We start from the raw sequence: 56,558 nt of genomic DNA on the forward strand, positions 1-56,558 counted from the left end.
GGCCGAGTACAGGATCATGTTGTGCGAGGGCGGCACCAGCAGGGCCACCAGGGCCGCTGAGATGGTGACGTTGACGGCGTAGTCGGCGTCATAGCCGCGCTTCTGCATCTGCGGGATCATGGTGCCGCCGATGGCCGACACGTCGGCGATGGCGCTGCCCGATACCCCGCCGAACAGGGTTGAGCCGACGACCGTGACCTGTCCCAGACCTCCGCGCACATGGCCGACCATGGAGGAGGCCAGGGCGATCATCCGGTCGGACAGTCCGCCCTTCATCATCAGTTCGCCGGTGAAGATGAACAGGGGAATGGCCAGCAGGGCCACGGAGGTGATGTCGGACCCCATCTGCTGGAAGACCACGATGGGTGGCAGGGCCAGATAGAGGACCGTGGCCAGCGTCGCGGCCAGCAGGGAGAAGGCGACCGGCACGCCGATGGCCAGAAGGACGGCCAGAAGGCCGAAGAGGATGATGTATTCCATGCTCAGTCCTCCGCCTTTCCGGCGGCATCGGGCGCGCGATAGTCGCCGGTGAGCAGGCGCTCGAGCGCGAACAGAAGAATCAGCGCCCCGCCGAGGCACAGGCCGGCGAATTTCAGGCCCGCGGGCAGAGGCGCGCCGGCCATGACTACGGGCCAGTCATCGATCATCAGGGTTCCGCCGAGGATCATCAGCCCGGCACCCGAGGCAGCGGCGATCAGGCGGGAGACCGACTTCATCAGCCATTGGAGCCGGCCGGGGGCGGCGTCGCGGAAGGTCTGGAAGGCGAAATGGGTCTCGCGCCGGACGGCCACGGCGGCGCCGAACATGACGGCGAAGCTCATCAGCAGCAGGGCGAGGGGTTCGGTCCAGCCGGGGCTGTCGTTCAGCACATAGCGGGCGAAGACCTGCCAGGCCTGGATCAGGGCCATGGCGACGAGAGCGAAGCCTGCGAGCCCCATGGCGAGGCTGGCGAGGCTGTCGAGCGCGCGCGCGCTTCCGCGTCGTGGTTCAGACATTCAACGCCCTCCCTGAGCGCCGTGTTTTTGCGCGGCCGTTCAGGCGACCGCTGCGATCCGTTCGTGGAGCGCGCGCAGGCGCGGCTCGGCGAGATATTTGTCCAGCACCGGCCGGACGGTGGCGGCGAAGGCGGCCTTGTCGACTTCGGCCACCTGGATTCCGGCGGCGATGACGGTGGCGCGGGCCGTGGCCTCGCGCTCATCCCACAGGGCGCGCATCACCGGCACCGAGCGGCGGGCAACGTCGCGGACCAGATCCTGGTCGGCGGCGCTGAGCCGTTCGAGGCTGGCTTTCGACATCAACAGGGCGTCGGGCGAGAAGGAGTGTTCGGTCTGGCTCCAGAACCGGGCGACCTCGAACTGACGGCTGGACTGATAGCTGGGCCAGTTGTTCTCGGCCCCGTCGATCAGATGGGTCTGGAGCGACGAGAAGACCGCGCCGAAGGTCAGGGGCGTGGGGTTGGCCCCCATGGCCCGGATCGAATCGAGGAAGATGTCCGACTGCGGAGCCCGCATCTTCAGGCCGCGCATCTGACCCGGCTCGGTGACCGGATGGCGGACATTGTAGAAGCAGCGCGGGGCGGCGTCGTAATAGGCCAGGCCGACCAGACCCCGTCCCTCGAAGACGTTGAGCAGTTCGGTGCCGATGGCGCCGTCGACCACGGCCCGCACATGGGCGACCGAACGGTAGACATAGGGCAGGGCCAGAAGCCGGGTCTCGGGGAAGGCATTGTTCAGCGCCGCCACGGCGACGCGGCAGATATCGACGGCCTGGAAGCGGGTCAGGCCGATGGAGTCATCCTCATTGCCCAGCTGTCCGGCGGGGAACTGGCGTATGCCGAGGCGGCCGTCGGTGAGGCGACCCAGCTCCTCGCCCATCCATTTGACCGCGGTGACGGTCGGGTAGTCGGCGGGATGGACATCGACGGCGTTGAAGAGGGTCTGGCCGTTGGCGGCCGGGCGCGGGGCGCAGGCGGCCAGGCCGAGGCCGGAAAGACCGGCGAGACCGAGCGTGCGACGGGTCAGGCTCATGCGATGGCTCCTGTCGCCGGGACCGCCAGACAGTCGATCCGGCCGTCGGGTCCGAAATCGGCGGAGGCGGACTGGCCGGCGAGGATGTCGTGCACCCCGGTAGCGGCCCCCGTGGAGACCAGCTGGCCCGCTTCCAGCCGCCGGCCGCGCCGGTGCAGCAGGTTGAGCAGGAAGGCGAGGGAGTCGAGCGGCCCGCCCGGAATCGCCGTCGCACCGCCGCGTCCAACGACGATGTCATTGATCGCCATGGTGCAGGTCAGGCCCGGGAGACGCTCGCGCCAGGCGGCGATCTCGTCACCGAGGATCAGGCCGGCGTTGTTGCCGAAATCCGAGGCGGTGACGGCCGGGCCGTGCTCATTGATGCCCGCGAAGGGACTGCCGGCGATCTCGACCCCGACAAACACGCGCGTCACCAGCGGGGCCACCGTATCGACGGTCCAGTCGTCACGGCCGGGCGCGGTTTCGCCCAGCTCGAGCACATATTCTGCCTCAACTGCTGCGAAGCCGCCCTCGATCACACCGAAGCGGGTCGGGGTGTGGGCAGCCGTCCAGACATTGCGCGAAAAAATGGGTCCGGCCAGCCGACCGGCACCGAACCGCACGTCATGCGGAGTGTTTATCCGGCCCAGTTTCCAGCCCGCGACGCGATCCGGCCAAGCGGAAATCGCCTCGTCCTGGATGGCGTAGGCGGCGGCGAGCGATTCGGGCTGCGGGCCCGGATATCCCTCGAGCGCACGGCCGCCGCGGCGGGCCTCTACAAAGGCGCGCGCGATCGGTGAAGTCGCTGAATTATCGTGTGCGTGGCTCACGCAGCCTCCCTGTTGCGCCAGACATTGCGCAGGAAGGAAACCGGTGTCAATTTGAATCCGGTGACGCCATGATCGAGTGTCCCGGGAACGTCGCGGATCACGGCGACGACGGATAGGATGGAACGCATGACCCTGAACCGCCTCGTCCTCGGCCTGTTCGCCGTCGCGCTCATGGCCCTCGCGCCCCCGGCCGCCAACGCCCAGATCCTCGATTTTCTGCGCCGGGACAGCGCGCCCGGGCCGTCCGCCGCGGAAGCGTCGCTGCCGGCCTTTCCGGGGGCTCTCGGCTGGGCCGCTCAGACACCGGGCGGGCGCGGCGGACGGATCATCCGGGTCACCAATCTCGACGCGGCGGGACCGGGATCGCTGCGCGAGGCCATCGAGGCCGAAGGCCCCCGCATCGTGGTGTTTGAGGTCGGCGGGGTCATCGACCTCGGCCGCCAGACGCTGCGCCTGAGAAACCCCTTCATCACCATCGCCGGCCAGACCGCGCCCTCGCCGGGCGTCACCCTCATTCGCGGCGGCATGGACATCACCGCCCACGACGTCGTGGTCCAGCACATCCGGATCCGGCCGGGCTCGGCCGAGCAGACCTGGATGAGCGGATGGGACGAGGACGGCATCTCCACCATCGGGGCGTACAACGTCATCATCGACCACTGCAGCCTGACCTGGGCCACCGACGAGAACCTGTCGGCGTCCGGCCCGCGCTTCACCGGCGCGACGCCCGAGGAATGGCGGCGGGGCACCAGCCACAACATCACCTTCTCGAACAATCTCAACGGCGAGAGCCTGGCCTATTCGACCCATTCCAAGGGCGAGCATTCCAAGGGGTCGCTGATCCACGACAACGTCACCGGCCTGCTGATCGTCGGCAATCTGTACGCCCACAACTATGAGCGCAGCCCGCTGTTCAAGGGCGGGGTGCACGGGGTGATCGTCAACAACCTGATCTACGATCCCGGTCCGCGCGCCATCCACTACAACCTTGCGCCGGAGGAGTGGGGGACCGTCCCGTTCGAGGTCGGCAAGATGACGGTGATCGGCAATGTGCTGCGCGCCGGTCCTTCGACGCCGACAGAGCATCTGGCCTTCATGATGATCGGCGGGGCCGGCGACGTGGAATACTACGGCCGGGACAATATCGCCGTCGATCAGGTCGGCGAGCCGCTGCGGATGTTCGGGCGATACACCACGAGCAACGCCCGGATCATCCAGACCCGTCGCCCGCCAGTCTGGTGGGAAGGGCTGACTCCGATGCCCGCGGTGGAGGTTCAGCGCGCGGTGCTGTCGCAGGTTGGCGCCCGCCCTTGGGACCGTGACATGCGCGATGTGCTGCTGATCGCCGAAGTGGCCGAAGGCCGGGGCGAGATCATCGACCACGAACGCGAGGTCGGCGGCTATCCGGCCGTGGTCGAGGCGACGCGCAAACCGTTCAATCCGGACGACTGGGATCTGCGCTTCATGACGCCGCTGCGCGACGAGGTGCTGGACCGCCCGGCCACCCGGCGCGGGACGTGACCGCTGACAGGGCGCGCCGCAGGGGCTAAGGACACCGCTCGGCCAGAGAGATGCGCTCAGTGAACGAACCCCGACGGACCGGCGGCAAGCCCGCCACCATCAACGACATCGCCCGGCTGGCCGAGGTGTCGAAGAAGACCGTCTCGCGGGTCATCAACAACTCGCCCTTCGTCAAGGAAGAGACGCGCAAGCGGGTCGAGGCGGTCATCGCCGAGCACGGCTTCACGCCCGATCCGCAGGCGCGCGGCCTGGCCTTCCGGCGGTCGTTCCTGGTCGGGATGATCTATGACAATCCCAGCCCGAACTATGTCGTCAACATGCAGCAGGGCGTGCTGGACGCGGTGCGCGGCGCGGGCCTGGAGCTGGTCGTCCACCCCTGCAACCGGGCCAACGACTCCTTCCTGACGGATGTTCGCAACTTCATCGTCCGCCAGAAGCTGTTCGGCGTGGTGATGCCGCCGTCGGTGTCCGAGGATGACCGGGTCGTGGCCATCCTCAAGGAGGCGGACTGCCCCTATGTCCGGATCGCCTCGGTCTCGCTGGACGACCCGGCCTGTATGGTCGTGACCCACGACAGCCGCGGCGCGGCCCGGGCTGCCCGGCACCTGGCCGAACTGGGACATCGGCGGATCGCCTTCATTTCCGGGCCCGACACCTTCCGCTCATCCCACGAGCGGGGCCGGGGATTCGCCGAGGGTCTGGCCGAACACGGGCTGACCCTGGACCCCGCCTACATCCGCCGCGCGGCCTATACGTTCGAATCCGGCGTCGAGGCCGCGACGGAACTGCTGGCCCTGCCGCAGCGTCCTACCGCCATCTTCGCCGGCAACGACGAGATGGCCATCGGGGTGATGAAGGCCGCGCGCGACGCCGGTCTCGATGTACCCCGCGACCTGTCGATCGTAGGCTTCGACGACCTTCCGATGGCCTCGCGGGTGTGGCCGAACCTGACCACCGTCCGCCTGCCGATCCGCGACATGGGCCGGATGGCCGCCGAGAAACTGACCGCCGGTCTGCGCGGTCTCGACCCGGCCACCCTGGTCCAGCCGGAAGTCGATCCGTCCCTGGTGGTCAGGGATTCCACGGCGGCACCGGGGGGGTAGGGGCAGCACGCCCCGCCGTGCGGCCGGGCCTCAGCCGCCGACCACGTCCCGAACGTACGCCCGGATCGCTTCATCCGTGGCGTTGGCGAAGAAATAGTCCTGGAAGCGTTCGCCGGCGATGGCGGCCTTCAGCAGGTCCTGGTCCACGGTTTTCAGGACGGTCAGCATGTCATGGCAGGTGACGGCCTTGAGGTCTTTCAGGATGCCGCGGTTCTTGCGCATGATTTCGGCCCGCTCCCTCGGATAGCCGAGGCCACGCTCGCCCTCGAACAGCTTGCGATAGCAGTCCTGCAGGTTCAGCTCGGCGGCCCAGCCGAAGCCCTTGGCGTAGGGCATGGCGATGGCGTTGCCGTCGTTGATCTGGCCGAACAGGAAGGCGTCGGTCGGGTCGATGATCAGGCCGCAGGACACGCCCGGCATGGCGTTGGCGGCCAGCATGGAGCCCATGCCGGTTCCGCATCCGGTGACCACGAAATCCGCCGCGCCCGCGTTGATCAGGAGGCCGGTCAGCAGGCCGTTCATCACATAGGTCAGCGACGCCTTATCCTCGGGCGTGTACATGCCGTAGTGGAAGACCTCGTGGCCCAGCGGCCCGGCGACGGCGGTCAGGGCGGCGTGGACGATCTCGCTCTTGGCGGCCTGGCTGTTCTCGATGATGAGGGCGATTTTCATGGACGTTTCTCGAGGCTTGGGGATGAGGCGGACCGCCGTCCGTCGTTTGCATAAGCTTATGACACCGGTTACCTATCCGCACAATCCGCGCCAGACCTCCACACAAACGGGCAAGCTGAAATGAGCGTCTCTTTCGATCTGACGGGCAGGACGGCCATGGTCACCGGCGCCAACACCGGCCTGGGCCAGGCCATCGCCGTGGGCCTGGCCCGGGCCGGGGCTGACATCATCGCCGTGGGCCGGTCGGTCCCGATGGAAACCGCGGCCATGGTCGCGGAGACGGGGCGGGCCCTGCACGCCATCCCCGCCGACCTCTCGTCCGTCGCCCCCCTTGCGGACGTCGTGGCCGAGGCCGTGACGGCCGTCGGGGCGATCGATATTCTGGTGAACAATGCGGGCATCATCCGCCGCAACGACAGTCTCGACTTCACCGAGGAGGACTGGGACGCGGTCATCGACACCAATCTGAAGTCCGCCTTCTTCCTCAGCCAGGCCGTGGCCCGGACCTGGGCCGGTGCGGGGCGGGGCGGCAAGATCATCAACATCTGTTCGATGCTGAGTTTCCAGGGCGGCATCCGCGTGCCGTCCTATACGGCGTCGAAGAGCGGTCTGGCCGGGCTGACCCGTCTGCTGGCCTGCGAGTGGGCGGCCAGGGGCATCAACGTCAACGCCATTGCGCCGGGCTATTTCTCGACCAACAACACCGAGGCCCTGCGCGCCGACGAGACGCGCAATCGCGACATCCTCGCGCGCATCCCGGCGGGCCGCTGGGGCGATCCTTCGGACATCAGCGGCGCGGCGGTCTTTCTGGCTTCGGACGCCGCGGCCTATGTCCACGGCACCGTCCTGGCCGTCGACGGCGGCTGGCTGGCGCGCTGATCAGAGGCTGTTCAGCCAGTCCTCGAGATTGGTGAACCCGTCGCCGTCGCGATCGGCGGCTCCGTCCGCTGCATCGGCGGGGTCCAGACCACGGCTGGCTTCCCAGTCGTCCGGCAGGCCGTCGCCGTCGCGGTCGATCCAAGGTAACCCCGCGTCCAGGTCAGGCCAGCCGCCGGCCTGGGTCTGGCTGTCGATGATGTGGCCGGTGCGGGTGCGGACGCCCTCGATGATGCGGGCGTCGACGGAGTCGCGGATCCGGCCGGCACCGACAAGGGCCAGGACCCGGACCTCGGCCTCGGCCGCCGTTTCCGTCGCCGGGTCCGCCCAGTCCGGCCGGACTGGCAGTCGATAGTCCGGGCGATCGGAATCCTTCACCAGACTCCACGGATCGGCCGGGACTGTCCCGTCCATCGCATTGCCCTCGAACCAGGCGCGGGCCAGCGGGTTGGATTCCTCGAATGCCCACCGGCCGGCGGAGTCCGGCCCGGGGATGTAGGCATTGCCGATGAAGGCATAGGCGGACCGGCTCTCGGTGTCGGCGTTGTAGCCCGCATGGCCGCCGCTCCAGTCGTAGAAGACGTTGGACCGGAACTCGAAACGCGGGCCGTCCGGGTCGACCGCGGGCGGATTGTAGTTGCCCGGACGCGGCATCCGCGCCCGGTGCGCCGCCCACAGATTATGGTGGAAGGTCATGCGCGCGCCGTGACCGCCGCGCACCAGCGAGCCGTAGCCGTGCTCGCCCTTGGCGTGGCCGGAGGCGTTGAGTGATTCCGCGATCAGCGACCACTGCACCGTCACGTCATAGATGCCGCGCTCGGGCGGGCTGTAGCGGCTGCCGACCGAGAGGGTCTCGTCGACCGACCAGGAGGCGGAGATATGGTCGAGGATGATCCGCCGGCCGCGTTCGATAGAGACGGCGTCAGCCTCCGCTCCGCTTTCGTCACCGAGGCGCGATCGCAGGTGACGGACGACCACATCGTCGGCCGCGATGACCAGGGGATGATCGCGCAGGGTGATGCCGCCGCCGGGCGCGGTCTGGCCCGCGATCGTGATCCGCCCGCGCCGGATCGTCAGGGGAGAGGCCAGCTGGATCACGCCGCCGATGTCGAAGACGATCGTGCGCGGGCCGTCCGCCTCGACCGCCGCGCGCAGGCTGCCCGGCCCCGAGTCGCCCGGATGGGTGACGCGCAGCACCCGCCCGCCGCGCCCGCCGAGCGCGAAGCGGCCCGCGCCTTCCGCGCCGGGAAAGGCAAGGACTCCGTCGACGACCTGCGCCGCCGCCGGGTGTGTTTCCAACGACACGCCGATCGCGGTTACGGCGGCAATCGTGGCGACGAGGTGGCGAAGCGGGCTTGCGAAAACACGGATCATCGGGTTAGGCTCATGATTGCTACCGGTGTCAGGACTTATTCCACGTGAAGATGACACCGGTGTCAAACGATTGGGCCAAAGACGCCGGGTCGCAAAAACACATAGACCGGGGCTACCTCGGCGTTCTGTATGCCCATTGGGAGGGAGCATATGTTGCAAGCCATTCAGCCGGGGATGACCCGCACTCTTCGTCGTAGCCTGTTCGCCGGAGCCTCCGGTCTGGCCGTGGCCCTGTCGCTGGGTCTGGGCGTCGGAGCCGCTGCGGCCCAGACCGCGCCGCCGCAGGAAGCAACCGAAATCGATGAGGTCATTGTCACCGGCTTCCGCGCCAGTCTGACCGCCGGCCTCGACGCCAAGCGGCGCGACGCCAACGTCATCGACGTCATCGTCGCCGAGGACATCGCCGACTTCCCCGACCTGAACCTGGCCGAGTCGATCCAGCGCGTTCCGGGGGTCGCCATTGACCGTGACGCCGGCGAGGGCCGTTCGATCACCGTGCGCGGCCTCGGCTCCGACTTCACCCGCACCCGCATCAACGGCATGGAGGCCCAGGCCACTGCCGGCGGCACCGACTCGTCGGGCGGTGCCAACCGCGGTCGCGGCTTCGACTTCAACGTCTTCGCCTCCGAGCTTTTCAGCCGCATCACGGTCCGCAAGACCGCCGCCGCCGAGACCGAAGAGGGCTCGCTGGGCGCCACGGTCGACCTGCAGGCGACCCGCCCGTTTGACTACGACGGCTTCACGATGGCCGCCTCGGTGCAGGGTGGCTACAACGATCTGTCGGAGTCCTGGAGCCCGCGTGCGGCCTTCCTGATCAGCGACCGGTTCGGTGAAAACGACCAGTTCGGTGCCCTCGTTTCGGTGGCCTACAGCGAGCGTGACTCGCTTGAAGAAGGCTTCAGCTCCGTGCGTTGGGCTCCGGCCGCGGCACCCGGTGCCACCAACAGCGGCGGCTTCTGCTCTCCGGTCGGTGTCGCGCCCCAGAACCCCGCCAACAGCGGATCGACGGGAGCCTCCGCGGCCAACTGCGCCACCGGCGTCCTGCGCCCGGCCAACACCGCCGGCAACATTGCCGCCTACAACACGGCCAACCAGGCCAATGTCTTCATTCCGCGCCTGCCGCGCTATGGCCGCCTGAGCCATACCCAGGAACGTCTCGGCGTGACCGGTGCGTTCCAGTGGCGCCCCGCGGACAGCACCACGATCTCGGTCGATGTCCTGTATTCCAAGCTCGACGCGACCCGGCAGGAGGACTTCCTTGAGGCCCTGTCGTTCAGCCGTAACGCGGCGGCCGGCGGCCAGACCCAGGTCCACGTCCGCGAGGCCGTGGTCGAGAACAACATGCTGGTCTACGGCCTGTTCGACAACGTCGACGTCCGGTCGGAGAGCCGCTTCGACGTCCTGTCGACCGAGTTCCTGCAGTGGAGCCTGACGGCCGAGCATGACTTCAGCGACCGCTTGCGCGGCAGCTATTACTACGGTCGTGCGGAGTCGAATTTCGACAACCCGATCCAGACCACGGTGACGCTCGATCGCTCGAACATCGCCGGCTATTCCTGGGACTTCCGCGGCAACCCCGACACCCCGGTGATCAACTACGGCTTCGACGTCACCAGCCCGGCCGGCTGGGAATGGCGCCCGTCGACCGCCGGCGTGCCGCGGTCGGAAATCCGCCTGCGTCCGAACGGCGTGGACACGCTGTTTGAGTCCCTCCAGGCAGACATGGAGTACGACGCCCAAGACTGGCTGACGATCAAGTTCGGCATCAACTGGAAGAGCTATGAATCCAGCTCGTTCGACATGCGCCGTACGGACGAGACGGTGGTCCCGGTGCTGCCGGGCGGCACGACCGTGGCGAACATCACGAACTTGCTGACCGGGTTCGGGGTCAATCTGGTTCCGGGCGGGACATCCACCAGCTGGCTGCGCCCCGACCTCGACGCCATCGCCTCGCTGTTCAACATCTATTGCAACTGCGACACCGGCGTTCCCGGCGGCGACTTCCGTCTGACCAGCATCACCAACGGCAACGCCCGCGGCGGCAACCGCACCATCCAGGAAGAAGATTTCGCCGCCTATCTCCAGGCCGACTTCAACACCATGCTCTGGGACATGCCCTTCCGCGGCAACGTCGGCGTCCGTCAGGTCCAGACCGTGCTCAATGCCGAGGGCTACAGCTCGACCGGCGGCGGCACCCGGGTAACGGGTGAAAATGAGTATATGGACACCCTGCCGTCCATGAACCTGTCGCTGGAGCCGGTCGAGGACCTGATCGTCCGCTTCGGCGTCGCCAAGGTCATGGCGCGGCCGCAGATCGGCAATACCCTGGCCGGCACCAACTATCTGGTCCCGACGACCTCGCTGGCGGCGACCGGTCCGAACTTCACCGCCACGATCGGCAATGTGAAGCTCGAGCCCTTCCGGGCCACAACCTACGACCTCAGCGTCGAATGGTATTTCGCCCCGGAAAGCCTGCTGTCCTTCGCCTATTTCTACAAGGACATCGACAGCTACATCCAGATCCTGCGCCAGGACCTGCCCTATGCCAGCCTGACGACGCTGAACCCCTCGGCCTTCGATCCCGCGTTCTGCACCGGCGCCTGTTCGGCCAGCACCGTCTTCCAGCTGACCGCTGCGGTGAACACCGAGGGCGGGCCGCTGAAGGGCTTCGAGATCAGCTACCAGCAGCCCTTCCGCTTCCTGCCGGGTCCGCTGTCGAACCTCGGCGTCCAGCTGAACTACACACACGTCGAGTCCGAGATCGACTACTGCGCCAACGCCCTGTGCACGGTGTTCCAGACCGAGGACCTGATCAACCTGTCGCCGGCCTCCTGGAACGCCACCCTGTACTACGAAGACGACGCCTTCTCGGCCCGCGTCTCCGCCGCCTCGCGTGACGGCTACATCCAGAACGTCCCGGGCCGGAACGGCAATGCGATCGAAGGCAAGATGGAGACGCTCAACATCGACGCCTCTGCTTCCTGGCAGGTCAGCGAGCAGGTCGAGCTGACCCTCGAAGCCCTGAACCTGACCGACGAGGAGAACCACCAGTTCGTCGGCGACGGCCTCGATCGCGAAAGCACCTCCGTCTTCCACCACACCGGCCGGCAGTATTTCGTCGGTGCCCGCTACCGCTTCTGATCTCTCCTGATCAAGGCGACTTCAACGCCGCCGGTTCTCGGGAACCGGCGGCGTTTTCTTTTGTCAGGCGTGGTGCCCGGCGAGGTCCGTCAGGTCGGCCCAGACGCTCTCGGCTGTCGGGGTCCGACCGGCGCCCCGACCCCGCGCGGTGAAGACCCGGCCGTCTTCGGTGGTGACACGCAGGGCGTTCCATTCGTCCTCGAGGTCGGCGAACAGCGGATCGCCGTCGACGCCGCGAAGGGTGACAGCGATCTCGCCCGTGCGGACATCCAGTCGCGACAGTTGCCGCACCCTGCCCGGCGGAAGCGTCACATCGGGGCCGAGCGTGTCCCGGGCGATGCCCCCGACCGCCAGTCCTTCCTGCAGCGCCTCGTGACCGAGGATGGCCAGCTTGGCGGCGGCGTCGAGGCCCGTCAGGTCGGCCGACGGGTCCGCCTCGGCGAAGCCGGCCGCGCCAGCCGCCGCCAGCGCCTGCCCGAACGGCCGGCCCTCGGCGAGGCGGTTGAGAATGAAGTTGCACGTGCCGTTGAGCACCGCCTCGATCCGCACCACCGCGCCATGATCACGGGCCCGACGGACCGTCTCGATCAGCGGCGCGCCGCCGCCGACGCTGGCGGAATAGAGCAGACGCGCCTCACCTGCCGCGGCCAGCGCGAGGAGGGCTGGCAGGTCTGCGCCGACCGCCTGTTTGTTGGCGCTGACCACATCGACCCCCCGCGCCAGCGCTGCCCGGATCAGGGCCAGGCCGGTGGAGGCGTCCGAGATCGCCTCGACGAGGACATCCGGCTCACGCGCCAGCAGGGCGGCCGGGTCTGACACCGCCAGGCCGGCGGGGATGTCGGTCTCGCGGGCCTTGTCCGGGTCGCGCACGAGGACGCCGACCACCTCGAACCGCCGATCGGTCAGCAGGCGCGGCAGCACGCCGCCGCCGACCACGCCGCATCCGGCCAGCGCCACGCGCAGCACACTCTCCGGCCCGGACCGCGCACGGCCGGGCATCGCCTCGGGGCCGGCGACGAGGGTGACCCCGGCCCCGAGAACGGCTTCGCCGGGCGTGGGCCGATTGGCCACGACGCCGATCGCGTCCAGGGCGCGAGACAGATGAAGGCCGGTCTCCGGACCGCCGCAGGCGACGGCGACGACCCTGCGGCCGCGACGGACTTCCCGATAGACGGCCGACGCCGCCTCGACCGGGTCCGAGCCGTCGAGCTGGAGGAGCGCGACGGGTTCGTCCGTGTACGAAACTGCGGACTGAACCGCTGGCGGTTGGATGGACAGGGGGAGGGGCTGGGCGGTCATGATGGCTCCCCTCACGCGGCTTCAGCGGCGAGCGTAAGCGCCACAGTGCCCAGTGCCGTCGACAGATCGGCCAGCAGGTCATCGGCGTGTTCAAGGCCGATGGACAGGCGCAGCAGGCCATCGGTGATCCCGGCCGTGCGCCGCGCCTCGGGCGTCATGGCGGCATGGGTCATCAGGGCCGGGTGGGCGATCAGGCTTTCGACGCCGCCCAGGGACTCGGCCAGGGTGAAGACCTCGAGCTGATCGACGAACGCCCGCACGGCCGCGATGTCGTGCAGTTCGAAACTGAGCATGGCCCCGAAGCCGGCCTGCTGCCGCGCGGCGACGGCATGGCCCGGATGCGAGGCCAGGCCCGGATAGTGGACCACGCGGACCGCCGGCTGGGCGGCCAGCCATTCGGCGACCCGCTGCGCCGTCGCCTGCTGCCGCTCGATGCGGGCGAACAGGGTGCGGACGCCGCGCAGGGTCAGATACGCATCGAAGGGCGAGCCGGTGACGCCGAGGCAGTTGGCCCACCAGGTCAGCTGCTGGAGATCGGCGGGATCCTTCGCCACCACGCAGCCGCCGACCACGTCGGAATGGCCATTGATGTATTTGGTCGTCGAATGGATCACCAGGTCGGCGCCGAGCGCGAGCGGCTGCTGCAGGGCCGGCGACAGGAAGGTGTTGTCCACCGCCGCCTTGCAGCCGACGGCATGGGCGCGGGCACAGATGTCGGCAACGTCCACCACCCGCATCAGCGGATTGGACGGCGTCTCGATCAGGATCAGTTTCGGCTTCAGGGCGAGGGCCGCGTCCAGGGCCGCGCGATCGTTCTGGTCGACGAACTGCACGTCGAAATGTCCGCGCTTCGCCCGGGCGCACAGCAGGCGATGGGTGCCGCCGTACAGGTCGTGCGGGGCGATCAGCAGATCACCGGGCTCGAGCGAGACCAGGGCCAGATCGACCGCGGCCATGCCGGTCGCGGTGACCACCGCGCCGCAGCCGCCTTCGAGTTTGGCGAGGGTCTCGCCCAGCACATCGCGGGTCGGATTGCCCGAGCGCGTGTAGTCGTAGCGCCGCTTCCCCTCCGGGCCGTCGAAACTGTAGTTCGAGGACAGATAGAGCGGCGGCATCACCGCGCCGTGCGCCGGGTCGCTGTTCACGCCGTGACGGGCGGCGGTCGTACAGGGATGGGCTTGGGCGGGGGCGGTCATGCGGCGATCTCGCTGGGCTGGAGGGCGGTCAGGGGATTGAGGACGTCGTGCAGGACGCGGCCGATCAGCTCGCGCTCCTTCAGGAAGGCGTCGTGGCCGAAGATGGAGGGGGCCTCGATCAGGCGGCGCAGGTTCGGCGCGCGGTCGGCCAGTTCGCGGCTGTCCGCGATCGGCACCAGGGTGTCGGAGCTGAAGCCGACCACCGTCAGGGGGCAGCGCACGGCGCGCGGATCGATGCTGTGCCGGTCCAGCGAGTCCGACAGGCTGATCCAGCGATCAGCGCTGGTGGCGCTGGCGTAGGCTGCGCCCTTGGCGATCAGGTAGTCGCAGACCGGGAAGGGCTCGCCGGCCCCGACGGGCGGCGCTTGGCTGAAGCGCAGGTCGAACTCGTCGGCCGTGCGATAGGTGGTCATGGCCAGTTGGCGGGCGAGGGCGATCCCCTCTGCCTCACGACCGCAGTCGCGTGCGAAGGCCAGCAAGCGGCGCTGCACCCCGCGCACGGCGGTGGCCGACGGATGGGCGCGGTGGGCGGCGGAGATGACGGCCAGCGCGCCGATCCGCTCGGGGAAAAGCGCCGCGAAGGCCAGCCCGATGCAGCCGCCGTAGGAGGCACCGACGAAGGCGTCGATGCGCCGCGCGCCGAGCGCGTCGAGCAGCAGGGCCAGCAGGCGCGCTTGGTCGGCGGTGGTGATGGTGACGCCCGCTGCGTCCCGGCCGGGCAGCAGGTCGAAGGCGAGGACGCGCAGGCGGTTCAGGTCGACCGGCCCGCCGGCCTTGACCACCGAGGGCCACCAGCGTGTCGCGAACCGGCCGCTGGAGATGCCGCCGGCGACCACCACGAGCGGCGCATGATCGGGGCCGGCGAGGCGGCCGACCACCTCGGTTGCGCTCAGGCGCTGGCCGGACTCCAGCCGGAAGTCGTCGGGAATGGGCGCGCGGATGTCGCGTCCGGCGGTCTCTTCAGGGGTATCGATGGACGCCACGGTCCGCTCCGCTTTCGCTCAGCGAAACCGGTGGGGCGAACCAATTCGTGCGTGACAGACCCGTGAAGTCAGCCGGTCCCCGGACGTAGGGGTGCCGTCGCTTCACTCATCTCTCGCGGCTTCCGGGGAGGCCTCGCAGGAGTTGGCACCATCTCCGGGACTGGGAAGTCCCGGAAGGTTGCCCCGGCATCAAAGGGCCTATCCCTCCGCCGGTCTTGATGAGTGCCCTTACGGTGGCGAACACTTTCTGTGGCGTCAATCCCCTTTTGTTGCGGTGCGAAACGGGAGGGGTTCTGCCGTCGCTCCGGCCCCTGTGACGCGTTTGGCGCTTGTCGGCGGACGATGACATAGCCATAGGGGTGTTGGGGTTATTGCGGAGATCCGGAATTGTTTTGCCACGTCGCGCCGCGTCCCCGGAACGCCGAAGCGACCCGCGCCGCCATTCTGGCCGCGGCGCGCGAGCGCTTCGCGCGCGAGAGCTATGACGACGTCGGCATGCGTGACATCGCCGGGGACGTGGGCGTCGATGCCGCCCTGGTGTCCCGGTATTTCGGCTCCAAGGAAGACCTGTTCCTCAAGGTGCTCGACCACTGCGGGGATGGCCCGGACCTGATGGACGGGGATCGCGCCACCTTCGGCGACCGCGTGGCACGCCAGGCCATCTTCGGCAGCGAACATGATGGCCAGCTGGAGCACCTCCTGGTGCTCCTGCGCTCCATCGGTTCAGCCAAGGCCAGCGAACTGGTCCGGCGCACGGCGGATGAAAGTTTCTTCGGCCCGTTCGAGGACTGGATCGGCGGACCCGATGCTGCCGTCCGCGCCCGTCTGGCGGCCGCCTTCATCATGGGTATGGAGGTCAGCCGCGAGATGACGGGGGGACAGACGCTGACACCCGCACAGTGTGAAGCGATGCACGCGCGAATGGCGGTCATCCTTCAGGACATCATTGACGGCTGACGCCGGCTTCGGCGGCCGGGGTTCAGCCCCGAGGCCGGAATTTCCGGATGACGCCCGACCAGGTCATCAGCACCCGTTCGCCCGCCTGGATCTGGCCCCGCACGAAGATCAGGCTCTTGCCCGCGCGGACCACCTCGCCCGTCGCCTCAACCAATTCGCCCACATAAGCGCCGTCGATGAAGGTGGAATCCAGCGACACGGTCACCCCGGACGCCCCCTCCATCTCCTGGTAGGCGGTCTGGAACAGGGCGATGTCGGCGAAGGTCATCAGACAGCCGCCGTGCATCCGGTGACCGGCATTCATGTGTTTGGCCTCGGCACGGAAGGCGCAGCGCATCCGCCCGTCCGGGTCCGGCCTGAAGTAGAACGGCCCGACGACCTGATCGAAGGTGCCGTGCAGGTCGTACATCTGCCAGCCGGCGAATTCGCCCTCCGTCACCGTGACCTTCTGAACCATCGTTCGCACTCCGCCTTACTATCTCTCTCGCAATGCAGCATATAGGCGCGATGAGCGACCCCATCGAAACCGCCATCTTCGAAAAACTGGCGAAGGCCGACCCCAAGGGCGTCGGCGGCAAGAGCATTGAACCGGCCGATGTGGCCAAGGACCTGCAGCCCGAACAGTGGCAGCGGATGCTGCCCAAGGTGCGCCATTGCGCGCTGGCGCTGATGCGTCAGGGCAAGCTGACCATCACCAAGAAGGGCAAGGCGATCGATCCCAACGCCTTCAAGGGCGTCATCCGCCTGCGCCTGCCGACCGAGGCCGAGACCGCCGCGGCGCTGGCGGCCCTGCCGCCGGTCGTCGAGGACGATGACGATTTCGCCTGATCCGGCACCCATGGCATCCTGACGCCATGATGCGGTCCCTGGCAGTTCTGTGCGCCGTTCTGGCCCTCGCCGCCTGCGCCACCCCCGCCATCCAGCCGCCGCTGACGCCGCCGCCCGGGTTCGCGGGTCCGGCCCTTGAGGCGCGGACCTTGCTGATGGATGACGGTGCCCGTCTCCCGCTGGCGCGCTGGGCGCCGGAGGGCGGCGAGCCCTGGGCCGTCATCGTTGGCCTGCACGGCATGAACGATTCACGGGCCTCCTTCCGTCTGGCCGGCCCCTGGTGGGCCGAGCGCGGCATCGAGACCTGGGCCATCGACCAGCGCGGCTTCGGCGAGGCCCCGGGCCGCGGCCTCTGGGCCGGTGAGGCACGGATGACCGAAGACCTGCGCACGGTCGTCGCCCTGGCGCGGGCCCGCCATCCGCGCGCTGTTATCGCGGTCGCGGGCGAGAGCATGGGCGGGGCCGTGACCATCGCCGCCTTCGCCTCTGACCGGCCGCCGGACGCCGACCGCGTCCTCCTGCTGGCCCCGGCTGTCTGGGGCTGGACAGCGCAGGGGCCCGTCAACACCGCCGGACTGTGGATCGCCGCCCGCGCCATGGGCGACCGCGCCGTCGACGCGCCGGAGTGGGCGGTCAAGGTTCGCCCCGCCTCGGACAACCGGCTGGAGCTGTTCCGCAACGGCCGTGATCCCAATAGCATCCTGTCGACCCGGATCGATGCCCTTTACGGCCTGGTTGACCTGATGGAGAGCGCCTCAATGCGGCTCGGTCAGGTGCGGGCACCGACCCTGTTGCTGTACGGAGCCAACGACAGTGTGATCCAGCGGGAACCGATGCGTCAGGCGCTGGAGCGGGCGGGCGACCGGCCCGGTTTCCGCACCGGCTTCTATCCCGACGGCTGGCACATCCTGAACCGCGACCTGCAGGCCGAGGTCATGTACCGCGACGTCGAGGCCTGGCTGCGCGACGCGGCGGCACCGCTGCCGTCGGGGGCGGGGCCGGTGCTGTCGGGGCTGCGCTGACGCGAAACCGCCATGCTTGCCCTGTTAAGCGTCCCGGCGTATCAGCCGCCGAAATAAAAAATACCCCGGGAGACGCCCAAGTGAGCATGACGCTGTTTGATTCCCCGTCCTTCGCGAACCACGAAGGCGTGCACGCGGTCTTTGATGAAAAGACCGGCCTCCGCGCCATTATCGCTGTTCACTCATCCGCGCGCGGCCCGGCCTGCGGCGGCACCCGGATGTGGAACTATGCGTCCAGCGCCGAGGCGCTCGAGGACGTTCTGCGTCTGTCGCGGGGCATGAGCTACAAGAACGCCGTGGCGGACCTGGAAATGGGCGGCGGCAAGTCGGTCATCATCGGCGACAGCCGTACCCAGAAGACCCCCGAGCTGTTCCGCGCCTTCGGCCGCGCCGTCGATACCCTGGGCGGCCTCTACTATGCGGCGGAAGATGTGGGGGTGTCGGTTTCCGACATCGCCGAGGCCCGCAAGGTCACCCCCTATGTGCTGGGTCTGAACGAAGGCCCCGAGGCCTCGGGCGATCCCAGCCCCGTCACCGCCGAGGGCGTCTTCCGCTCGACGCTTCTGGCCGCAAAACGCCTGTGGAAGCAGGACGACCTGACCGGGCTGACCGTCTCGGTCCAGGGCATCGGCCATGTCGGCGGCTATCTGGCCGACAAGCTGTATTCGGCCGGCGCCAAGCTTATCATGACCGACGTCAACACGGCCCTGCTGGCCGAGGTCGCCGCCCGGACGCAGGCCGAGATCGTGGCGCCCGACGCCATCTATGACGTCAAGGCCGACATCTATGCGCCCTGCGCCCTCGGCGCGACGCTGAACCCGCAGACCCTGGACCGGCTGACGGTCAAGGCCGTCGTCGGCGCCGCCAACAACCAGCTGGCCACGCCCGACATCGGCCAGATGCTGTTCGAGCGCGGCGTGCTCTACGCCCCTGATTATGTCGTCAACGGCGGCGGCATCATCAATGTCGCCTCCGAGCTGCGCGCCCGCCAGAGCGGCGGCGCCTATGACGCGGCCTGGGTCGAGACCAAGCTGTCGCGCCTGATGGACACGCTGGAAGAGGTGCTGGAGCGTTCGGTGGCCGAAAAACGCCCGACGCACGAGATCGCCGACGCCATTGCCGAAGCCCGCATCAACGCCGCCCGCGACCTGAAGGCGGAACAGCGCAAGGCCGCCTGACGCGCGGATTCGCGCGCCAGGCGCATACGGAACACTATGGCGCATGCTTCCCGTGCTGATTCGGGCTGAGGCGCCATGACCGCAACCGCCGTGACCTCCTCCAGGGGCCGTCCCTTCGACCCGCTGCTGATCGTGATGGCGGTCGGCTTTGTGGTCGCCGTCGGAGCCCTGGCCTATCCGGCGTTCCGCGCCGATCCGACCAGTGCGCCCGGTCTGGTGCTGATCTTCACCGTCGGGGCCGTGGCCCTGATCGGCCTGTTCGCCTTCGCGCGCGGCGAGTCCCGCAAGCCCCTCGGCGACGCGACGGTCGAGTTGCTCGACGCCATGGCCGAGCCGGCGGCGCTGGTCTGGTCCACCGGACAGGTGCTGGCCTTCAACGGCGCATGGGCCGAGGCCAACGGGGCCACGGTCGCCCTGCCGAAAGGCAAGTCCGCCTCCGCCCTCTATATGGCCTTTGCCCAGGCACGCGCCGGTGAGCAGGGGCGCGCCATCGTGGTCATCGGCGACCGCGAGCAGGAAGTCCTGATCGGCCAGGCCGGGGAGGGACGGTTCCTCGTCCGCGCCGCGCCCGAGGCCGTGCTGCCCGTCGGGACCGCCGTCTCGCCGCGCCACGCCGCGACATCGAACGCCGCCGAGAGCCGTGCCATGGCCGCGGGCGCGCCCTTCGGTTCGGCGGTGATCGCCGCCGAGGACCTGTTCTCCGGCAAGGTGGACGAGCCTAACGCCGCCCTGTCCGTGCTGACCGGCCCTGCCGCGGCCCGCGACGCCGCCTTCGGCCACCTGTTCGACCCGGCCGGCGTGGCCGAGGCGCGGTTGAAGCTGGACGGCGGCTCGTCCGGCCCGATCGAACTGGTCGCGCGGGCGCATCCCGACCGGATGCTGCACCTCTATGTCGCCCCCGAGGGAGATCGCCGCCGCATCTGGCTGTTCGACGTCTCGGCCCAGAAGTCGATGGAGCTGCAGCTGTCGCAGGCCCAGAAGATGCAGGCCGTGGGCCAGCTGGCCGGCGGCGTGGCGCACGACTTTAACAACCTGCTGACCGCCATCCAGCTGCAGCTCTCGGGCCTGCTGGAGCGGCATCCGGTCGGCGATCCCTCCTATGAGGGGCTCAACGAGATCCGCCAGACCGCCATCCGCGCCGCCGACCTGGTGCGCAAGCTGCTGGCCTTCTCGCGCAAGTCGACCGTGCGGCGCGAGCGGCTGGATCTGGGCGAACTGGTCGGGGAGTTTGCCGTCCTGCTGCGCCGCCTGCTGCGCGAGGATGTGCGGCTGGAGACCGATTACGGCCGCGACCTGCCGGTGGTCCTGGCCGACAAGAGCCAGCTGGAGACGGCGGTGATGAACCTCGCCGTCAATGCCCGCGACGCGATGCGCGGCGTGGTCGAACCGGGTGCCGGCGTCGTCACCATCCGCACCGCTCGCCTGACCGCCGAGGAGGCCCGTCTGCTGGGCTGGAGCGCCGCTCCCACCGCCACCGTCGCCCTGATCGAGGTCGCCGACAGCGGGCCGGGCGTACCGCCGGAACTGCTCGACAAGATTTTCGAACCCTTCTTCACCACCAAGGCGGTGAACGAAGGCACGGGCATGGGGCTGGCCACGGTCTACGGCATCGTCGAACAGGCCGGCGGCCACATCAATGTCTCGAACGCGGTCGGCGGCGGCGCGGTGTTCCGCATCTTCCTGCCCGAGGCGGCCGAGGCCGAACTGGCGGCGGTTCCGGTGATCGAAAAGGTCGCCAAGGCCCCGCGCGACCTGTCCGGCGCGGGCCGGATCCTGTTCGTAGAGGACGAGGCCGCCGTGCGCGGCATCGCCGCCCGGCTGCTGCGTCAGCGTGGCTATGAGGTGATCGAGGCCGAGGACGGCGAACAGGCGCTGGAACTGGCGGAACAGCACGCCGGGACCATCGACATGATGATCTCGGACGTCATCATGCCCGGCCTCGACGGCCCGGCCCTGCTCAAGAAGGCCCGCCAATATCTCGGCGACGCCCCCGTCCTGTTCATCTCCGGCTATGCCGAAAGCGACTTCTCCGACCTGCTGCAGGACGAGGTCGGCGTCTCCTTCCTGCCCAAGCCGCTGGACATCAAGACCCTCGCCGAACGCGTGAAGCAGGAGCTCCACGCCGGCTGACGGGGCTGACAGAACCGTAACTTGCCAATCCGCAGAGGGCGCCATCCTGTGGCCCCTCGCGCCATCGGAGCTGAAGTCATGATCAATCGTCGCCGCCTTATGTTCACCGCCGCCGCCGGCGCGGGTCTCGCGGCTTGCGGCCAGGCCCTGGCGCAGACGCCCGCGGCGGCCGCCTCGGCTTCCGCCGCCCTGACCGCCCTGATGGGTGCGATCGTCCAGTCGTTCCTGCTGGAGTCCCCCGAGACCCTGACTTCGCTGGGCATGGACAAGGGGCCGATGGCGGCGATGAAGTCGCGCCTCGACGACCGGTCGCAGGCCAAGATCGATGCCGATCGCGTGGTCTTCCACGGCCAGATGGACCAGCTCAGGGCCATTGACCGGGCGGCGCTGCCGCAGACCGAAGGGGTCTATTACGACGCCCTGCGCTTCTTCGGCGAGACCCAGATCATGGGCGAACGGTTCCCGTACGGGAACGGCGCGCCCTATACGATCTCGCAGCTGACCGGCTCCTACCAGAGCCTGCCGGACTTCCTCGACACCCAGCACGCCATCGAAACCGCCGAGGACGCGGAGGCCTATCTGTCGCGCATCGCGGCCTTCCCCACCGCGCTGGATCAGGAAACGGCGCGCATGCAGGCCGATTTTGCTGCCGGGGCCGTCCCGCCCGACTTCATCATCGACAAGACCCTGCTTCAGCTCGCCAACCTCTATGAGACCCCGGCGGACCGGATGGTCCTGACGACCTCCATCGCGCGTCGTGCGGGCGAGAAGAACCTCGCCGGCGACTGGGGTGCCCGCGCACAGCGGATTGTCGAGGGCGAGGTCTATCCGGCCCTGCGCCGTCAGGCCGACGCCATGCGCGCCCGTCGCGCTGCCGCGAGCCATGACGCGGGTGTCTGGCGTCTGCCGGACGGCGAGGCCTATTACGACTGGGGCATTCGCAGCTACACCACCTCGACCCTGTCGGGTGCCGAGATCCACGATCTGGGCCTGCAACAGGTGGCCGAGCTTTCGGCCCGCGCCGACGGGCTGCTGAAGGCGCAAGGGTTGACCCAGGGCACTGTCGGCGAGCGCATTTCCGCCCTCGGCAAGGATCCTTCGCAGCTCTATCCGAACACCGACGCGGGCAAGGAACAGCTGCTGGCGGACCTCAACGCCCAGATGGCCGATATGGCGACCCGCCTGCCGCAGTATTTCGGCCGCATCCCCGCCGCGCCTGTCGAAATCCGGCGGGTGCCGACCTTCATCGAGGCGGGCGCGCCCGGCGGCTACTACAACTCCCCGGCGCTCGATGGATCGCGGCCCGGTGCCTACTACATCAACCTGCGCGACACCGCCGAATGGCCGCGGATGCAGCTGCCGACCCTGACCTATCACGAGGCGTCGCCGGGCCATCACCACCAGATCGCCCTGCAGCAGGAACAGCCGGGTCGGCCCCTGCTGATGCAGGTCCTGGGCTTCTCGGCCTATTCCGAGGGCTGGGCCCTGTATTCGGAACAGCTGGCGGACGAGATGGGCGTCTATGAGAACAATCCGATCGGCCAGATCGGCTATCTGCAGTCGCTGCTGTTCCGCGCCACCCGTCTGGTCGCCGACTCCGGCCTGCACCACAAACGCTGGAGCCGCGAACAGACCATCCGCTACATGGTCGATACCTTGGGCGACTCCGAAACCGCGGTCACCACCGAGGTCGAACGCTACTGCGTCTGGCCCGGCCAGGCGTCCAGCTACAAGGTCGGCCACAACAAATGGGTCGAGCTGCGTGCCCGCGCCCAGGCCGCGCTCGGCGACCGGTTCGACATCAGGGCCTTCCATGATGCGGGCATGAATGCGGGCGGCGTGCCCCTGACCGTGCTCGACAAGATCATGACCGACTGGATCGCGGCCCAGCGGGCCTGACCACGACATGATACGCCCGGCCCCGCCTGCGCGGGGCCCGGAGCCGGACCTTGCTGCCAGAGGATATTCGATGATCGACCGCCGCCGCCTGATGCTGTCCTCCGCCGGCCTCGGCCTGATGGCTGCTCTACCCGCCGCCGCACAGGCCCCGGCCATGTCCCCGGCAGACGCGCGGCTCGACGCCATGCTGACGCGCTGGTTCGAGGAGAATGTCGACCTCTCGCCGGAGTATGCGACCAACCTCGGCCTCGACCGGGGTGCCCGCGCGGCGTTGTCGGGTCAGCTGCGCCAGGCCGGGATCGCGGACGCCGAGGCGGACCGCGTCCGCGCCCGCGCCCGCTGGGCCGAGATCCGGACGGTGTCGGACGAGGGCCTGTCGGATCAGGCCAAGGTATCGCTGGCCGTCTATCGGTTCACGGCGGAGGGCGCGGCCCGGGCCGCGGACATCCCCTATGGCGGCGGCATCGGCCCCTATGTCGTGACCCAACGGTCGGGGGCCTATTTCTCGGTCCCGGACTTCATGGCCAACCAGCACCGGGTCGAGACCGAGGCCGATGCAGCGGCCTTCATCGCGCGGCTGTCCGCCTTCGCCACCGTGCTGGATCAGGAAAGCGAGCGGATTGCGGCCGATGCCGCCCTCGGCGTCATGCTGCCGTCCTTCCTGATGGACAAGACCCTGACCCAGCTGCGGACGCTGCGGGATACGCCGGCCTATGACATGGCCATGCTTCAGGCGCTGATCCGCAAGACGGACGAGCGGAACATGGGCGGCGACTGGGGTGCCCAGGCCGCCAGCGTGATCGACGCCGAGATCAAGCCGGCCCTGTCCCGGCAGATCGCGGTCTTCGAGGCCCAGCGGCCGCATGCGACCGAAGACGCCGGGGCGTGGAAACTGCCCCAGGGCGACACCGTCTATGCGCTCGCCCTGCGCGCCTTCACCACCACCGACTACAGCGCCCAGGACATCCACGACATCGGCCTGCAACAGGTCGCCGCCATCCAGGCCGAGATCGATACGATCCTGAAGGGGATGGGCATGACCGAGGGCTCGGTCGGCGCGCGCATCAAGACCCTCAGCGAGGACCCGCAGCACCTGTGGCCGAATACGGACGAGGCCAAGGTCGAACTGATCGGCTCGCTGAACCGGCAGATGGCCGAACTGGAGCCGATGCTGCCGCGGGTGTTCAACACCCTGCCGGGCGCGAAGGTCGAGATCCGCCGCGTGCCGCCCTCGATCGAACTGGGCGCGCCGGGCGGCTACTACCAGGCGGCCTCGCTGGATGGGACGCGGCCGGGCGCCTATTACATCAACCTGTCGAACACGGCGAACTGGCCCAAATGGGGTCTGCCGACCCTGACCTATCACGAGGCGATTCCGGGCCACCATTTCCAGATCACTGTCGCGCGCGAGGCCGGCAGCCTGCCGATCTACCGCCGCGTCGCGGGCAACTCCGCCTTCAACGAGGGCTGGGCCCTCTATGCCGAGCGTGTCGCCGCCGACGATCTGGATGTCTATGCCGGCAACCCGCTGGGTCGCGTCGGCTACCTGCAATCCTATCTGTTCCGCGCGGTCCGGCTGGTGGTCGATACCGGCCTGCACCACAAGCGCTGGAGCCGCGATCAGGCCATCCGCTACATGATCGAGGAATGCGGCGAACCGCCGGAGTCGGCCGAGAAGGAAATCGACCGCTACTGCGTCTCGATCGGCCAGGCCTGTTCCTACAAGCTGGGCCAGACGGTCATCGCCCGGTTGCGGGCCGAGGCGGAGGCGCGTCCGGGCTTCGACCTCAAGGCCTTCCACGATCGCGTGCTGCTGAACGGCTCCGTGCCGCTGGCGGTGCTGGAAGGCCTCATGCGGGCCTGATCGCCCGCGCCTCCACGATCGTCGGATCGGCATCGGCCTGGGCCGCCAGCCACTCGCGGAAGCGCGCGATCTTGGGCGAGCGCCGCCGGCCCTCGGGCCAGACCAGATAGTAGCCGGTGTGGAAAGACACCGTCTGGGTGAAGGGTCGCACCAGCAGGCCGTTGCGAAGCTCGCGCGCGAACAGGATGGGCGATGCGAGGGCGACGCCCTGGTCGCCGAGCGCCGCGGCGACTTCCAGCACCTGATAGTCGGCGGTCAGCCGGCTCATGGGCTGGGTCCCGCCGCTGACGCCCGCCGCCGCGAACCATGCGGCCCATTCCTTCTCCATGCCGATGCGCGGCGCATCCAGCAGGTCGGCGGGCTCCGCCAGCTTCAACCGCTCGGCCATGGCGGGGCTGCACACGGGGGTGAAGACGCTGGGCATGAGCTGCTGGCTCTCCATGCCCGGCCAGTCGCCCGAGCCCGAGCGGATGCCGATGTCGAACCCCTCACGCGACAGGTCGAGCAGGTTGGGGTTGGTGTCCAGCCGCACCGCCAGGCCCGGATTGGCGACCTGGAATCCGCCCAGACGGGGTGCCAGCCACTGGGCCGCGAGGGAGGCGAGGGTGGTGATCGACAGGATGTGCTCGTCGGCCTCGGTCAGGTCGCTGACGGCCCGCCGCAACAGGGTCATGGCTTCGGTCGCGGCCCGCGACAGGCGTTCGCCGCCCTCGGTCGGCTGGACCTCGCGGGGCAGGCGTCGGAACAGGCTCTGGCCGAGCCGGCCCTCCAGCGCCTTGATCTGCCAGCTGACGGCGGCCTGGGTCATGCCCAGCTCTTCAGCCGCGCGGGTGAAGCTCTTCAGGCGGGCGGCAGCCTCGAACACCCGGATGGAGGCGAGGGGGATGCCAGCGAGAGGATCAGCCATAAGGTACCCTTGTGATTTGAGCCGATCATCTGGTTTGTCGGCCCGTCCCGTCAAGCCTAGATATCGGGCCTCACAGCAACACCAACACAGGAGGTCGTGATGGAAAACATGCACGGCGCCCACAGGGAAGATTCGTCGGGCTGGCTCAGCGCCATTGCCGGTGTAGCGGCCCGCATCAAGCGCCGGCCCGTGGTCCGGTCGCGCGGACTGGTGGTCACGCCCTGGAGTGGACGGTCGCCCGCCGGCTGGTCCGCCTGACAATTTCCCGAAACCCCGTACGTGGAGGCCCCGATGGAAGAACTGCACCACACCCATAAGGAAACCCCATGGGGATGGGCTGAGGTCCTGAAGGACTGGCGGCGTAGCCGGACGCGGCAGCGTCTGCGGACACCGCCGCGCACGGTGGCACCCCGCAGCCGCTGACGGCTGCCTGAATCCGGTCCGTCGCAGGAGACCACCCTTCCCCCGCCCGTGACCGTCGGCCCCCCCGGGTCGTGGCCCGAACCTCGGAGCCTCCTGCTCCCGGGGTTCGGGTCGAGCCGTGTCCGGGCCCTCCGCAGCGGCTTGTCAGGTCGGGCCCCCCGCGCGAGTGTGCGGGCCTCGATCCCGGGGAACAGACATGCTCAGCCGCCGCCGCCTTCTGACTTCCGCCGCCGGCGGACTAGGCCTCCTTGCGCTCCCCGCCCTTGCCAGGGCCGGAGTCCTTCCGGGACAGGACGATGTCCGCTCCCGGGCGCGCACCCTGTACGACCTCATGTTCGAGGGGGTTCTGGAAGCCTCCCCCATGGGAGCCACAAGCCTGGGGCTGGATACCGCCGAGCACGCGGGGCTCAAGGCCAGGCTCGACAGCCGGAGCTATGCCGACCGTCTGAACATCTTCAAGCCGATGGTCGAGGCGCGTCCCGCGCTGGCGGCCATCAATGCCTCCGGCCTGACCGGCCGTGACCGGTCCGACTACGACAGCGTGGTCTGGATGGCTGACCGATCGGCTGAGATCGCCGCCTTCCCGTTCGGGGGCGTGGACAGCTACGGCTACCCCTGTCCCTATGTGGTCAGCCAGTTGACCGGCCTGTACCAGGCGGTCCCCGACTTCCTCGACAGTCAGCATTCCGTGGCCACGGCGGCCGACGCCGAGGCCTATCTCTCGCGGCTCGAGAGCTTCGCCGAGGGGATGAACCACGAGACCGACCGTGCGGCCAGGGACGCGGCGGACCACGGCGTGATCCCGCCCGACTTTGTGCTCAACAAGGCCCTGACCCAGCTTCGCGCCCTGCGCCGCGACACGGGCGAGAGTGCCGGCCTCGTCCGGTCCCTGGTCCGCAAGACGACGGAGGCCGGGATCGCCGGAGACTGGGCGCGCCGCGCGACGGCGCTCGTCGACGGCCCGGTCGCCGCCGCCCTCGATCGTCAGATCGCGCAGCTGGAGCGCCAGCTCCCGAATGCGGCGCATGACGCGGGCATCGGTGCCCGTCCGCACGGCGAGGCGTATTACAACCTCTGCCTCCGGTTCCAGACCTCGACGGGCCTGACCCCGGCCGAGGCGCATCAGGTGGGACTGGAACAGGTTGCCCGGATCCAGGCCCTGGCCGATCCGCTGCTGCGCCAGCGCGGCTATACCGAGGGCTCGGTCGGGGCGCGGCTGACCGCCTTCGGCCGGGAGCCGGAGTATCTCTATGCGAACACCGATGATGGCCGGGCCGCGCTGCTGGCCGATCTCAATCGTCAGGTTGCGGCGATCGAGGCGCGTCTGCCGCAGATGTTCGACCGCCTGCCGCGGGCGCGGGTCGAGGTGCGCCGGGTGCCGCCGTCCATCGAGCTGGGCGCGCCGCGCGGCTACGCCCAGGGGCCGTCGCTGGATGGCTCGCGGCCGGGCGCCTACTACATCAATCTCGTCGACACGCAGATCTGGCCGCGCTGGGCGCTGCCGACGCTGACCTATCACGAGAGCCTGCCGGGCCATCACCTTCAGGGCGCGCTGGCGCTGGAGGCGACGGATACGCCGCTGCTGCTCAAGTCGATGGGCTTCAACGCCTATGGCGAGGGCTGGGGCCTGTATGCCGAGCAGCTGGCCGACGAGCTGGGCATGTATGACGACTTCCCGGAAGGACGGTTGGGTTACCACCAGTCGTTCCTGTACCGGGCCGCACGGATCGTCATCGACACGGGCATCCACGCCATGGGCTGGAGCCGTGAACAGGCCATCCGCTACATGATCGAGACGGTCGGCCTGGCGCCGACAGCCGCCGAGAGCGAGATCGAACGCTACTGCGTCTGGCCGGGGCAGGCCTGCGGCTACAAGATCGGCCACACCGAGATTGACCGCCTCCGAACCGTTGCCCGCGAGCGCACCGGCGACCGGTTCGACATCAAGAGCTTCCACGCGGCGGTGCTCGACGGCGGGGCCATGCCGCTGGAGGTACTCGGCCGGGTCGTTGATCAGTGGGCGGCGGCGCGACTGGCCTGACCCCGTCGGCTCTGGCGACGGATGGGCCGGCCTCCGGTCGTTTGATCCCTGAAGCGGTGATGGAGCGGGCCATGCAGATCGACAGGCGCAGCGTTCTGGCAGGAGCGGCGGCGCTGGTCGCCGCACCGGCGAGCGGCCGGGCCCAATCTCCTGACTATAGCGCGGCGGCGGCCTACTCCGCCGGGCGACGCGGGGTCTCCTTGCTGGTGATGCAGGGTGGTCGGGTTCTGTTCGAGGACTATCCCCGGTCCAGCGCCGGCGCGACTCATGAACTGGCCAGCGGGACCAAGAGTTTCTGCGGAATCCTGGCCGCTGCCATGGTGCAGGACGGTCTTCTGTCCCTCGACGAACCCTGTGCGGACACCCTCGGCGAATGGCGTTAAGACCCGGTCAGGCGAGGGGCGACCATCCGGACCCTGTTGAGCCTGTCGTCCGGCGTCGGCGGAGTTTCGATCGGACGGCCGGGGACCTATGCCGCCTCGGTCGCCCAGCCCTTCGCCGGCGCACCCGGTGTCTTCCGCTACGGGCCCGCGCCCTTTCAGGTGTTCGGCGAGATCGTGCGCCGGAAGCTCTCGGCGTCGGGGCGGCCCGACGACGTCCTGACCTTTATGGAGGAGCGGCTGCTGGGTCCCGCCGGCGTGTCCCACGGGCCCTGGCGGCGGCAGGCCGGTCAACCCAACATGCCGTCGGGCGCGCAGTTCGACGCCCGCAACTGGGCCCGCTTCGGGGCCTTTGTGCAGGGGAGATGTCGGGTCAACGGTCAGGCGATTGTGGACCCGGCGGCGCTGGCCGACTGCTTCCGCCCGACCCCCGCCAATCCCGGCTACGGCCTGACCTGGTGGTTGCTGCGTCCGGGTCTGGTCCCGCCGAGCCCCCGTTCGCCCATCGATTCCTCGGTCTCCGCCCTCGCGGGCCTGCCGACGGTGAATATGGCGGCCGGCGCGGGCGATCAGCGCCTGTACCTGATCCCGGATCGTGATCTGGTCATCGTGCGTCAGGCGGACGGCATTCTCGCGAGGCTGGCCGGCGGCGGCACGGACTGGTCGGATGCGGCCTTCCTGCGGCTGGTGCTCAGCTGACGGTCCAGCCGTCCGCCTCGCGCAGGGCGTTGTGGATGGCGGTGGCCGCCACCGCCGCCTCCGCCGAGGCCACGGCGATCTGGTTCAGGCCGCGCACGACGTCGCCGGCGGCATAGAGACCCTTCACGCTTGTGGCCTGTTGCGGATCCACGAACAGCCGGCCGTCCTCGCCAATCCGGGCGTCCAGCGCCCGCGCCAGCGTCGCGTTGGCCGAGGTCCCGAGGGCCGAATAGACCAGATCGAACGTTCGGGAGACGCCGCCCCAGCCGAGCGCCGTCACCCGGTCACCTTCCAGCTGGACGTTGTCGATCGGCGCGCGGATCAGCTCGATCCCCAACCGCGCCAGCTCGTCCTGTCTGGTCAGGGTTTCCGGCGAACCGGTGTGGATCAGGGTGACGCGATCGGAATAGGTGCGCAGGAAGGCGGCTTCGCGGACGCCCTTGTCGTCGTCGCCGATCACCGCCACCGCCTTGTCGATCGCTTCAAAGCCGTCGCAGATCGGACAGATGCGGACCAGCGACCGCTCAATCGCCCGTTCGACGCCCGGCAGGTCGGGATGATGGTCGATGACGCCCGTGGCCAGCAGGACGGCCCGTACCTTGACCTCACGGCCGTTGAGCCGGGCGATGAAGCCGTCGCCGTCGTGCGTCAGGCGCTCGACGCGCCCAGCCTCGATGACCGCGCCGTACTCCGTCGCCTGATCCGTCATCCGCTTCAGGATGGCTTCGCCGGTGATCCCCTGTGGAAAGCCGGGCATGTTGTGGCTCACCGGGATCCAGCAGGCGCGTGGCGCGCCACCATTGGCCACCAGCACCCGCCGCCGGAACCGGGCCAGATAGGTCGCCGCTGTCAGGCCTGCCGGCCCCGCGCCGACGATCAGGACTTCGGGATCGTCGCTCATCGGTGCCAAGGTCACTTCCCGTCCAGGCGGAGGCAATCAGTCAGGGCCGGTCGCGGGCGTTCGCGCCCTTTTCGCGGTCTCCGCATCGTCCAGCACCCGCCGCATGAGCGCCGCGTCGATCAGCACCGGCGCTTCGCAAAAGGCGAGGATCCAGCGCTGAACCAGCTTGCTCGTTTCACTATCCAAAAGAGATGTCCCCACACATGGTTCCGGACACTCGAACAGCCCTGTGGCCGGTCGGTTCACCTTCACCTTGGGCGACTTTTTCGGGGCAGGGTTAACCTGCACGCCGCCGCCCTTTGCACCGGCCCCCATGCCCCGCTATACCGCCCGCCACATTCCCCATTCCCAAGCAGAGGCGCGAACCCGCATGACCAGGATCAAGGTCGCCAATCCCATCGTGGACATCGACGGCGACGAGATGACCCGCATCATCTGGCAGTGGATCAAGGACAAGCTGGTCCACCCCTTCCTGGACGTCGAACTCGACTACTATGACCTGTCGATGGAGAACCGCGACGCCACCGACGACAAGGTCACGGTGGATGCGGCCCATGCCATCCAGAAGCATGGCGTCGGCGTCAAATGCGCCACCATCACCCCCGACGAGGCCCGCGTGGCCGAGTTCGGCCTGAAGAAGATGTGGAAGTCGCCGAACGGCACGATCCGCAACATCCTCGGCGGCGTGGTCTTCCGCGAGCCGATCATCTGCTCGAACGTGCCGCGTCTGGTGCCGGGCTGGACCCAGCCCATCGTCGTCGGCCGTCACGCCTTCGGCGACCAGTACAAGGCCACCGACTTCCTCGTCCCCGGCCCCGGCAAGCTGATGATAACCTTCACCGGCGACGACGGTCAGGTCATCGAGCACGAGGTGTTCCAGTTCCCGTCGGCCGGTGTGGCCATGGGGATGTACAACCTCGATGACTCGATCACCGAGTTCGCCCGCGCCAGCTTCGCCTTCGGTCTGGGCCGCAATTTCCCGGTCTATCTGTCGACCAAGAACACCATCCTGAAAGCCTATGACGGCCGCTTCAAGGACATCTTCCAGGACGTCTTCGACAAGGAATTCGCCGACCAGTTCAAGGCGGCGGGCCTGACCTATGAGCACCGTCTGATCGACGACATGGTGGCCGCGGCGATCAAGTGGTCGGGCGGTTTCGTCTGGGCGTGCAAGAACTACGACGGCGACGTCCAGTCCGACGTGGTGGCGCAGGGCTTCGGCTCGCTGGGCCTGATGACCTCCGTGCTGATGACCCCGGACGGCAAGATCCTCGAGTCGGAAGCCGCCCACGGCACGGTCACCCGCCACTACCGTCAGCACCAGAAGGGCGAGGCGACCTCGACCAACTCCATCGCCTCGATCTACGCCTGGACGCGCGGCTTCTCGCACCGCGCCAAGCTGGACGGTAACGCCGAGCTGGCGACCTTCGCCGAGACCCTGGAACGGGTCGTCGTCGATACCGTCGAGGCCGGCTTCATGACCAAGGACCTGGCGCTCCTGGTCGGCGACCAGCAGGGCTGGCTGACCACCGAGGGCTTCCTCGACAAGGTCGCCGAGAACCTGACCGTCGCGATGGGCAAGTCGTAGGCGCTACCGCTCGCCCCGCGGCAAACAGGACCGCGTCGGGTCGGGAAGGCGGAGCCTTCTGACCGCGGCCCCTAAAAGTGAGGCCCGCCGGATTCGCGTCCGGCGGGCCTTTCATTTGAGCCTGTCGCGCGTTCGTGCATTGATGTTCTGTCACGAGGGAAAGACGGTCTTGAACGCGCCATCCGACGACCCCCATCAGCCGGTCTGGGCCCGGAACCAGAAGCGTCGACGCGACGGCGGGGGGCTGCTCGGCAGGCTGCTCGGCTTCATCGTCCTGACGTCGGCCCTCATCTTCTTCGCCGCGCCCGCGGTCGCCTTCTTCGGCATCCGTTCGGCGGCCGAGGCCAGCGACGTCGCCAGTCTGACGCAGCTGATCGACTACCCCGCCGTGCGCCAGTCCCTGAGGCCCCAGCTTGACGGCAATCCGGCGGCGTCCGCCCCCGCGCCGACGTTCATGGAAGACCCCATCGGTGCCGTTCGACGCCAGATCGAACAGGCGACGGCGCCGCGCACCCCGGATGTCGACGCCTATCTGACCCCCGCCGCCCTCGCGGCCCTGACCCGGGGTGAGGGACGCTACGCCTCGCAGCATGTCGACGGCGGCCTGCCGTCGCCTGACAATACCAACACCGTTGGTCCGATACCGAAGCCGGTCTACTGGAGCATCAACCGGGCCCGGATGAGCGTCGCCGACGAGGGCGGGTCCGAAACGGTGTTCACCTTCGAACGCAAGGGGCCGTTCGAGTGGAAGCTGGTCCATGTTGGCCTGCCCGACGGTGTCGCGCCGGTGCCGGCACCTGTGACAGCGCCGCCGGTTCCGATGGTCGGCAAGAGCGGAGCGCGAGGCGGCTGACGGTGGCCCCCCTTGGCGGCCCTCCGCGACTCGGGCAACCGTAGCGGCAAGGAGGCGTTACGACGCCAGAGGGTTGCATGAAGAAGTCACTGATTGTCGGCGTCGCCGCCGGGGCGCTGGTCCTGTTCGGAATCGCCTGGGCCGCTTCGCCTGTGCTTGCGGCACAGGCCCTGATCCGGGCGGCCAAGGCCGGCGATGAAGCGAAGATCGAGAAGCTGGTCGACTTCCCGTCGCTGCGGGAAAGCCTGAAGGCCGAGCTCAATGCCGAACTGATGGCACGGATGAGCCGCGACCCGCGCGTGGCCGACAGCGGCCTTGGCGGTCTCGGCATGATGCTGGCGCCGATGATCCTGTCCGGGGCGGTCGATGCGGTGGTCACGCCGCAGGTGGTCGCCCACATGGTCACCACGGCCGAGGCCCCCGATCCCACGCGCCGCCCCGCGCCCGAACCGGCCGGGGACGAGGCCGATGGCAACGACATCCATCAGGCCTGGGGCTATCGCAGCCTTGACGAATTCGCCGTCACCCTGACCGACCGGGACCAGCCGGACGACCACCTGGCCCTGATCCTTGAGCGCCGCGGCCTGTTCGACTGGAAGCTGGCGGCGGTGGACCTGCAGACGGGCCCGGCCGCCTAGCCGGCCAGCGCGGTCCGCACAGCGGCCAGACCCTCTTCCGCCTTCGACCCGTCGGGCGCGCCGCCCTGGGCGAAGTCCGGCTTGCCGCCGGCGCCCTGGCCGCCCATGGCGATCACGGCGACGCGGGCGAGGTCGGCCGCATTGACCTTTCCGGCCATGTCCGAGGTCACGGCGACGGTGATGGCCGCCTTGCCTTCGGTCACGCCGATCAGGGCCACGACGCCCGAGCCGACCTGTTTGCGGAAGTCCTCGGCCACGCCGCGCAGACCCTTGCCGTCGACGCCGTCGAGGACGCGGGCGATCAGTTTGACGCCGTTGATTTCCTCGGGCGCGGTGTTGGCGGAGCCGCCGCCACCACCGAGGGCCAGCTGCTTCTTCAGCTCAGCAACCTGTTTCTCGAGCGCGCGGCGGTCGGCGGTCAGGGTCTCGACGCGAGCGGTGACGTCGGCGACCTGGACCTTGAAGCCCTGGGCCAGCGACTTCGCCACGCCGGCCTGGGCCAGCAGGAACTGACGGGCGGCTTCGCCGGTCAGGGCCTCGATGCGGCGCACGCCGGCGGCGATGCCTGTCTCCGACACGATCTTGAACAGGGCGATGTCGCCGGTGCGGGCGACGTGGGTGCCGCCGCACAGTTCGACCGAATAGGGCTTGTCGGCCTGGGCGAGGTCGCGACCCAGCGTCAGGACGCGGACCTCGTCGCCGTATTTCTCGCCGAACAGGGCGACGGCGCCCGCGGCGATGGCCTCCTGCGGGCCCATCATCTTCGTCTCGGCGGGCAGGTTCTGGCGGATGACGGCATTCACCTCATCCTCCATCCGGGCCAGTTCGTCCTCGGTGACGGGGGCGTTGTGGCTGAAGTCGAAACGGAGGCGTTCGGCATCGACCATCTGGCCCTTCTGGGCGACGTGGCCGCCGAGGACATTGGCCAGGGCCTTGTGCAGCAGGTGGGCGGCGGAGTGGTTGGCGCGGGTGGTCAGGCGGGCCTGGGCGCTGGAGCGCAGCTGCGCCCGGGCACCGATGGCGAGTGTGCCCGAGGTCACCTCGATGCGGTGGGCAAACAGGTCGCCGGCGTGCTTCTGGACGTCGAGAACCGTGGCCGAGCCCTGCTGGCCCGAGGCGTCGGTCCATTCGATCTCGCCCTTGTCGCCGGCCTGGCCGCCGCCTTCGCCGTAGAAGGGGGTCTGGTCGAACAGGATTTCGGCGGTCTGGCCGGCCGACAGGTCATCGACGGAGGCACCGTCGCGCACGATGGCGAGGACCTCGCCCGACCCGTCGACGGCGTCATAGCCGGTGAAGACGGTGGGGCCGAGGCGGTCGCGCAGGGCCAGCCATTCGCCGGTCGAGGCGGTCTGGCCCGAGCCGGTCCAGTGCTCGCGGCTACGGGCCTTCTGCTCGTTCATGGCGGCGTCGAAGGCGTCGGTGTCGACGGTGAAGCCGCGGCGGCGGGCCTCGTCCTGGGTCAGGTCGAGCGGGAAGCCGTAGGTGTCATAGAGGGTGAAGGCCGTCTGGCCGGACAGCACGCCGCCCTCGCCGAGGTCGCGCGAGGCGTCCTCGAGCAGCCCCATGCCGCGGCCGAGGGTGGTGCGGAAGCGGATCTCTTCCTGTTTCAGCGTGTCCTCGACGAAGGCCTGGGCACGTTTCAGCTCGGGGAAGGCCTCGCCCATTTCGGAGACGAGGGTCGGCACCAGCCGGTGCATCAGCGGATCCGCGGCGCCCAGCAGGTGTGCGTGGCGCATGGCGCGGCGCATGATGCGGCGCAGGACGTAGCCGCGGCCCTCGTTCGACGGGGTCACGCCGTCCGCGATCAGGAAGGACGAGCTGCGCAGGTGGTCGGCGATTACCCGGTGGCTGGCCGCCATGGTGCCGTTCGGGTCGGTCGCGGTGGCATCGGCAGAGGCCGCGATCAGGGTCTGGAACAGGTCGGTGTCGAACACCGAGTTCTTGCCCTGCAGCACCGAGGCGATCCGCTCCAGGCCCATGCCGGTGTCGACGCTGGGCTTGGGAAGGGAGCGGACGATCTCGTCATTCTCCTTCTCGAACTGCATGAAGACGTTGTTCCAGATCTCAACGAACCGGTCGCCGTCCTCATCGGGCGAACCGGGAGGGCCGCCGGGGACGTGGTCGCCGTAGTCCCAGAAGATCTCGGTACAGGGCCCGCAGGGGCCGTTGTCGCCCATGGCCCAGAAATTGTCGGAGCCGGCGATGCGGATGATCTTGTCGTCGCCGAAGCCGGTGACCTTCTTCCAGATCGCCGCGGCCTCATCGTCATCGATATAGACGGTGACCAGAAGGCGTTTGGCGTCGAGGCCGAAATCCTTGGTGACCAGGTTCCAGGCGCGATCGATCGCGTGTTCCTTGAAATAGTCGCCGAACGAGAAATTCCCCAGCATCTCGAAGAAGGTCAGGTGCCGGGCGGTGTAGCCGACATTGTCCAGATCGTTGTGCTTGCCGCCGGCGCGGACGCATTTCTGCGAGCTGGTGGCGCGCGGGTAGGGCGGTGTCGAGGCGCCGGTGAAATAGTCCTTGAACGGCACCATCCCCGCGTTGACGAACAGCAGGGTGGGGTCGTTCTGCGGCACCAGCGGCGCGGAGTGGACCTTCTCGTGCCCATCGGCGGCGAAATAGTCGAGGAAGGTCGAGCGGATCTGTTTGAGGCTGGACATGACGGTGCGCGTTCGGTCGAGGGGAGAAACGGGGAACGCGCGTCATATAGGGGTTTCAGCGCCAATGCATCACCTGCCCGTGATCCCAGGGGAACGGGTGGCCGCGGGCGGACAGATCGCCGCACGGACGGGCGTCGCGGGTCGCCGGGGTGTAGGATGCGCGCATGTGCGCGCTTGAAGTCTGGTTTGACGGTGACTGCCCCCTGTGTCGGCGCGAGATCGCCGTGATGCGGAGACTCGACCGGCGCGGTGCCATCCTCTTCACCGATGTGGCGAACGGGCAGGGGACCTGTCCGATTGACCGGGCCGAACTGCTGGCCCGGTTCCATGCGCGGGAGGACGGGGCGATGCTCTCGGGGGCGGCGGCCTTTGCCGCCATGTGGCGCGCCATCCCCCTGTTGCGGCCCCTGGGTCTGGCAGCGCGAAACCGGACGGTGCTGGGGTTGCTGGAGCGGCTGTACGTCGCCTTCCTGCGGGTCCGGCCGGCGCTGACGCGTCGGCTCCGGCGATAAAAAAGGGCCGCCCGGTCCGGGTGGAGACCAGGCGGCCCGCTCCGTCCGGCCCGGCCCCGCGGGGGTCGGAGGCGGGTCGCGGGACCCGGCCGGAGAAGTGTCGGAATTCAGAAAATACCGTCCGAAGCGTTCAATGCCTTCGCATCGGATCCGAAGGCACCGTGCGAAGCGTTCGGGGCGGAGGTGCTGTCGCTCCACCTCCGCCGTCGTCCGACGGCAGAGGGGGAGGGGACGGTCAGATCAGCCCTCGAGGTCCTGACCTTCGTCGGGTTCGGGGGTGCCCAGCAGCTCTTCGGCGATCTTGGTGGTCGAGGCGCGCACGGCCTTTTCGATCGAGTCGGCGATGTCCGGATTGGCCTTGAGGAAGGCGCGCACATTCTCGCGGCCCTGGCCGATTCGCTGGCTGTCGTAGGAGAACCAGCTGCCCGACTTCTCGACGATGCCGGCCTTGACGCCCAGGTCGATGATCTCGCCGAGTTTGGAGATGCCCTCGCCGTACATGATGTCGAAGATGACCTCGCGGAACGGCGGGGCGACCTTGTTCTTGACGACCTTCACCCGGGTGGTGTTGCCGACGACTTCGTCGCGGTCCTTGATCGCGCCGGTGCGGCGGATGTCGAGGCGGACCGAGGCGTAGAATTTCAGCGCATTGCCGCCCGTCGTCGTCTCCGGCGAGCCGTACATGACGCCGATCTTGTGACGGATCTGGTTGATGAACAGGACAATGCACTGCGACTTGTTGATCGAGGCGGTCAGCTTGCGCAGCGCCTGGCTCATCAGACGGGCCTGCAGGCCGGGCAGGCTGTCGCCCATCTCGCCCTCGATCTCGGCGCGCGGCGTCAAGGCGGCGACGGAGTCGACAACCACGATGTCCACGGCACCCGAGCGCACCAGGGTGTCGACGATCTCAAGCGCCTGTTCACCCGTGTCGGGCTGGGACACCAGCAGGTCGTCGAGGTTGACGCCCAGCTTCTGGGCATAGCCCGGGTCGAGCGCATGCTCGGCGTCGACGAAGGCGGCGGTGCCGCCGGCCTTCTGGATCTCGGCCACGGTGTGCAGGGCCAGGGTGGTCTTGCCCGAGCTTTCCGGCCCGAACACCTCGATCACCCGGCCGCGCGGCAGGCCGCCGATACCCAGCGCCATGTCGAGGCCCAGCGAGCCGGTCGAGACCGAAGGAATGGCCTCGGTCACGCCGTTCTTGCCGAGCTTCATGACGGAGCCCTTGCCGAAGGCACGGTCGATCTGGGCGATCGCCGCCTCCAGGGCCCGCTGTTTGTCGCCGTCGTCCCGCGTCACCAATTTCAGATTCGCCTGAGCTGCCACCTTGCCACTCTCCCTTGCCATGATTCCCGTTTGGTACTCTGGGGGAGAGGCCCGCCTTCGGTCCGATGACCGTGACCCACTCCCTTTGTGAGCGGCACTATGTGCACGGTTTGTTCCGGTTGGCAATTTGTTCTTTTCCGGGTGATCTTGGGATGCGTCCGTTTCTGACGTAGGGTCTGCATGGCGCAGGTCGGTGCCCTGGCGTCGGTCAGGGCTGCCGTCAGTTGGCCGGCGCGGCGGGCTGGAGTTCGCCGGTCGCGATGTCGAACCGCCATGCTGACAGGGACATATGGCCGGCCCTCTCCGCGTCCCGTATCCAGGGGAAGGTCCGCAGATTGGTGAGCGAGAGCTGGAGCACGGCGTCCTCGATCGCCGCCTCGAACGCCTCGCCGGACCCCTGCTCGGGCATGGGCCACATGACCGGTTCGGCGATGTCCACCCACGGCCCCAGGAAGTCTGGGGCGTTTCGCAGGGGGCCATGGATCATCGCGTGAATGCCGTCGCAGCGCGCATGCCCCAGCAGGACGATGCGTCGGACCTTGAGGATCTTCACCGCATATTCGAGCGCCGCGCTGGTCCCGTGACAGCCTCCATCGGGCGCATATTCCGGGACCAGGCCCGCCACATTGCGGATGACGAACAGATCGCCGGGCTCGGCGTCGAAGATCGTCTGCGGATCGACCCGGGCGTCAGAACAGGCGATCACGGCCGTGGTCGGCTGCTGGCGCCGGCGGGCGAGCTAGGCATAACGCAGCGCCTGGCCCGGCCAGACCGAGGTGCGAAAGCGCCGATAGCCCGCGAGCAGGGGGTCCTGGGGGGTCACCGGGGAGCCGCGATCAGACCCGGATGTCAAAGGTGTGCCGGGTGGGACGGCGGGCGGTCGTGTCGTCGACGATCGCCCGCGGGGACTCGACCGGGCGGCCTGTCGGCGAACTCTGATGGGCCGCCACCCGGCATGTCGTCTGCGTGTGCTCGACCGCCACGCCCTGGGCGATCGGCAGGGATATCGAACTGATCCTCATTGCCGCACTCGTTCGCTGGAGATCAGGTCATAGGGCGAGGGATCGAGGTCCAGCAGACGGCAGAGGCGCAGAATCACGTCGCGCTCCTCGGCGTCGAAACCGCCGTCCGCTTCCGCGACCGAACAGGCCGTATCGATCAGCAGGTGCGACGGCCCCGACTGACCCCGGAGCGCCGCGACCGCGGCTTCCGCCGCAGCCTCACCATCCTCGATGTCGAGATCGAACCGCAGGTTCAGGGCCTCAAAGCCGACCGTCACCTCATGCAGTCCGAAGAAGCGAATGCTCGGGGACTGACTCATCCGGTCGATCATCCGCCTGCGTTCCTGGGTGGTGACCCAGCCGTCGGCCTGGGCGACGAGCGCGCAGGCGGCGACGACCGCATCCATCTGGGCGACGTCGCCCATGGTCCAGACGTCATCCGGATCGACCGGGCGGCGTTCCCGATGGGTGGTGTTGGTTGAAGGCATGGGGGCTCCCTTCGTCTCGCCGGCCAGGCGGCGATCACGGGTTGGCATGGTTGAAGGGGCCGGGGCCGGAGGCAGCGCGAGCCGCCGGCCCCGGCGAGATCAGTGCGACTTCGACGGATTTTGACGGTCGTCGAAGGCGACGAGCCGGTCCCTGATCGCAAGCTTCTTCTTCTTGATGCTCGCCACGGCCCGGTCGTCCGGCTGCAGCCGTGCACGTTCGTCCCTCAGCGCCATTTCCAGCAGGGCGTGAAATCCCCGCAACCGGCGCGCCAACACGATAGACATCGAGCCTCTCCTTCTCTCAAGGGGAGCGCTCGACGGCGAGACCATCGGTTCGAGGGGACAAACAAGCCGGACCCGTCATCGAGCGCACCCGATGCGGTCCGACATCACGATCACAGTGATCGTCAGAGGGGCCCGGGCCGCAAAACGAGAGTGCACACGAGGCCCGTCCGCCACCAATCAGAAGTCCTGATAGGCCCCATAATGACCCGTCATGCGGGGAGGGGGCCTCGTTCCAGCGCCCGCAATACTTCCTGCGCGAGAAGGCTGGCCGGCCCGCCGGCACCCCGGTTTGAAACCAGGGCGATCTCGCTGTCGGCCAGCAGCGGGAGCGGTCGCTCCAGCACCACGAGGTCGCGGGGCGCCATGGCCGCGGGAAGCACGCCGACGCCTAGGCCGGCGCGCAGGGCCGCCATCTGACCGGCGAGACTGGGCGAGGTGAAGGCCGCGCGAAAGGCGATGCCCGCATCCGCGAGCGCGCCCAGGGCCCGTTTCCGATAGATGTCAGGCGCAGGGGCGATGATCAGCGGCAGCGGCGACGCCTCGATGATCGACGCGTCCAGCGCCACCCAGACCAGGGGCTCGCTCCAGACCCGCACGCCCAGTTCGGGGCCGACCGGCTCACGTTTGATCAGCGCCAGATCAAGCATGCCGCGCGACATCTGGTCGAGCAGGTTGGCGGTGTAGTCGCAGGTCACCGACAGCTTGATGCGGGGATGGCTGCGCGCGAATGCGCCCAGAATTCCCGGAAGGTGCATGGTCGCGATGTCCTCGGGCGCGCCGAGGCGAACCTCGCCCTCCAGATCCCCGTCACCCAGCGTCGACACGATCTCATCGTTCAACCGCAACAGTCGCCGGGCTTGCGGCAGCAGGGCAGCGCCCTCCGTCGTCAGACCGAAGCCCTTGCCGCCCCGATCAAACAGCGGTGACCGCAACTGACCCTCAAGGCGGCGGATTTGCAGGCTGACAGCCGGCTGTGTCCGGCCGAGCACGGCCGCCGTGCGGGTGAAACTGCCTGTCTCGACGACCGTCACGAAGGCCCGCAACAGGTCGATGTCCAGATTGACCAGCCGATCGGCCATACCATTAGCGTCCGTTATAGCCTGCATCACATCAATAAACTGGATGCGCGGGCTCGTCGAGTTCACTCGGACCGACCTTCAGCGGACCGGTTGACGCATGCCTGACTTTTCCACCAGCCTGGCGCTTCTCACCTCGCCGGCCATCCTGTTCTTTTTCATCGGCGCGGCGGCCGCCTTCGCCCGCTCGGACCTGGCCATTCCGGAGCCGGTCGCCAAGGGTCTGTCGCTCTATCTGATGCTGTGCATCGGCTTCAAGGGCGGGGTGGAGGCGCGCGCGGCGGGCTTCAACGGGGACTTCCTGGCGGCAGGGGCGATCGGCATCGCCCTCAGCGCCCTGATGCCGCTGATGGCCTTCGTCATCCTGAAGCGCGTTCGCAGGCTCGACCGTCCGACCCTGTGCGCGCTGGCGGCGACCTACGGGTCCGTTTCGGTCGTGACCTTCGCCGCCGGACAGCAGCACCTCGCCGCCATCGGTCTGACGTCGGGAGGGTATATGGCCGCCGTCCTTGCCCTGATGGAGACCCCCGCCATCCTCACGGCCCTTGTCCTGCTGAACGGCGCGGGTCGTGGCGAGCCGGGGCGGCGACGGACGATCCTCCGGGAGGTGTTTGTCGGCGCCGCCTCGGTGATGCTGCTGGGCAGCTTCCTGGTCGGCCTGATTTCCGGCGAGGCCGGCATGACCCGACTGGACCTGTTTGTCGGTCCCTTGTTCCAGGGTGCCCTGTGCTTCTTCCTGCTCGACATCGGCCTGACCGCCGCCCGGCGTTTGATGGAGGGGGGACGAAAGTTGACGCCGGCCGTGGTCGCATTCGCCCTCGGCTTTCCCTTGCTCTCGGCAGGCGTCGCGCTGGGGCTGGCCCAACTTGCCGGGCTGGACGCCGGGAATACGGCGCTCCTGACCATTCTGGCCGGATCGGCGTCCTACATTGCCGTTCCCGCGGCCATGCGACTGGCGGCCCCCGAAGCGGACGCCGGCGTCTTTGTGACGGCGTCCCTGGCGATTACCTTCCCGTTCAATCTGACCCTCGGGATCGCTCTCTATACGGCTGCAGCGGTCTGGCTGTCGGCGTGACCCTGCCGCCGGCCCGGCTTTTCGGGCGTCGCTGAAGACCCTGCCGCCGCCGATCGCGGTGACCCTGCCGGAAGGAAATGATCCTCAAGCTTCGCCATGCGTTCAGACCGCATGACAAAACCCTCCAAGCCCGCCGTCCTCTCCATCCGCAACGCCAGACTGGCGGATGTAAACGCCATCTCCGCCCTTGTGGCCAAGGTCTACAAGGACATGCCGGCCTATACGCCGGGCATGTTGCGCGGCCAGATCGCCGCCTTCCCGGACGGCCAGTTCGTGGTCGAATATGCCGACGAAATCGTCGGCTACGCCGCCGGCTTCCGCATCGACGAGAAGACGGCCATGGCACCGCATACCTGGACCCAGATCACCGGCGGCGGCTATGCCGCGCGGCACGATCCGGTCGGGGACTGGTTCTACGGCATGGAGGTGTGCGTCGATCCGGACCGGCGGCGCCTGAGGATCGGTCAGCGGCTGTATGACGCGCGGCGCGATCTGTGCGAGGCCGAGAACCTGCGCGGCATCGTCTTCGGCGGGCGGATGCCGGGGCTGGCGCGACGCAAGGCGGCCTATCCGGACGCCCGCGAGTATCTGGACGCGGTGACGGCGCGCAAGCTGAACGATCCGGTGATCGGCTTCCACATGCGCGGCGGGTTCGAGCCGATCGGGGTGCTGGAGAACTATTTGACCTCGGACACGGCCTCGATGGGCCATGCGGCGCATATGGTCTGGCGCAATCCCTATCATGCCGAGACGCACGGCCGGGGGGCGGCCTTCGCGGTCAAGGAGACGGTGCGGGTGGCGACCGTGCAGCTGCAGGCCCGCAAGGTCGCCAGCTTCGAGGAGTTCATCTCCAACATCGAATATTTCGTCGATGTGACCTCGGACTATCGCTCGGACTTCGTGGTGTTTCCGGAGCTGTTCACCCTGCAGCTGCTGTCGCTCGAGAAGAAGAAGCTGACACCGGTCGAGTCGATCGAGGCTCTGACCCGCTACACGCCGCGCTTCGTCGAGGCGATGCGCAAGATGGCGGTCGAGTACAACATCAACATCATCGGCGGCTCCCACCCGACCCAGACCGGGGACGGGGACATCCAGAATGTCGCCTATGTCTTCCTGCGCGACGGCTCGGTGCATGAGCAGGAGAAGATCCACCCGACGCCGAACGAACGGCACTGGTGGAACATCAAGGGCGGCGACCGGGTGAACGCCATTCCCACCGACTGTGGGCCGATCGGGGTGCTGATCTGCTACGACTCCGAGTTCCCTGAACTGGCGCGGCGGCTGGTCGACGAAGGGGCGCGGCTGCTGTTCGTGCCGTTCTGCACCGACAACCGGCAGGGCTATCTGCGGGTACGCTACTGCTCGCAGGCGCGGGCCATCGAGAACCAGTGCTACGTCATCCTGTCGGGCAATGTCGGCAATCTGCCGAACGTCGAGAACATGGACATCCAGTACGCCCAGTCCTGCATCCTGACGCCCTGCGACTTCCCGTTCGCACGGGACGGGGTGGCGGCCGAGGCGTCCGAGAATGTGGAGACGGTGACGGTGGCCGACCTCGACCTGTCGGACCTGGCCTGGGCCAAGTCGCAGGGCACGGTGCGGAACCTCCGCGACCGGCGGTTCGATCTGTACAAGACGGTGTGGGCCGACGGGGGCTGAGGCTTCAGGGGCCCAGGTTCTGGCCGGGCGCGGCCCGGTCCACCATCGGGGTCAAGGTCACCAATCAGTGCCCGTTTTCCTGCGAACGGGGACTTTGGGGGCATCTCCCTGGCTCGCGGGTCGAACTGGACGAGGACGCAATCGGCCCGATGTCGCGAAGGCGGGCGTGAAATCGTCAAGATGCGTTCGCCGCGTCAGAAAGAAGTCCTGCCGCAGATGTCGGCGGGATTCGCAGCAAGCAGATATCTCCCGGTCCAGGTCTCAGCGAGAAGACCGTCGGGATGCGCCGTGCGCAGGCTCTCGAGAAGATTGGCACGCACAAAGTTGCAGGCGCGAATTGTATGGCCGTTGAGGCCGAAATCCAGAACTCGGCTGCGAAACCACGCCCCCGCCCTACGGCCTAAAGGTCGTATGGTGTGCCATTCCGCAACCTCCTAACGGTAATACCTGAAATGGGGGTCCTGCTGTTTCGTTCCCGGTTTCAGACTGAATGAACAAGTGCCTGCTCGCAGGGCGGCAAGCTCCATACGGTTCTGGAGCAAGTAAGCGTTGAGCAATTGTTATATCAGCGATCTTTAACCGTACTATAAAAAAACAAAACAAGTAACGGTATCAACCGAGGAAACGTAAATGGAATCTATGACTTTAGGCCAGTACGAACTGGTGTATAATGCGTTCTCGTTCAGTATTGCCACGATGGCCGCGGCCACGCTTTTCTTCTGGCTCAGCCGTGACACTGTAGCGCCCCAGTACAGGGCAGCGCTGGTGATTTCGGGCCTCGTGACTTTCATCGCGGCCTACCACTACTGGAGAATTTTCGGCAGCTGGTCCGCAGCCTTTGTGGTCGATGCGGGTGCCGGAACGGTCGCGGCGTCCGGTCAGAAGTTCAACGATGCCTATCGCTACGTTGACTGGCTTCTGACTGTGCCCCTGCTGCTCGTCGAACTGATCCTGGTCATGGGTCTGTCGCGGGCTGCGACGATCTCGAAGGGCGTTCGACTGGGCGTGCTCGCAGCGCTCATGGTCGCCCTGGGCTATCCGGGCGAGATCGCCACCGACATGAGCACCCGTCTGTTGTGGGGTGCCCTCTCGATGGTTCCGTTCCTCTTCATCCTGTTCGAACTGTTCGTCGGGCTGCGGGGATCGATCAAGAGCCAGCCCGAGGAAGCGCGCGGCCTCGTCAATCTGGCGATCATCGTGACGGTTCTGTCCTGGAGCTTCTACCCGGTCGTGTACTTTGCCCCGCTTCTGTTGGGTTCCGGGAATGCGAACATCGCCACGATGAGCGGAGATGCGGCCATGATCGTTCAGGTCGGCTACACGATCGCCGACATTGTCGCGAAAGCCGCCTTCGGTGTGCTCATCTTCATGATCGCATCAGCCAAGAGCCAGGAATGGCGCAACAAGAACGCCGCAGTAAGCCAGGCGTAAACCGGCTTGTATCTGCCGGGAAACTTGGAACGGGTTGCCTGTGGCCACCCGTTTTCTTTATCGCCAGCGCGGTTGAGTCCTTGCGTCCCGACTCCTGCCTGACTGAACGGAAACAGTGACATGATCCTTGCACTCCTTCTTCAAGCGCCCGTGGTCGAAGCGAAACAGATTGATCCTGCCGGGCAGGTTCAGATGCTGGACGAAGTGATCGTCACTGCACGCCGGACGGAAACGCCGGTGGAAGACGTGCCCGGGAGCGTTGAGGCTCTGGACGCGGCGGCTGTAAGCCAGGCGGGACTTTTCCGGGCGTCCGATCTCGCGGGACTGTCCGCCAGTCTTACCGAGCGTTCCATCTTCGGATCCTCGGCCCCCCAGTTCTTCATCCGCGGCATCGGCTCGAACGATGTGAACCCGAGCGCGAATCCCGGGGTCGCGGTCTATCTCGACCAGGGGTTCATCGCGTCGCCCCTGGCCCAGAACGTCGCCCTGTTCGACCTCTCCGGGGCCGAGATCCTGAAGGGGCCGCAGGGCACCCTGTTTGGGCGAAACGCCACCGGCGGGGCCCTGATTTTCAAAACCAGGCCGCCCGGCACCATGCCCGGCCTCGACCTCAGCGCCGGCGTCGGTTCGTTCGGGCTCCAGACCTTTGACGTCGCGGCGGACACCGGCCGGCTGGGACCGATCCTCGCGCGCGTCGCCGCCACCTATCGCAAGTCGGACGGCTACACTGACAACACCCTCACCGGCGGCGAAGAGAACGGTATCGAGACCTTCGCCATACGGCTGCGCGCGGACACGGATACGGCGGGGCCGTGGAGCGCCGGCCTCATCCTCGACTATGCCAATGATCGTTCGGCCATGACGGCCCATGAGGGCCTCGGCCTGTTTGCCCCGGAGGGCTTTGCCACCCCGCCACCGGCCGGGCCGGTGTTCATCCCCTGCGCTCCGCAACGGGTCCTCGCGGGCGAGTGTCTCAACCTTCTGGGTTACCGCTATTCCGCTGATCCCTTCTCGGAAGGCTTTGACCGCGACAGCCGCGAACATCTGGATACGGGCGGGGCGGTGCTGACCCTGCGCCGCGAGGGCCCTGTCGAAGCGACCTCGATCACCTCCTGGCGGTTCGCGGACCGGGATGTCCGTGAAGACACCGACGCAAGCCCGCTGGATCTGGTGGCCCTCGATTTCGACAACTCCAGCCGGGTCTTCACCCAGGAGTTTCTGTTCGGCGGACGGCAGGGCCGGTTTGACTGGCGTGCCGGTGCGTTTGGACTGGATGAGACCCTCCGCACGACCAACCGGTTCTCGACCCTCGGCACCCTGCGCGCAGCCGGGGTCGGCTTTATCGACGATCCGTTCCTGTTTGCGTTCGGGCCGTTCCGACTGGCCCAGACCTACACCCTCGACACCCGGTCCGTTGCCCTGTTCGCGGAAACGGACTTCAGCGCCACCGACCGCCTTTTCCTCACCGCCGGTGCCCGTGTGACCCGGGAACGCACGTCTTTCGAAACCGAGACCCGCTTTGAGGAGGTCACAGCCAATCCGGTCCTCTCGCCGGAGCGGAGCGGCGAGCAGACGGATGACGCCATTTCGTGGCGTCTGGCCGCCCGCTATGAGCTGGCACCGCACCGGGTCGCCTATGTCAGTGTCAATCGCGGCTTCAAGTCCGGGAGCTTCAACGGCGGGGCGCTCTTCCCGACCGACACCATCGGCCCTGTGGCACCCGAGTTTGTGACCGCCTGGGAGGCGGGTTCCACATGGCGGTTCACGGACGGGCTCGCGGTCAATGCCGCCGCCTTCTTGTACGATTATTCGGACCTGCAGGACTTCACCCTGCGCGCCACCCCGCCCCCGGCCCGCCAGGTGCTGGACAGCGCGGACGCCGAGATGAAGGGCGTTGATGTCACGCTTCGGGCGGCCCTGCCCTGGAATCTCAATCTGCGGCTGAGCACGTCCTGGCTTGATGCGACCTTCACCGACTTTGTCGACGCCAACGGGGTCGACCGGTCTGGCAATCGACTGACCGCATCACCGGAGTTTTCGGCGGTTGCCGCCCTGTCTTGGCAGGGCTCCCTGGGCGGGGACTGGACCGTCGGGGCTGACCTCGGTGCCAACTATCGGAGTGCCATATTCTTCGACAACACCAACGACCCCCTGTTGCAGTCGAACGCACGCACACTGGTGGATGCGGCCATCACCGTCGGTCATACCCGATCCGGCGTGTCCGCGACCTTCGCCGTGCGCAACCTCACTGACGAGGTCGTGGTTTCCGATGCGCTCCCCATCACCAACTACGGGTTCATCCAGCGTACGTTTGCGCCCCCGCGCGCCTTCTTCTTCACAGTGAGATCGGCCTTCCAGTAACGGCTTGCGAGCGACATGGTCAGGCCGTCCTGGCCGCGACCATGGGCTCCATGACCTGGGCTGCGACCGACAGGCCGGTGCCGATCAGAAGGGCCGCCGTCGCCGCGATCAGCAGGGGGCGGGACAGGCCCTGTCCGGGGCTCAGCGGCCGGACCAGCATCAGCACCAGCAGGCCGAGCAGGACCAGCACGCCGGGCAGGTCCATGCCGATGCCGAGGAAGACGGTGTGGGCCTGACCCATGATCCAGGCGCTCCCGAGCACGGCGGCGACGGCGGCCGGGGCCAGCGACCGGGGGCGGGTCAGGCCGGGGTCGAGGACGGCGGCCAGGGCGGCGGCGAACGCGGCCAGCAGGCCTGTCCAGACGAACAGGAAGGCGGCTTCGGGCGCGAGGGCCTGCGCCGCCGTGGCGAGGATCAGGATCAGGCCGATCAGGCCCGTCCAGCCGCCCCAGGTCGAGCGGGCGGCGAGGCCGGGGAACAGCGACAGGCCGACGGCGAGGACGGCGGCCCCGATCACGACCGGGTTTATCCCGCCGAGGACCAGGGCGGCCACGGCGGCGACGGCGATGGTGCCCGCGACGATGCGGCGGTCCAGACGCGTCCTTCCGCCGAACAGGGCCAATGCCACGGCCAGCACGGTCAGGGCCGCGCCGGCCTCCATCCACGGCAGGCGGGCCAGCAGGGTATAGTAGGCGTCGGCGCTCTCGGCCCGGCCCGACAGTGGCCCGGCCAGCAGGCGCACCAGCTGCGTCAGGACCAGCCCCGTCGACAGGAACCAGAGGCCGTCGACCGCGCCGCGTCCGGCGTCGGCGAAGGTCAGGCCGGCCTGCGATCGTGCACGCCAGACGGCGACGCCGAAGCCGAGGCAGGCCAGCCCCAGCAGGCCCCAGCCGATGACCGGCGCATGGCCGACGATGACGCGGCCGAACAGGTCAGCATAGACGATGTTTTCCGTTGCGGCGGGCAGGGCGGGTGCGCGCAGCAGGGCGTCGGCCGTCTCCAGCGCCTGCGCGCCGATATGCTGGACGCTGCCCTGGTCGAGTGCGTCGGGGGTCGAGACGGGGGCGTGATACTGTTCAGGGCGGCCGATGAAGGCGAGATTGACCCCCTGGACGCCGCGGTCCTTGGGAATGGTGAAGTCGGTGCCGTTGGGCATGGCCTCATAGACGAACACTGCCAGCGAATTGGACGAGACGCCGCCGGTCGCCCGGGTCCCCGCGCGGGCGAACAGGCCGATCGTTTCCGCATTTCCGCGCCCGGTCTCGAACATCATGGCCCGGCCGCCGCCGCCGCGCGCCTCGAGATTGACCACGGCCCCGATGCGGTCGCGCAGGGGATGGCCGCCCCAGAAGGCGCGCGCACCGTCGAGGTTCAGCTCCTCGCCGTCGGTCAGGATGACAACCAGGGTGCGGTCGGCGGAGCCGCGGGCACGGATGGCGCGGACGGCCTCAAGAATGGCGGCCACACCGGTGCTGTCGTCGGCCGCGCCAGCGGAGTCCGGCACGGTGTCATAGTGCGCCATCAGGGCGACCGCCGGCAGGCGCGGGTCGCGCCCGGGCAGGACACCGATCAGATTGGTCAGCTCCACCCCGGCGGCCGAACCGCCTTCCCGCTCCAGCCGGCGCACCGCCGCGGGCGAGAGCGCCCCGGTCTGGGTCGAGGTCTGGAGGCCCAGCGCCGCCATCCGCTGCAACAGCAGGGCACCGACCCGCGCATGGTCGGCCGACCCGACCGGATGGGGCCGCTGCGCGATTGCACGGACATCGGCCATGGCGCGTTCGGCGGAGAATGTCGTGGCCGGGGCGCCGGTCCCGACGGGCGCCGGAACCTGCAAGGTCAGCACCGCAATCAGCAGCGCCGCCGCCAATGAGCCGACCAGCCAGAGCAACCGCATGAGTCATCCTCCCCGATGAAAGGGCACGCTAGCGGGCCGGGGGGCGTTCGTCATCCTCCGGTGGATCGGTCAGGGTCGGGCACTGCTGCGGACCTCACCGGTGCCGGAGCCTGTCGACCCTGCCTGTGCGAGAAGCCGACCATCGCCGTATGCGCCGTCCAACCGGCCCGTTCGCGCCCATTCCAGCACAGCCTCGTAGTAGCCGGGTGCGTAGCCGAGCGATGTGCGGCTGCCGTCAGGTGCGGTTTCGAACCGGACGATGCCATGATCGGTGTCCGGAAACTCAAGCAGGGTGATGGGCCGCCCATGGGCGGACAGGTCGATCAGTCGCCGCCGCGTGGCGTCTGGCGGTGCCACCGTATCGTCTTCCGCCTGGATCCAGAGCATGGGCGTGTCCAGGACTGCCAGCACTGTCAGGGGGTCATAGTCCCACGATGGCCCGTTTTCGAGCTGGGGGGCCATGGCCATGATTTGCTCGTTGGGAGCATTGAGCAGCAGGCCGGTGAACTCGCCCTTGATGTCCGCGAACCAGGGTTCAGCGCGGTATCGGGCGCGAACGGCCTCCAGACCCCCGAATCCGACGGTGCCATGCGAGGCGACGAAAGCGCCGGTGACGTCGGTAATCTCCCGCGCCTGCTCCAGAACCTCCGGGCCCCACCCCTTGGCCTCGAGTTCCTGAGCCACCTGGTCGCTGTCCTCGGACAGGACGCCATAGGCCAGGCCGAAGCCGACGATGACGAAGTCGACGGGTGTCCGGGCGGCGGCGAGCGGTGCCACCCAGCCGCCCTGACTGGCACCGTGAAGGCCGACCCGGCTCGCCCGGACCCCGGCCAGCCGACGGGCTTCCACGACTGCCGCGGCGGCGTCCTCGGCGAGGATGTGGAAGTCCTGGGTGTAGTGGCCCTCCGATCCGCCTGAGCCCCGCTTGGCGTACACGAAGACGCCGACACCCGAGGCCGGTGCGAACCGCTGGAAGGCGTTGAAGTCGAGGGCGTTCGAACCTTCCGATCCGTGCACCTCGACCATGACGGGCACGGGGCCGTCGCCGCGTGGCAAGATCAGCCGCCCCTTTAGCCGGGTTCCGCCCTGACCGATGAAGCTCGTCTCCTGCACATCCAGCATCAGGCGGGAGCCGGGCTGGCCCTCAAAGACGATCCGGCCCTCGCTGCAGGCCCCCAGTTGCGGTTGCGGGCCTTCGATCCGACCGGTCGATCCCAGGGTGCTGACCCAGCGCCCTTCGGCGTCGGCCGTCATCCGGGCGGTCGATCCGTCGAGCCGGCGCCACCGCAGACCCTCATTCTCGAGCGGTGCGACATCCACCCAGCCGCCGTCGCCCAGACCATAGACGCCGACATGGCAGGTCACGGCCGGATCGGGCCGGTCATCGACGTCGGACCCCGGAAGCTGGGCCACGGCGGGCAGGGCGAAGGCGTATGCGGCGATGGCCACGGAGGCGGCGAGCAAGGATTTCGACACAGGTTTTCCGATCCAGCAGGGTTTCGTTTCGCCGAACGCCATTGCCGGTGGCGCGGCGGCTCGCTAGGCCCAACTTCGCGAATGGTGCCAGGGTTTCGCGAACGGGACGACATGGACGGCAGGTCGAAAGAGAGAGGCGAGGCGACGCCGCTGCGGCGTTGGACGATTGACTTCGCCATCCTGACCGCGATCGGCCTTTTGATGGGGTTCCTCGGACCCTTCGACTCGGACAGCGCACCCGTCGCGGTGCGTTATGTCTACTGGATGATATGCGTCGTCGGCGGCGGGCTGATCGGTGTCGGGGCGGACGAACTGCTTCGTCGATACGTGATGAGACCTTGGGCGAGGATGGCGGCGGTCTCTGTGCTGATGACGCCTCCGGTTACCCTGCTGGTGCTGGTCACCCAGCATCTTCTCGTGGATCAGCCGGTTACCTGGCCAGCCTACAGGTGGCTGCTCTGGCAGGTATGGCCCATCATGCTGGCGGTGATGGCGGTCCGGGCGCTGGTCTGGAGGCGCGCGCCCGTCATCGTCGAGACGCGAACCGTCATTGCCCCGCCGTTACCCGAAGCCGAGGCGACCTTCAGGCGGCGGCTGTCGGCGAAACGTCGCGGGGCGCGGCTGATCGCGATCGAGGCGCACGACCACTATCTGAAGGTCCATACCGACGCCGGCGCGGAACTGATCACGCTGCGGTTCGCCGATGCGCTGGACGAACTGGTCCTGGCGCACGGTTGGCGGGTCCATCGTTCCTGGTGGGTAGCTGCGGACGCGGTGGAGGATGTGCAGTGGCGGCGCGGTGTAGGCGAAATGCGCCTTGCCGGCGGGCTGACGGCCCCGGTGAGCCGGACCTATGGACCGGTCTTGAAACGCGCGGGCTGGTTCTAGGCGTCGGCCGCGCACCCCTTGAGGGCCTTCGGCGCGTGCGCTTTCGATGCGGCGACCGGCGACGGCCGCCGCCTCAGGCCACCCGCCTCAGCGCCGCCTGGGATTTGACGAACAGGCCCTTGCGGCCGGCGACCGGGCGGAAGGCGATGCTGTCGTTTTCCGGCTGTTCGTCGGGTCCGAGGAACAGGCAGCCGTCGTCGACCAGCCGCCGCTCGAGGTTGTCGAACATCTCGCCGCGACGGGCCGGGTCGGCGTCGCCGAGCACATGACGGCAGAAGATGATGTCGAACTGGTGGGCGTCGGCGGGGGGGTCGACCAGATTGGCGCGGGCGAAATGGACCATGGCCCGCAACTCGGCCCTGGCGATCCAGGCGTCCTCGGCCTGGTCGAAATGGCGCAGCATGGTCTCGGCCTTGAGGCCGCGCTGGATTTCGAAGCCGGTGTAGGCGCCGGAGCGGGCCTTTTCGAGCGCGCGCTGGGACAGGTCGGTGGCGACGATCTCGACGGCGACGCCTGCCTCCTGGGCGGCGATGGCGAGGGACCAGGCCTCCTGGCCGGTCGAGCAGCCGGCCGACCAGATCTTGACCGGCTGGCTGCCCCGGGCCTTGCCGAGCGCGGGCAGCAGTTCCTTGCCGAAGGTGTCGAAACTGGCCCGGTCGCGCCGGAACCAGGTCTCGGGATTCAACAGGGCCTCGATCACGGCCCAGCCCAGGCTGGCCACCGGCTTGGCCCATAGCGAGCCCAGCATGGCGTCGACCGTCTCAAACCCCTCGCGCCGGGCCACGGGGCCCAGGCGGTGCTCGGCCAGCTTCATCCGGTCGCGCGTCAGCCGGAAGCCCGCGCGCGAGCTCATCAGGGACTGCAGGCGATCGAAATCCTCGGGGCTCATGGGGTCAGACGGCCCCCACTTCAGCGAATTTCGAGGTCAGGATCTCGCCGTCGAACGGCTTCATCACATAGTCGTCCGCGCCGGCCGACAGGGCCTCGGCGATGCGTTCGGCGCGGGTCTCGATGGTGCAGAACAGAACCTTCGGGGCCATGCCGCCGGGCAGGGCGCGCAGGCGGCGCAGGAAGGTCATGCCGTCCATCACCGGCATCGACCAGTCCAGCAGGATGACTTCCGGAATGACCCCGCCGCAGAAGGCGAGCGCCTCGGAGCCGTCGGCGGCCTCGTCGACCTCGAAGCCGAGTCCCTCGACGATGCGGCGCGCGACCTTCCGGATGATCCGGCTGTCGTCGACGATCAGACAGGTTCTGGGGGTCAAAATCCGGGTTCCGAAACTGGGGCGCACAACGCCCGCGTGTACATGCCGCCTATAATCGGCCTGAGCCGGTTAATGACTCCTTGGGAAACCGGCTTAAGGGTCAGATTGGCATGTGGACGGTCAGCACGACCCGCCCCTCTTCGGCCTGCACATCCAGCGACCCGCCGGCGTCGTGGGCGGTCAGCCAGAGCCAGTAGGGCTGGATCCACTGGCCGGGCAGACCTTCCGTGAGCGGCTGGCCCGCCAGGCCGGCGACGGCCTCGCCTTTCAGACGGGCGCGGGCACCCTCGGCGCGACCCTCGATGATCAGGGTGGCACCGTCGGCTCGCGTCGTGATGGTCGCCACCCCGCCGGACGGTAGGGCGGCCATGGTCAGATAGGCCAGGTTCACCAGCGCCCGTGACTGGGCCTTGGACCAGGTCGTGTCCGCGACCGCCCACTCCAGCGTGGCACGCCCGCCGTCGGTCAGGCCGGAAACCAGTTCGCCCAGCTCGACGCCCGAGAACCGCTCGGACGAGGTCGCGGCGCCGAAGGCCACCCGGGCGAAGGCGACCAGGGCCACCATCTTCTTCGCGCTGGCTTCGATCAGCCCCATGGCGTCGTCGCGCATGTCCTGGGCGGTCGGGTCCTTCAGCAGGTCGAGACCGGAACTGATCGCGCCCGCCGGGCTGATGAAGTCGTGGCACAGTTTGCCGGCGACCAGGGCCGCCAAGGCCTGGCCGTCGGGGAGGGGAGAGGCGGGGGCAGTGTCAGTCATCGGGCCTTGCGCGCAACAGTCGGAAGCTGGTCGGACGCTGACCTGATTTGCCGGTTCGCGAAACCGGTTCGATGCTCTAATCGGGCGGGCATGAGTAAACGACTGACCGCCGACCTCGCGTCCGGCACCCTGACCGAGGCGCTGGCGGACATCGCCGAGGACGCCGCCCGGGTCATCCTGCCTTACTGGCGCAACGGTGTGGTGGCGGAGTCCAAGGCCGACGACAGCCCGGTCACGCTCGCCGACCAGGAGGCCGAGGCCCTGATCCTGACCCGGTTGGCGACCCTCTATCCCGGGATCCAGACCGTGGCCGAAGAGGCCGTCGCCGCCGACGGCGCGCCCGCGTCAGCCAATGACTGGTTCTGGTTGATCGATCCGCTGGACGGCACCCGCGGCTTCGTCGAGGGCCGGGAAGCCTTCACCGTCAATATTGCCCTGATCCACAAGGGTACCCCGGTCGCCGGGGTGGTCACCGCCCCTGCGACCGCCACCACCTGGCGCAGCGGAGCGCCCGGCGCAGGCGCGTTCCGTCGCCGGTTCGGCGATGTCTGGCAGGCCATCAAGGTGCGCAACCGCCCCGCCTCGCCTCTGGCGGTGATGAGCCATTCCATGACCGATGTGGAGGCCGAGCGGCTCGCCTCGCGCCACGGCTGCGTCCAGTGGCAGGGCATGGATTCGTCGCTGAAATTCTGTCTGATCGCCGAGGGGCGGTTTGACGCCTATCCCCGCACCGGCCCGACGTCCGAATGGGACACGGCGGCGGGGCAGGCCGTGCTGGAAGCCGCCGGTGGCCGCGTCATGGCCGAGGACGGCCAGCCGCTGCGCTACGGCAAGCCAGGCTTCGGCAACGGTGGTTTTGTGGCGCTGGGAGGCTGAGGCGGGTCAGAGGCCGTTGGCGCGCATACCTCTGGGCAGCAGATAGGCTCTCATCTCCGGCCAATCCACACGGCCGTCGCTGCCCGTATCCATGAGGCGCACCCACAGGGAATTGCTCGCCTCTTCCGCAACGCGATCCCCGTCCGCGTTCTGACGTCCCCGTTCCGCGATGGGCGCTTCGGACAGATCGATATAGCCGTCCCCGTTGCGGTCGGTGAGCTCAAAGCTGCGACGGTACTGGCGTTCCAGTTCAGCTGGGTCATTGCTGACGAAATGGGTTGAACTGCCGATCGTCACCCGTGCTTCCGGGCTCAGCGACGAGGTCGGATCGCCCAGAAGCACCAAGGTCGTTGCCAGTACGGTCAGCATTGAAAATCTCCCATTGCGCAATCACAGGCTGCGCTTGGGAGGTTAACAGGATCATAAGTCGCAGATACGCGGCAATCCGCCTCGAGTTAGCTGGTGCTAGGCCGCGGCCGCCTGAATCTGCAGCAGCGCCGCCCGCTGGACCAGCGCCGTCGCACCCCATTCGCGGGCGGTTTCCATGGCCTCGGCCAGCATCATGCCGACGGCGCGAGGTTCGCAGGTGGTCAGCCGCGCCTTGGCCAGGGCCAGATGCGCCATGCCGATCTGGTCGGCGACCCATTCCAGCGGCTGGGCCCCGGCGGACTGGGCGAGGCCGCGGCGGACGACGGCCTCCAGTCCGGTCAGGCCTTCGACGTCGCCCATGGCCTCGGCCAGGGCCGTCTCGGCCGCCAGCCGGCGTTCCCGGGCCAGGGCACCGAGGATCAGGCCGGGCTCGCGGGTCAGGGATTCCGCCTCCGTCAGTCGCGACAGCGGCGTCTCGGCGTCGCCGGGGGCCAGCTGCACGGCGACCCAGTCCAGCGGGCTGTGATCGGGGGTGAACTGGTCGGCGGCGGCGGCGAACAGGGCCTGGCCCTGGGCCGTGGCGGCCTCGTCCTTCGCCAGACGCGCCAGGGCCATCAATCCGGCGCCGGCGAGGGCGAGCGCGCGCGCCCGGGTCAGGGGGCGGTAGTCGGGCGAGGCGGATTCGACCAGAACCCGCAGGTCGCGTCCGGCCTGATCCAGCAGCCGGCCGTCACGGCGGGCCACGCCGGCGTCGAGCCCGAGGGCGGCCCGGTCCAGTCTCAGATCATCGCCGACGGTCGGCGGCAGGGCCTTCGCCCCGTGCAGGGCGGCATCCAGCAGGGCGGCGGCGTCCAGCATGGCCGCCGGCTCGCCGGACAGTCGCGCCCGCCGCGCCGTCAGCCGGGCGTGCAGGGCCGCGGCGGCCGAGCGGGTCGCCGGACGGTCCGCCGTGAGGGATTGCACATCCGCCAGCGCGGCGGTCAGCTTCTCGGGGCCGCCGAACAGGTCGAAGCGCAGGAGGTGAATCTCGCCCGATTCAATCGCAGCCGCCGCCGTCTGGTCGGGGGTGGCCGTATGGCGCGCGGCGTCCGAGGCCGCGCCCGCTGCCCGGTCAAGGCTGGTCCGGCTTCCGGTGCGCCGGGCGTGCTCGCGCCACAGGGCCGAAGCCCGCATCCAGCTGTCGAAGGGATGGGTGCAGGACACCCGCCCGGCCTCGACGCACAGGGACTGGGCTTCGGTCGCGACCAGATCGGCGCCGACCAGCTCCAGCCAGCCCAGATCGTCGCTCTCGCGTGCCTTTTCGAACAGCTTTCTCAAGTCCCGGCCGAATTCGAACATGGGGGCTGGCGCTCCGGTCGTCCCGCTTCGGGACCAATACGCGTCCCGTGGACGATACCTAGCAAACGCGACGCCGCGCCGGAGGTTCGGTCTGATGTCACGGGCCGATTTCGCTCCCGGATCAGGCCCGGGGCGCTGCAAGGTTCCCCATCGGGGAGCGAGGACCTATGGTGGGTCAACTAACGGGGGGCGGGCATGCTTTCGAAAACCTCTGCCACCAGGCCAGGTCAGCCGGTTGGCCCCCGACGGGCGGGCGTCTTGTCGACATTGGCCATCGCGGTTCTGCCATGTCTGGTTCTGGCCGACGCAGCGGCCGCCCGGTCGCTGTCGGGCATTTCAGTCCATGCGGCCACCCGGGGTGAGCTCTTGACCAAGGTCGGAGAAGTCGCGGAGCCGGCCATCCCGACCGGGGCGCAGCCTGTGCTCCCCCTGCCGGCCGGCCGCACCGGACGGAGCTATAGTCGCAGGTTGACCGGCTTAGGTGGAACACCGCCCCACCGGTTCGCCCTCGA

At 68.4% G+C, this 56,558-nt stretch carries 53 protein-coding genes and 1 riboswitch (2 of these 54 cut by a window edge); of the genes, 26 read left to right on the plus strand and 27 right to left on the minus strand.

Annotated elements, in window-relative coordinates; genetic code table 11:
• The 4 genes in view from KB221_03595 to KB221_03610 are tightly spaced (at most 39 nt apart) and all read right to left on the minus strand, a layout consistent with a single transcriptional unit that may run on beyond the window.
• Window positions 1–480 carry the beginning of a TRAP transporter large permease gene (locus KB221_03595; protein ID WIY70115.1) on the minus strand. Its footprint begins 801 nt before the window's first position, so 480 of the gene's 1,281 nt are visible here — the first part of the coding sequence; the start codon lies at window positions 478–480; its stop codon lies beyond the left edge, outside the window.
• 2 nt (window positions 481–482) lie between these two features.
• On the minus strand, window positions 483–995 hold the full coding sequence (locus KB221_03600) for a TRAP transporter small permease (GenBank protein ID WIY70116.1): 513 nt from the start codon (window positions 993–995) through the stop codon (window positions 483–485).
• A 39-nt stretch (window positions 996–1,034) separates the two neighbouring features.
• Window positions 1,035–2,027 (minus strand): TRAP transporter substrate-binding protein, encoded by a 993-nt coding sequence (locus KB221_03605; protein WIY70117.1) that lies wholly within the window; start codon window positions 2,025–2,027, stop codon window positions 1,035–1,037.
• Window positions 2,024–2,836: a 2-keto-4-pentenoate hydratase gene (locus KB221_03610; protein ID WIY70118.1), complete on the minus strand. Its 813-nt coding sequence runs from the start codon at window positions 2,834–2,836 to the stop codon at window positions 2,024–2,026. Before KB221_03610 ends, KB221_03605 begins: the two co-directional genes overlap by 4 nt.
• A 126-nt stretch (window positions 2,837–2,962) precedes the next feature.
• Between KB221_03610 and KB221_03615 the strand changes: the two genes are divergently transcribed.
• The gene (locus tag KB221_03615) at window positions 2,963–4,357 is read left to right on the plus strand and encodes a pectate lyase (GenBank protein WIY70119.1); all 1,395 of its coding nucleotides are present in this window, start codon (window positions 2,963–2,965) and stop codon (window positions 4,355–4,357) included.
• 59 nt (window positions 4,358–4,416) lie between these two features.
• A complete protein-coding gene (locus KB221_03620) occupies window positions 4,417–5,460 on the plus strand; it encodes a LacI family DNA-binding transcriptional regulator (protein WIY70120.1) in 1,044 nt (347 codons plus the stop codon).
• A gap of 30 nt (window positions 5,461–5,490) precedes the next feature.
• Here KB221_03620 and KB221_03625 read toward each other — a convergent pair whose 3' ends face one another.
• A complete protein-coding gene (locus KB221_03625) occupies window positions 5,491–6,132 on the minus strand; it encodes an RpiB/LacA/LacB family sugar-phosphate isomerase (GenBank protein ID WIY70121.1) in 642 nt (213 codons plus the stop codon).
• Window positions 6,133–6,252: 120 nt separating this feature from the next.
• Here KB221_03625 and kduD point away from each other — a divergent pair, with 120 nt between their 5' ends.
• Entirely contained in the window at window positions 6,253–7,011 is a 759-nt protein-coding gene (kduD, locus tag KB221_03630) for a 2-dehydro-3-deoxy-D-gluconate 5-dehydrogenase KduD (protein ID WIY70122.1), read from the plus strand.
• Here the strand turns inward: kduD and KB221_03635 are convergent, their stop codons facing one another.
• Complete coding sequence (locus KB221_03635; GenBank protein WIY70123.1) at window positions 7,012–8,382, minus strand: pectate lyase; 1,371 nt, start codon at window positions 8,380–8,382, stop codon at window positions 7,012–7,014. It lies immediately after the preceding gene.
• Between the two features lie 174 nt (window positions 8,383–8,556).
• Between KB221_03635 and KB221_03640 the strand changes: the two genes are divergently transcribed.
• Entirely contained in the window at window positions 8,557–11,523 is a 2,967-nt protein-coding gene (locus KB221_03640) for a TonB-dependent receptor (GenBank protein ID WIY70124.1), read from the plus strand.
• 63 nt (window positions 11,524–11,586) lie between these two features.
• On the opposite strand, the gene KB221_03645 is transcribed toward KB221_03640, so the two are convergent.
• The 3 genes from KB221_03645 to KB221_03655 are packed head-to-tail and all read right to left on the minus strand — an operon-like array spanning window position 11,587 to window position 15,001.
• On the minus strand, window positions 11,587–12,822 hold the full coding sequence (locus KB221_03645) for a hypothetical protein (GenBank protein ID WIY70125.1): 1,236 nt from the start codon (window positions 12,820–12,822) through the stop codon (window positions 11,587–11,589).
• A gap of 11 nt (window positions 12,823–12,833) precedes the next feature.
• Entirely contained in the window at window positions 12,834–14,018 is a 1,185-nt protein-coding gene (metB, locus tag KB221_03650; GenBank protein WIY70126.1) for a cystathionine gamma-synthase, read from the minus strand.
• On the minus strand, window positions 14,015–15,001 hold the full coding sequence (locus tag KB221_03655; GenBank protein WIY70127.1) for a homoserine O-succinyltransferase: 987 nt from the start codon (window positions 14,999–15,001) through the stop codon (window positions 14,015–14,017). The genes metB and KB221_03655 overlap by 4 nt, the downstream gene beginning before the upstream one ends.
• A 103-nt stretch (window positions 15,002–15,104) precedes the next feature.
• Window positions 15,105–15,226, minus strand: a riboswitch (SAM riboswitch).
• A 162-nt stretch (window positions 15,227–15,388) separates the two neighbouring features.
• Between KB221_03655 and KB221_03660 the strand changes: the two genes are divergently transcribed.
• Window positions 15,389–15,958: a TetR family transcriptional regulator gene (locus KB221_03660; protein WIY70128.1), complete on the plus strand. Its 570-nt coding sequence runs from the start codon at window positions 15,389–15,391 to the stop codon at window positions 15,956–15,958.
• 22 nt (window positions 15,959–15,980) lie between these two features.
• Here the strand turns inward: KB221_03660 and KB221_03665 are convergent, their stop codons facing one another.
• The gene (locus KB221_03665; GenBank protein WIY70129.1) at window positions 15,981–16,415 is read right to left on the minus strand and encodes a PaaI family thioesterase; all 435 of its coding nucleotides are present in this window, start codon (window positions 16,413–16,415) and stop codon (window positions 15,981–15,983) included.
• A gap of 50 nt (window positions 16,416–16,465) precedes the next feature.
• Here KB221_03665 and KB221_03670 point away from each other — a divergent pair, with 50 nt between their 5' ends.
• The 6 genes from KB221_03670 to KB221_03695 all read left to right on the plus strand — a co-directional run bounded on the left by KB221_03670 (window position 16,466) and on the right by KB221_03695 (window position 24,879).
• Window positions 16,466–16,786: a DUF3253 domain-containing protein gene (locus tag KB221_03670; GenBank protein WIY70130.1), complete on the plus strand. Its 321-nt coding sequence runs from the start codon at window positions 16,466–16,468 to the stop codon at window positions 16,784–16,786.
• Window positions 16,787–16,812: 26 nt separating this feature from the next.
• The gene (locus KB221_03675) at window positions 16,813–17,808 is read left to right on the plus strand and encodes an alpha/beta hydrolase (GenBank protein WIY70131.1); all 996 of its coding nucleotides are present in this window, start codon (window positions 16,813–16,815) and stop codon (window positions 17,806–17,808) included.
• 86 nt (window positions 17,809–17,894) lie between these two features.
• Window positions 17,895–18,986 carry a Glu/Leu/Phe/Val dehydrogenase gene (locus KB221_03680; GenBank protein WIY70858.1) on the plus strand — a complete coding sequence of 364 codons (1,092 nt, stop codon included), beginning with the start codon at window positions 17,895–17,897 and terminating at the stop codon, window positions 18,984–18,986.
• Window positions 18,987–19,061: 75 nt separating this feature from the next.
• Entirely contained in the window at window positions 19,062–21,116 is a 2,055-nt protein-coding gene (locus tag KB221_03685) for a response regulator (GenBank protein WIY70132.1), read from the plus strand.
• Between the two features lie 78 nt (window positions 21,117–21,194).
• Entirely contained in the window at window positions 21,195–23,015 is a 1,821-nt protein-coding gene (locus KB221_03690) for a DUF885 family protein (GenBank protein ID WIY70133.1), read from the plus strand.
• Window positions 23,016–23,085: 70 nt separating this feature from the next.
• Window positions 23,086–24,879, plus strand: coding sequence for a DUF885 family protein (locus tag KB221_03695; protein WIY70134.1), 1,794 nt, complete (start codon window positions 23,086–23,088; stop codon window positions 24,877–24,879).
• On the opposite strand, the gene KB221_03700 is transcribed toward KB221_03695, so the two are convergent.
• Window positions 24,866–25,786 carry a LysR substrate-binding domain-containing protein gene (locus tag KB221_03700; protein ID WIY70135.1) on the minus strand — a complete coding sequence of 307 codons (921 nt, stop codon included), beginning with the start codon at window positions 25,784–25,786 and terminating at the stop codon, window positions 24,866–24,868. The two genes, KB221_03695 and KB221_03700, sit on opposite strands and share 14 nt — an antisense overlap.
• 99 nt (window positions 25,787–25,885) lie before the next feature.
• Here KB221_03700 and KB221_03705 point away from each other — a divergent pair, with 99 nt between their 5' ends.
• The 4 genes from KB221_03705 (at window position 25,886) to KB221_03720 (ending at window position 29,329) form a co-directional block, all read left to right on the plus strand.
• Window positions 25,886–26,044: a hypothetical protein gene (locus KB221_03705; protein ID WIY70136.1), complete on the plus strand. Its 159-nt coding sequence runs from the start codon at window positions 25,886–25,888 to the stop codon at window positions 26,042–26,044.
• A gap of 526 nt (window positions 26,045–26,570) precedes the next feature.
• On the plus strand, window positions 26,571–28,250 hold the full coding sequence (locus KB221_03710; GenBank protein WIY70137.1) for a DUF885 family protein: 1,680 nt from the start codon (window positions 26,571–26,573) through the stop codon (window positions 28,248–28,250).
• 71 nt (window positions 28,251–28,321) lie between these two features.
• On the plus strand, window positions 28,322–28,633 hold the full coding sequence (locus tag KB221_03715) for a serine hydrolase (protein WIY70138.1): 312 nt from the start codon (window positions 28,322–28,324) through the stop codon (window positions 28,631–28,633).
• Window positions 28,634–28,669: 36 nt separating this feature from the next.
• Window positions 28,670–29,329, plus strand: coding sequence for a hypothetical protein (locus KB221_03720; protein WIY70139.1), 660 nt, complete (start codon window positions 28,670–28,672; stop codon window positions 29,327–29,329).
• On the opposite strand, the gene KB221_03725 is transcribed toward KB221_03720, so the two are convergent.
• Window positions 29,322–30,230 carry an NAD(P)/FAD-dependent oxidoreductase gene (locus KB221_03725; protein ID WIY70140.1) on the minus strand — a complete coding sequence of 303 codons (909 nt, stop codon included), beginning with the start codon at window positions 30,228–30,230 and terminating at the stop codon, window positions 29,322–29,324. The two genes, KB221_03720 and KB221_03725, sit on opposite strands and share 8 nt — an antisense overlap.
• A gap of 36 nt (window positions 30,231–30,266) precedes the next feature.
• Window positions 30,267–30,545, minus strand: a complete 279-nt coding sequence (locus tag KB221_03730; GenBank protein ID WIY70141.1) for a hypothetical protein — start codon at window positions 30,543–30,545, stop codon at window positions 30,267–30,269.
• 55 nt (window positions 30,546–30,600) lie between these two features.
• On the opposite strand from KB221_03730, the gene KB221_03735 reads away from it, so the two are divergent.
• The 3 genes from KB221_03735 (at window position 30,601) to KB221_03745 (ending at window position 33,309) form a co-directional block, all read left to right on the plus strand.
• Window positions 30,601–31,818, plus strand: a complete 1,218-nt coding sequence (locus KB221_03735; protein ID WIY70142.1) for an NADP-dependent isocitrate dehydrogenase — start codon at window positions 30,601–30,603, stop codon at window positions 31,816–31,818.
• 169 nt (window positions 31,819–31,987) lie between these two features.
• Complete coding sequence (locus KB221_03740; GenBank protein ID WIY70143.1) at window positions 31,988–32,671, plus strand: DUF2939 domain-containing protein; 684 nt, start codon at window positions 31,988–31,990, stop codon at window positions 32,669–32,671.
• A 77-nt stretch (window positions 32,672–32,748) separates the two neighbouring features.
• Window positions 32,749–33,309, plus strand: coding sequence for a DUF2939 domain-containing protein (locus tag KB221_03745; GenBank protein ID WIY70144.1), 561 nt, complete (start codon window positions 32,749–32,751; stop codon window positions 33,307–33,309).
• On the opposite strand, the gene alaS is transcribed toward KB221_03745, so the two are convergent.
• Window positions 33,306–35,972 carry an alanine--tRNA ligase gene (gene alaS / locus KB221_03750; protein ID WIY70145.1) on the minus strand — a complete coding sequence of 889 codons (2,667 nt, stop codon included), beginning with the start codon at window positions 35,970–35,972 and terminating at the stop codon, window positions 33,306–33,308. The genes KB221_03745 and alaS overlap by 4 nt on opposite strands.
• Window positions 35,973–36,136: 164 nt before the next feature.
• Between alaS and KB221_03755 the strand changes: the two genes are divergently transcribed.
• Complete coding sequence (locus KB221_03755) at window positions 36,137–36,484, plus strand: DUF393 domain-containing protein (GenBank protein WIY70146.1); 348 nt, start codon at window positions 36,137–36,139, stop codon at window positions 36,482–36,484.
• 240 nt (window positions 36,485–36,724) lie between these two features.
• On the opposite strand, the gene recA is transcribed toward KB221_03755, so the two are convergent.
• From recA to KB221_03785, 6 genes are all read right to left on the minus strand, one after another.
• Window positions 36,725–37,807, minus strand: coding sequence for a recombinase RecA (gene recA / locus KB221_03760; protein WIY70147.1), 1,083 nt, complete (start codon window positions 37,805–37,807; stop codon window positions 36,725–36,727).
• A gap of 220 nt (window positions 37,808–38,027) precedes the next feature.
• The gene (locus tag KB221_03765) at window positions 38,028–38,513 is read right to left on the minus strand and encodes a carbonic anhydrase (GenBank protein ID WIY70148.1); all 486 of its coding nucleotides are present in this window, start codon (window positions 38,511–38,513) and stop codon (window positions 38,028–38,030) included.
• A 130-nt stretch (window positions 38,514–38,643) separates the two neighbouring features.
• Window positions 38,644–38,829: a hypothetical protein gene (locus KB221_03770; GenBank protein WIY70149.1), complete on the minus strand. Its 186-nt coding sequence runs from the start codon at window positions 38,827–38,829 to the stop codon at window positions 38,644–38,646.
• Window positions 38,826–39,296, minus strand: a complete 471-nt coding sequence (locus KB221_03775; protein ID WIY70150.1) for a TerB family tellurite resistance protein — start codon at window positions 39,294–39,296, stop codon at window positions 38,826–38,828. The genes KB221_03770 and KB221_03775 overlap by 4 nt, the downstream gene beginning before the upstream one ends.
• A gap of 99 nt (window positions 39,297–39,395) precedes the next feature.
• Window positions 39,396–39,581, minus strand: a complete 186-nt coding sequence (locus KB221_03780) for a DUF465 domain-containing protein (GenBank protein ID WIY70151.1) — start codon at window positions 39,579–39,581, stop codon at window positions 39,396–39,398.
• A gap of 209 nt (window positions 39,582–39,790) precedes the next feature.
• A complete protein-coding gene (locus KB221_03785; protein WIY70152.1) occupies window positions 39,791–40,660 on the minus strand; it encodes a LysR substrate-binding domain-containing protein in 870 nt (289 codons plus the stop codon).
• Window positions 40,661–40,757: 97 nt separating this feature from the next.
• On the opposite strand from KB221_03785, the gene KB221_03790 reads away from it, so the two are divergent.
• The 4 genes from KB221_03790 (at window position 40,758) to KB221_03805 (ending at window position 47,183) form a co-directional block, all read left to right on the plus strand.
• A complete protein-coding gene (locus KB221_03790) occupies window positions 40,758–41,732 on the plus strand; it encodes a sodium-dependent bicarbonate transport family permease (protein ID WIY70153.1) in 975 nt (324 codons plus the stop codon).
• A 111-nt stretch (window positions 41,733–41,843) separates the two neighbouring features.
• On the plus strand, window positions 41,844–43,391 hold the full coding sequence (locus KB221_03795; protein WIY70154.1) for a GNAT family N-acetyltransferase: 1,548 nt from the start codon (window positions 41,844–41,846) through the stop codon (window positions 43,389–43,391).
• 630 nt (window positions 43,392–44,021) lie between these two features.
• Window positions 44,022–44,822: a bacteriorhodopsin-like gene (locus tag KB221_03800; GenBank protein WIY70155.1), complete on the plus strand. Its 801-nt coding sequence runs from the start codon at window positions 44,022–44,024 to the stop codon at window positions 44,820–44,822.
• A 120-nt stretch (window positions 44,823–44,942) separates the two neighbouring features.
• A complete protein-coding gene (locus KB221_03805; protein ID WIY70156.1) occupies window positions 44,943–47,183 on the plus strand; it encodes a TonB-dependent receptor in 2,241 nt (746 codons plus the stop codon).
• A gap of 19 nt (window positions 47,184–47,202) precedes the next feature.
• Here KB221_03805 and KB221_03810 read toward each other — a convergent pair whose 3' ends face one another.
• Together KB221_03810 and KB221_03815 are read right to left on the minus strand one after the other, a co-directional pair.
• Window positions 47,203–49,077 carry a M20/M25/M40 family metallo-hydrolase gene (locus tag KB221_03810; GenBank protein WIY70157.1) on the minus strand — a complete coding sequence of 625 codons (1,875 nt, stop codon included), beginning with the start codon at window positions 49,075–49,077 and terminating at the stop codon, window positions 47,203–47,205.
• A 69-nt stretch (window positions 49,078–49,146) separates the two neighbouring features.
• Window positions 49,147–50,553 (minus strand): acetylxylan esterase, encoded by a 1,407-nt coding sequence (locus KB221_03815; protein WIY70158.1) that lies wholly within the window; start codon window positions 50,551–50,553, stop codon window positions 49,147–49,149.
• 111 nt (window positions 50,554–50,664) lie between these two features.
• Between KB221_03815 and KB221_03820 the strand changes: the two genes are divergently transcribed.
• Complete coding sequence (locus KB221_03820; GenBank protein WIY70159.1) at window positions 50,665–51,441, plus strand: LytTR family DNA-binding domain-containing protein; 777 nt, start codon at window positions 50,665–50,667, stop codon at window positions 51,439–51,441.
• Window positions 51,442–51,514: 73 nt separating this feature from the next.
• Here the strand turns inward: KB221_03820 and KB221_03825 are convergent, their stop codons facing one another.
• From KB221_03825 to KB221_03835, 3 genes are all read right to left on the minus strand, one after another.
• Window positions 51,515–52,330: a protein-glutamate O-methyltransferase CheR gene (locus tag KB221_03825; GenBank protein ID WIY70160.1), complete on the minus strand. Its 816-nt coding sequence runs from the start codon at window positions 52,328–52,330 to the stop codon at window positions 51,515–51,517.
• Between the two features lie 4 nt (window positions 52,331–52,334).
• Window positions 52,335–52,706 carry a response regulator gene (locus KB221_03830; GenBank protein WIY70161.1) on the minus strand — a complete coding sequence of 124 codons (372 nt, stop codon included), beginning with the start codon at window positions 52,704–52,706 and terminating at the stop codon, window positions 52,335–52,337.
• Between the two features lie 100 nt (window positions 52,707–52,806).
• The gene (locus tag KB221_03835) at window positions 52,807–53,463 is read right to left on the minus strand and encodes a histidine phosphotransferase family protein (protein ID WIY70162.1); all 657 of its coding nucleotides are present in this window, start codon (window positions 53,461–53,463) and stop codon (window positions 52,807–52,809) included.
• Between the two features lie 90 nt (window positions 53,464–53,553).
• On the opposite strand from KB221_03835, the gene cysQ reads away from it, so the two are divergent.
• Window positions 53,554–54,339 (plus strand): 3'(2'),5'-bisphosphate nucleotidase CysQ, encoded by a 786-nt coding sequence (gene cysQ / locus KB221_03840; GenBank protein ID WIY70163.1) that lies wholly within the window; start codon window positions 53,554–53,556, stop codon window positions 54,337–54,339.
• 6 nt (window positions 54,340–54,345) lie between these two features.
• Here cysQ and KB221_03845 read toward each other — a convergent pair whose 3' ends face one another.
• Both KB221_03845 and KB221_03850 read right to left on the minus strand, forming a co-directional pair.
• On the minus strand, window positions 54,346–54,708 hold the full coding sequence (locus KB221_03845) for an EF-hand domain-containing protein (protein ID WIY70164.1): 363 nt from the start codon (window positions 54,706–54,708) through the stop codon (window positions 54,346–54,348).
• A 96-nt stretch (window positions 54,709–54,804) separates the two neighbouring features.
• Entirely contained in the window at window positions 54,805–56,046 is a 1,242-nt protein-coding gene (locus KB221_03850) for a hypothetical protein (GenBank protein ID WIY70165.1), read from the minus strand.
• A gap of 267 nt (window positions 56,047–56,313) precedes the next feature.
• Between KB221_03850 and KB221_03855 the strand changes: the two genes are divergently transcribed.
• Window positions 56,314–56,558, plus strand: the 5' portion of a protein-coding gene (locus tag KB221_03855) for an Ig domain-containing protein (GenBank protein WIY70166.1). Its footprint extends 172 nt past the window's final position; the window shows 245 of its 417 coding nt (coding positions 1–245); the start codon lies at window positions 56,314–56,316; its stop codon lies off the right edge, out of view.

Source organism: Aquidulcibacter paucihalophilus (assembly GCA_030285985.1).
Taxonomy (GTDB): Bacteria; Pseudomonadota; Alphaproteobacteria; order Caulobacterales; family Caulobacteraceae; genus Brevundimonas.

What these genes read in the sequence shown, in the direction of transcription:
- KB221_03820 (WIY70159.1), top strand. Translation starts at nt 50,665, where the DNA reads ATGGACGGCAGGTCGAAAGAGAGAGGCGAGGCGACGCCGCTGCGGCGT.
- KB221_03635 (WIY70123.1), bottom strand. Translation starts at nt 8,382, where the DNA reads ATGATCCGTGTTTTCGCAAGCCCGCTTCGCCACCTCGTCGCCACGATT.
- KB221_03700 (WIY70135.1), bottom strand. Translation starts at nt 25,786, where the DNA reads ATGGCTGATCCTCTCGCTGGCATCCCCCTCGCCTCCATCCGGGTGTTC.
- KB221_03640 (WIY70124.1), top strand. Translation starts at nt 8,557, where the DNA reads ATGACCCGCACTCTTCGTCGTAGCCTGTTCGCCGGAGCCTCCGGTCTG.
- KB221_03770 (WIY70149.1), bottom strand. Translation starts at nt 38,829, where the DNA reads ATGAGGATCAGTTCGATATCCCTGCCGATCGCCCAGGGCGTGGCGGTC.
- KB221_03675 (WIY70131.1), top strand. Translation starts at nt 16,813, where the DNA reads ATGATGCGGTCCCTGGCAGTTCTGTGCGCCGTTCTGGCCCTCGCCGCC.
- KB221_03810 (WIY70157.1), bottom strand. Translation starts at nt 49,077, where the DNA reads ATGCGGTTGCTCTGGCTGGTCGGCTCATTGGCGGCGGCGCTGCTGATT.
- KB221_03795 (WIY70154.1), top strand. Translation starts at nt 41,844, where the DNA reads ATGACAAAACCCTCCAAGCCCGCCGTCCTCTCCATCCGCAACGCCAGA.
- KB221_03705 (WIY70136.1), top strand. Translation starts at nt 25,886, where the DNA reads ATGGAAAACATGCACGGCGCCCACAGGGAAGATTCGTCGGGCTGGCTC.
- KB221_03745 (WIY70144.1), top strand. Translation starts at nt 32,749, where the DNA reads ATGAAGAAGTCACTGATTGTCGGCGTCGCCGCCGGGGCGCTGGTCCTG.
- kduD (WIY70122.1), top strand. Translation starts at nt 6,253, where the DNA reads ATGAGCGTCTCTTTCGATCTGACGGGCAGGACGGCCATGGTCACCGGC.
- KB221_03790 (WIY70153.1), top strand. Translation starts at nt 40,758, where the DNA reads ATGCCTGACTTTTCCACCAGCCTGGCGCTTCTCACCTCGCCGGCCATC.
- KB221_03835 (WIY70162.1), bottom strand. Translation starts at nt 53,463, where the DNA reads ATGACTGACACTGCCCCCGCCTCTCCCCTCCCCGACGGCCAGGCCTTG.
- KB221_03805 (WIY70156.1), top strand. Translation starts at nt 44,943, where the DNA reads ATGATCCTTGCACTCCTTCTTCAAGCGCCCGTGGTCGAAGCGAAACAG.
- KB221_03730 (WIY70141.1), bottom strand. Translation starts at nt 30,545, where the DNA reads ATGGGGGCCGGTGCAAAGGGCGGCGGCGTGCAGGTTAACCCTGCCCCG.
- KB221_03735 (WIY70142.1), top strand. Translation starts at nt 30,601, where the DNA reads ATGACCAGGATCAAGGTCGCCAATCCCATCGTGGACATCGACGGCGAC.
- KB221_03825 (WIY70160.1), bottom strand. Translation starts at nt 52,330, where the DNA reads ATGAGCCCCGAGGATTTCGATCGCCTGCAGTCCCTGATGAGCTCGCGC.
- KB221_03625 (WIY70121.1), bottom strand. Translation starts at nt 6,132, where the DNA reads ATGAAAATCGCCCTCATCATCGAGAACAGCCAGGCCGCCAAGAGCGAG.
- KB221_03775 (WIY70150.1), bottom strand. Translation starts at nt 39,296, where the DNA reads ATGCCTTCAACCAACACCACCCATCGGGAACGCCGCCCGGTCGATCCG.
- KB221_03755 (WIY70146.1), top strand. Translation starts at nt 36,137, where the DNA reads ATGTGCGCGCTTGAAGTCTGGTTTGACGGTGACTGCCCCCTGTGTCGG.
- KB221_03780 (WIY70151.1), bottom strand. Translation starts at nt 39,581, where the DNA reads ATGTCTATCGTGTTGGCGCGCCGGTTGCGGGGATTTCACGCCCTGCTG.
- KB221_03670 (WIY70130.1), top strand. Translation starts at nt 16,466, where the DNA reads ATGAGCGACCCCATCGAAACCGCCATCTTCGAAAAACTGGCGAAGGCC.
- KB221_03600 (WIY70116.1), bottom strand. Translation starts at nt 995, where the DNA reads ATGTCTGAACCACGACGCGGAAGCGCGCGCGCGCTCGACAGCCTCGCC.
- KB221_03845 (WIY70164.1), bottom strand. Translation starts at nt 54,708, where the DNA reads ATGCTGACCGTACTGGCAACGACCTTGGTGCTTCTGGGCGATCCGACC.
- KB221_03665 (WIY70129.1), bottom strand. Translation starts at nt 16,415, where the DNA reads ATGGTTCAGAAGGTCACGGTGACGGAGGGCGAATTCGCCGGCTGGCAG.
- KB221_03695 (WIY70134.1), top strand. Translation starts at nt 23,086, where the DNA reads ATGATCGACCGCCGCCGCCTGATGCTGTCCTCCGCCGGCCTCGGCCTG.
- alaS (WIY70145.1), bottom strand. Translation starts at nt 35,972, where the DNA reads ATGTCCAGCCTCAAACAGATCCGCTCGACCTTCCTCGACTATTTCGCC.
- cysQ (WIY70163.1), top strand. Translation starts at nt 53,554, where the DNA reads ATGAGTAAACGACTGACCGCCGACCTCGCGTCCGGCACCCTGACCGAG.
- KB221_03685 (WIY70132.1), top strand. Translation starts at nt 19,062, where the DNA reads ATGACCGCAACCGCCGTGACCTCCTCCAGGGGCCGTCCCTTCGACCCG.
- KB221_03715 (WIY70138.1), top strand. Translation starts at nt 28,322, where the DNA reads ATGCAGATCGACAGGCGCAGCGTTCTGGCAGGAGCGGCGGCGCTGGTC.
- KB221_03725 (WIY70140.1), bottom strand. Translation starts at nt 30,230, where the DNA reads ATGAGCGACGATCCCGAAGTCCTGATCGTCGGCGCGGGGCCGGCAGGC.
- KB221_03690 (WIY70133.1), top strand. Translation starts at nt 21,195, where the DNA reads ATGATCAATCGTCGCCGCCTTATGTTCACCGCCGCCGCCGGCGCGGGT.
- KB221_03800 (WIY70155.1), top strand. Translation starts at nt 44,022, where the DNA reads ATGGAATCTATGACTTTAGGCCAGTACGAACTGGTGTATAATGCGTTC.
- KB221_03710 (WIY70137.1), top strand. Translation starts at nt 26,571, where the DNA reads ATGGGAGCCACAAGCCTGGGGCTGGATACCGCCGAGCACGCGGGGCTC.
- KB221_03605 (WIY70117.1), bottom strand. Translation starts at nt 2,027, where the DNA reads ATGAGCCTGACCCGTCGCACGCTCGGTCTCGCCGGTCTTTCCGGCCTC.
- metB (WIY70126.1), bottom strand. Translation starts at nt 14,018, where the DNA reads ATGACCGCCCCCGCCCAAGCCCATCCCTGTACGACCGCCGCCCGTCAC.
- KB221_03645 (WIY70125.1), bottom strand. Translation starts at nt 12,822, where the DNA reads ATGACCGCCCAGCCCCTCCCCCTGTCCATCCAACCGCCAGCGGTTCAG.
- KB221_03615 (WIY70119.1), top strand. Translation starts at nt 2,963, where the DNA reads ATGACCCTGAACCGCCTCGTCCTCGGCCTGTTCGCCGTCGCGCTCATG.
- KB221_03850 (WIY70165.1), bottom strand. Translation starts at nt 56,046, where the DNA reads ATGTTCGAATTCGGCCGGGACTTGAGAAAGCTGTTCGAAAAGGCACGC.
- KB221_03680 (WIY70858.1), top strand. Translation starts at nt 17,895, where the DNA reads ATGACGCTGTTTGATTCCCCGTCCTTCGCGAACCACGAAGGCGTGCAC.
- KB221_03785 (WIY70152.1), bottom strand. Translation starts at nt 40,660, where the DNA reads ATGGCCGATCGGCTGGTCAATCTGGACATCGACCTGTTGCGGGCCTTC.